General features: G+C 70.2%; 47 protein-coding genes and 1 riboswitch (1 of these 48 running past the window's edge). Of the genes, 18 read left to right on the top strand and 29 right to left on the bottom strand.

Annotated elements, in window-relative coordinates; translation table 11 throughout:
• The 12 genes from E6A26_RS16015 to E6A26_RS15960 all read right to left on the bottom strand — a co-directional run.
• A protein-coding gene (locus tag E6A26_RS16015; protein ID WP_136612199.1) for an FAD-dependent oxidoreductase crosses the window boundary here: on the bottom strand, nt 1-1,074 show its 5' portion. 174 nt of this gene lie to the left of the window's left edge; the window shows 1,074 of its 1,248 coding nt (coding positions 1-1,074); its start codon is at nt 1,072-1,074; its stop codon lies off the left edge, out of view.
• An 11-nt stretch (nt 1,075-1,085) separates the two neighbouring features.
• The gene (locus E6A26_RS16010) at nt 1,086-2,294 is read right to left on the bottom strand and encodes a type III polyketide synthase (protein ID WP_136612198.1); all 1,209 of its coding nucleotides are present in this window, start codon (nt 2,292-2,294) and stop codon (nt 1,086-1,088) included.
• Between the two features lie 127 nt (nt 2,295-2,421).
• Nucleotides 2,422-3,516 carry an App1 family protein gene (locus E6A26_RS16005; RefSeq protein ID WP_136612197.1) on the bottom strand — a complete coding sequence of 365 codons (1,095 nt, stop codon included), beginning with the start codon at nt 3,514-3,516 and terminating at the stop codon, nt 2,422-2,424.
• 120 nt (nt 3,517-3,636) lie between these two features.
• Entirely contained in the window at nt 3,637-5,004 is a 1,368-nt protein-coding gene (locus E6A26_RS16000; RefSeq protein WP_136612196.1) for an ATP-binding protein, read from the bottom strand.
• 106 nt (nt 5,005-5,110) lie between these two features.
• Complete coding sequence (locus tag E6A26_RS15995) at nt 5,111-6,319, bottom strand: multidrug effflux MFS transporter (protein ID WP_136612195.1); 1,209 nt, start codon at nt 6,317-6,319, stop codon at nt 5,111-5,113.
• A 28-nt stretch (nt 6,320-6,347) separates the two neighbouring features.
• The gene (locus E6A26_RS15990; RefSeq protein ID WP_136612194.1) at nt 6,348-7,205 is read right to left on the bottom strand and encodes an SGNH/GDSL hydrolase family protein; all 858 of its coding nucleotides are present in this window, start codon (nt 7,203-7,205) and stop codon (nt 6,348-6,350) included.
• Between the two features lie 317 nt (nt 7,206-7,522).
• On the bottom strand, nt 7,523-8,950 hold the full coding sequence (locus E6A26_RS15985; RefSeq protein ID WP_136612193.1) for an LCP family protein: 1,428 nt from the start codon (nt 8,948-8,950) through the stop codon (nt 7,523-7,525).
• 64 nt (nt 8,951-9,014) lie between these two features.
• Nucleotides 9,015-9,449, bottom strand: a complete 435-nt coding sequence (locus tag E6A26_RS15980; protein ID WP_136612192.1) for a hypothetical protein — start codon at nt 9,447-9,449, stop codon at nt 9,015-9,017.
• 63 nt (nt 9,450-9,512) lie between these two features.
• A riboswitch (M-box (ykoK) riboswitch) is annotated at nt 9,513-9,684 on the bottom strand.
• 79 nt (nt 9,685-9,763) lie between these two features.
• Nucleotides 9,764-13,231 (bottom strand): ATP-binding protein, encoded by a 3,468-nt coding sequence (locus E6A26_RS15975; protein WP_136612191.1) that lies wholly within the window; start codon nt 13,229-13,231, stop codon nt 9,764-9,766.
• Nucleotides 13,228-13,980: a DUF4194 domain-containing protein gene (locus E6A26_RS15970; RefSeq protein WP_136612190.1), complete on the bottom strand. Its 753-nt coding sequence runs from the start codon at nt 13,978-13,980 to the stop codon at nt 13,228-13,230. Before E6A26_RS15970 ends, E6A26_RS15975 begins: the two co-directional genes overlap by 4 nt.
• Nucleotides 13,977-15,464: a DUF3375 family protein gene (locus tag E6A26_RS15965; protein ID WP_136612213.1), complete on the bottom strand. Its 1,488-nt coding sequence runs from the start codon at nt 15,462-15,464 to the stop codon at nt 13,977-13,979. The genes E6A26_RS15970 and E6A26_RS15965 overlap by 4 nt, the downstream gene beginning before the upstream one ends.
• Nucleotides 15,465-15,703: 239 nt before the next feature.
• Nucleotides 15,704-16,627 (bottom strand): hypothetical protein, encoded by a 924-nt coding sequence (locus E6A26_RS15960; protein ID WP_136612189.1) that lies wholly within the window; start codon nt 16,625-16,627, stop codon nt 15,704-15,706.
• A 241-nt stretch (nt 16,628-16,868) separates the two neighbouring features.
• Here E6A26_RS15960 and E6A26_RS15955 point away from each other — a divergent pair, with 241 nt between their 5' ends.
• A complete protein-coding gene (locus E6A26_RS15955; protein WP_136612188.1) occupies nt 16,869-18,071 on the top strand; it encodes a toxic anion resistance protein in 1,203 nt (400 codons plus the stop codon).
• 167 nt (nt 18,072-18,238) lie between these two features.
• Here E6A26_RS15955 and E6A26_RS15950 read toward each other — a convergent pair whose 3' ends face one another.
• The 4 genes from E6A26_RS15950 to E6A26_RS15935 are packed head-to-tail and all read right to left on the bottom strand — an operon-like array spanning nt 18,239 to nt 21,988.
• Nucleotides 18,239-19,408 (bottom strand): hypothetical protein, encoded by a 1,170-nt coding sequence (locus E6A26_RS15950; RefSeq protein WP_136612187.1) that lies wholly within the window; start codon nt 19,406-19,408, stop codon nt 18,239-18,241.
• A gap of 37 nt (nt 19,409-19,445) precedes the next feature.
• A complete protein-coding gene (locus E6A26_RS15945; protein ID WP_211129192.1) occupies nt 19,446-20,921 on the bottom strand; it encodes an MFS transporter in 1,476 nt (491 codons plus the stop codon).
• Nucleotides 20,918-21,493: an isochorismatase family protein gene (locus E6A26_RS15940; protein WP_136612186.1), complete on the bottom strand. Its 576-nt coding sequence runs from the start codon at nt 21,491-21,493 to the stop codon at nt 20,918-20,920. The genes E6A26_RS15945 and E6A26_RS15940 overlap by 4 nt, the downstream gene beginning before the upstream one ends.
• Nucleotides 21,494-21,538: 45 nt before the next feature.
• Nucleotides 21,539-21,988: a MarR family winged helix-turn-helix transcriptional regulator gene (locus E6A26_RS15935; protein WP_136612185.1), complete on the bottom strand. Its 450-nt coding sequence runs from the start codon at nt 21,986-21,988 to the stop codon at nt 21,539-21,541.
• A gap of 100 nt (nt 21,989-22,088) precedes the next feature.
• Between E6A26_RS15935 and E6A26_RS15930 the strand changes: the two genes are divergently transcribed.
• The 3 genes from E6A26_RS15930 to E6A26_RS15920 are packed head-to-tail and all read left to right on the top strand — an operon-like array spanning nt 22,089 to nt 23,889.
• The gene (locus tag E6A26_RS15930; protein WP_136612184.1) at nt 22,089-22,712 is read left to right on the top strand and encodes a hypothetical protein; all 624 of its coding nucleotides are present in this window, start codon (nt 22,089-22,091) and stop codon (nt 22,710-22,712) included.
• Nucleotides 22,709-23,275: a TerD family protein gene (locus E6A26_RS15925; protein ID WP_136612183.1), complete on the top strand. Its 567-nt coding sequence runs from the start codon at nt 22,709-22,711 to the stop codon at nt 23,273-23,275. Before E6A26_RS15930 ends, E6A26_RS15925 begins: the two co-directional genes overlap by 4 nt.
• Nucleotides 23,275-23,889 carry a hypothetical protein gene (locus tag E6A26_RS15920; protein ID WP_136612182.1) on the top strand — a complete coding sequence of 205 codons (615 nt, stop codon included), beginning with the start codon at nt 23,275-23,277 and terminating at the stop codon, nt 23,887-23,889. The genes E6A26_RS15925 and E6A26_RS15920 overlap by 1 nt, the downstream gene beginning before the upstream one ends.
• Nucleotides 23,890-23,938: 49 nt before the next feature.
• On the opposite strand, the gene E6A26_RS15915 is transcribed toward E6A26_RS15920, so the two are convergent.
• On the bottom strand, nt 23,939-24,970 hold the full coding sequence (locus E6A26_RS15915; protein ID WP_234865579.1) for an LLM class flavin-dependent oxidoreductase: 1,032 nt from the start codon (nt 24,968-24,970) through the stop codon (nt 23,939-23,941).
• Between the two features lie 233 nt (nt 24,971-25,203).
• Between E6A26_RS15915 and E6A26_RS15910 the strand changes: the two genes are divergently transcribed.
• Nucleotides 25,204-25,686, top strand: a complete 483-nt coding sequence (locus E6A26_RS15910) for a hypothetical protein (protein ID WP_136612180.1) — start codon at nt 25,204-25,206, stop codon at nt 25,684-25,686.
• A 166-nt stretch (nt 25,687-25,852) separates the two neighbouring features.
• Here the strand turns inward: E6A26_RS15910 and E6A26_RS15905 are convergent, their stop codons facing one another.
• The 4 genes from E6A26_RS15905 to E6A26_RS15885 all read right to left on the bottom strand — a co-directional run bounded on the left by E6A26_RS15905 (nt 25,853) and on the right by E6A26_RS15885 (nt 30,648).
• A complete protein-coding gene (locus E6A26_RS15905) occupies nt 25,853-27,520 on the bottom strand; it encodes a ParA family protein (protein WP_168928765.1) in 1,668 nt (555 codons plus the stop codon).
• A 256-nt stretch (nt 27,521-27,776) separates the two neighbouring features.
• Nucleotides 27,777-28,694: a hypothetical protein gene (locus tag E6A26_RS15895; RefSeq protein ID WP_136612178.1), complete on the bottom strand. Its 918-nt coding sequence runs from the start codon at nt 28,692-28,694 to the stop codon at nt 27,777-27,779.
• 50 nt (nt 28,695-28,744) lie between these two features.
• Nucleotides 28,745-29,248: a DUF456 domain-containing protein gene (locus E6A26_RS15890; protein WP_136612177.1), complete on the bottom strand. Its 504-nt coding sequence runs from the start codon at nt 29,246-29,248 to the stop codon at nt 28,745-28,747.
• Between the two features lie 257 nt (nt 29,249-29,505).
• Entirely contained in the window at nt 29,506-30,648 is a 1,143-nt protein-coding gene (locus E6A26_RS15885; RefSeq protein WP_234865585.1) for an NAD(P)-dependent malic enzyme, read from the bottom strand.
• Nucleotides 30,649-31,135: 487 nt separating this feature from the next.
• Here E6A26_RS15885 and E6A26_RS15880 point away from each other — a divergent pair, with 487 nt between their 5' ends.
• Complete coding sequence (locus E6A26_RS15880; RefSeq protein ID WP_136612176.1) at nt 31,136-31,555, top strand: YciI family protein; 420 nt, start codon at nt 31,136-31,138, stop codon at nt 31,553-31,555.
• Nucleotides 31,556-31,722: 167 nt separating this feature from the next.
• A complete protein-coding gene (locus E6A26_RS15875) occupies nt 31,723-32,976 on the top strand; it encodes an RNA polymerase sigma factor (RefSeq protein WP_234865582.1) in 1,254 nt (417 codons plus the stop codon).
• Nucleotides 32,977-33,114: 138 nt separating this feature from the next.
• On the opposite strand, the gene E6A26_RS15870 is transcribed toward E6A26_RS15875, so the two are convergent.
• The 3 genes from E6A26_RS15870 to E6A26_RS15860 form a co-directional block, all read right to left on the bottom strand.
• On the bottom strand, nt 33,115-33,726 hold the full coding sequence (locus tag E6A26_RS15870) for a TetR/AcrR family transcriptional regulator (RefSeq protein WP_136612175.1): 612 nt from the start codon (nt 33,724-33,726) through the stop codon (nt 33,115-33,117).
• A 234-nt stretch (nt 33,727-33,960) separates the two neighbouring features.
• Entirely contained in the window at nt 33,961-35,241 is a 1,281-nt protein-coding gene (locus E6A26_RS15865) for an MFS transporter (protein ID WP_136612174.1), read from the bottom strand.
• Nucleotides 35,242-35,402: 161 nt separating this feature from the next.
• On the bottom strand, nt 35,403-37,394 hold the full coding sequence (locus E6A26_RS15860) for a transketolase (protein WP_136612173.1): 1,992 nt from the start codon (nt 37,392-37,394) through the stop codon (nt 35,403-35,405).
• Between the two features lie 214 nt (nt 37,395-37,608).
• Here E6A26_RS15860 and E6A26_RS15855 point away from each other — a divergent pair, with 214 nt between their 5' ends.
• The 3 genes from E6A26_RS15855 to E6A26_RS15845 all read left to right on the top strand — a co-directional run bounded on the left by E6A26_RS15855 (nt 37,609) and on the right by E6A26_RS15845 (nt 42,571).
• Nucleotides 37,609-38,280, top strand: coding sequence for a GntR family transcriptional regulator (locus tag E6A26_RS15855; RefSeq protein ID WP_136612172.1), 672 nt, complete (start codon nt 37,609-37,611; stop codon nt 38,278-38,280).
• A 140-nt stretch (nt 38,281-38,420) separates the two neighbouring features.
• Complete coding sequence (locus E6A26_RS15850; RefSeq protein WP_234865575.1) at nt 38,421-39,971, top strand: NCS1 family nucleobase:cation symporter-1; 1,551 nt, start codon at nt 38,421-38,423, stop codon at nt 39,969-39,971.
• Between the two features lie 905 nt (nt 39,972-40,876).
• On the top strand, nt 40,877-42,571 hold the full coding sequence (locus E6A26_RS15845; protein WP_168928764.1) for an HNH endonuclease signature motif containing protein: 1,695 nt from the start codon (nt 40,877-40,879) through the stop codon (nt 42,569-42,571).
• 227 nt (nt 42,572-42,798) lie between these two features.
• Here E6A26_RS15845 and E6A26_RS15840 read toward each other — a convergent pair whose 3' ends face one another.
• From E6A26_RS15840 to E6A26_RS18015, 3 genes are all read right to left on the bottom strand, one after another.
• Nucleotides 42,799-44,055, bottom strand: coding sequence for an MFS transporter (locus tag E6A26_RS15840; RefSeq protein WP_168928763.1), 1,257 nt, complete (start codon nt 44,053-44,055; stop codon nt 42,799-42,801).
• The gene (locus tag E6A26_RS15835; RefSeq protein WP_136612169.1) at nt 44,052-44,609 is read right to left on the bottom strand and encodes an ArsR/SmtB family transcription factor; all 558 of its coding nucleotides are present in this window, start codon (nt 44,607-44,609) and stop codon (nt 44,052-44,054) included. Before E6A26_RS15835 ends, E6A26_RS15840 begins: the two co-directional genes overlap by 4 nt.
• A 102-nt stretch (nt 44,610-44,711) precedes the next feature.
• Nucleotides 44,712-45,758 (bottom strand): SMP-30/gluconolactonase/LRE family protein, encoded by a 1,047-nt coding sequence (locus E6A26_RS18015; protein ID WP_136612168.1) that lies wholly within the window; start codon nt 45,756-45,758, stop codon nt 44,712-44,714.
• 137 nt (nt 45,759-45,895) lie between these two features.
• Between E6A26_RS18015 and E6A26_RS15825 the strand changes: the two genes are divergently transcribed.
• Entirely contained in the window at nt 45,896-46,384 is a 489-nt protein-coding gene (locus E6A26_RS15825; protein WP_136612167.1) for a hypothetical protein, read from the top strand.
• A 67-nt stretch (nt 46,385-46,451) separates the two neighbouring features.
• On the opposite strand, the gene E6A26_RS15820 is transcribed toward E6A26_RS15825, so the two are convergent.
• Nucleotides 46,452-47,357: a PaaX family transcriptional regulator gene (locus tag E6A26_RS15820; RefSeq protein ID WP_136612166.1), complete on the bottom strand. Its 906-nt coding sequence runs from the start codon at nt 47,355-47,357 to the stop codon at nt 46,452-46,454.
• Nucleotides 47,358-47,606: 249 nt separating this feature from the next.
• Here E6A26_RS15820 and E6A26_RS15815 point away from each other — a divergent pair, with 249 nt between their 5' ends.
• The 7 genes from E6A26_RS15815 to E6A26_RS15785 all read left to right on the top strand — a co-directional run bounded on the left by E6A26_RS15815 (nt 47,607) and on the right by E6A26_RS15785 (nt 56,977).
• A complete protein-coding gene (locus E6A26_RS15815) occupies nt 47,607-49,043 on the top strand; it encodes an MFS transporter (protein WP_136612165.1) in 1,437 nt (478 codons plus the stop codon).
• The gene (locus E6A26_RS15810) at nt 49,043-50,791 is read left to right on the top strand and encodes a CocE/NonD family hydrolase (RefSeq protein WP_136612164.1); all 1,749 of its coding nucleotides are present in this window, start codon (nt 49,043-49,045) and stop codon (nt 50,789-50,791) included. Before E6A26_RS15815 ends, E6A26_RS15810 begins: the two co-directional genes overlap by 1 nt.
• A 2-nt stretch (nt 50,792-50,793) precedes the next feature.
• On the top strand, nt 50,794-51,276 hold the full coding sequence (locus E6A26_RS15805) for a DUF3237 domain-containing protein (protein WP_136612163.1): 483 nt from the start codon (nt 50,794-50,796) through the stop codon (nt 51,274-51,276).
• A gap of 49 nt (nt 51,277-51,325) precedes the next feature.
• Nucleotides 51,326-51,757, top strand: a complete 432-nt coding sequence (locus E6A26_RS15800) for a VOC family protein (protein WP_136612162.1) — start codon at nt 51,326-51,328, stop codon at nt 51,755-51,757.
• A gap of 377 nt (nt 51,758-52,134) precedes the next feature.
• Nucleotides 52,135-53,601, top strand: coding sequence for a sugar porter family MFS transporter (locus tag E6A26_RS15795; protein WP_136612161.1), 1,467 nt, complete (start codon nt 52,135-52,137; stop codon nt 53,599-53,601).
• 396 nt (nt 53,602-53,997) lie between these two features.
• A complete protein-coding gene (locus tag E6A26_RS15790; protein ID WP_211129194.1) occupies nt 53,998-55,590 on the top strand; it encodes an MDR family MFS transporter in 1,593 nt (530 codons plus the stop codon).
• A gap of 334 nt (nt 55,591-55,924) precedes the next feature.
• Entirely contained in the window at nt 55,925-56,977 is a 1,053-nt protein-coding gene (locus tag E6A26_RS15785) for a hypothetical protein (RefSeq protein WP_136612160.1), read from the top strand.
• Nucleotides 56,978-57,172: 195 nt separating this feature from the next.
• On the opposite strand, the gene E6A26_RS15780 is transcribed toward E6A26_RS15785, so the two are convergent.
• Nucleotides 57,173-57,391: a hypothetical protein gene (locus E6A26_RS15780; RefSeq protein ID WP_136612159.1), complete on the bottom strand. Its 219-nt coding sequence runs from the start codon at nt 57,389-57,391 to the stop codon at nt 57,173-57,175.
• Nucleotides 57,392-57,671: the final 280 nt, after the last annotated feature.

The following is a 57,671-nucleotide window of genomic DNA, read 5'->3' as shown; positions in this document are numbered from 1 at the left end:
GACGGCCGCCCACAGCTCGGGCCACGCCTCCGACGCACGGCCGCCCCGCGCTCCACCCGCGCCGCGCGCCGCGGAAGCGAGCAGAGGCGCGAACGCCTCCGCGTCGAGCCAGCCGAGCGTCATGCCCTGGCCGCCGATCGGACTCACTTCGTGCGCAGCGTCGCCGAGGAGCACGGTCCGCCCACGGACCGCCGTGGCGGCGAGCCGCTCGGTCACCGTGAACGCGCTCAGCATCGAATTCGTCGAGGGGTCCACCTCGGCACCCGTGCGCTCCGCGACGAGCCGCGCGAGTCCCTCCGGACTCGGAGCCGCAACGAGCTCGTCAGTGTGCACGACCCAGCGCCGGACCCCGCCCGGCAGCGGGAACGACTCGACGATCCCGCCCGGCTCGAGATACAGCACCGCAGTCGAACGGTCGCCGGTCGCGTCGGCGAAGTCGCCCATGACGTAGGCGTCCGGGTAGGCCCGCTCGTGCGCCGCGATGCCGAGCGCGGTCCGCACGGGCGAGCGGGCGCCGTCGGCCGCGGCAACCCAGGCACCCGAGAACGCGAGCTCGCCGCCCGCCGCATCGAGCGCACGGACGACGGCGGCGCCCTCCCCAGGCGCGGCGCCCTCGCCAGGCGCGGCGCTCTCCCCAGGCGCGGCGCCCTCATCGTGTCCGGCCTGGGGGCGGCCAGTCCGGACAACTCCCGTCGCCCGCACGCCGCGCCGCAACGCGCCGGGCGCGAGCTCCGCGAGTCGCGCCTCGAGGGCCTCCTCGGTGCGCCATTGGGGGACGGCGAGGACCGGCGGGTCGAACACGAGGCGGGCCACGTCGCGGCCGCGGGAGCGGGCGATCCCGCGGGTCACGGCCACTCCGTCCGCCCACAATTCGTTCGCGACCCCGGCCGCGGCGAGCACGCGCAGGCCGGGCGGATGGATGCCGATCGCGCGCGAGTGCGCCGTGCGCTCGGTGCGGGCCTCGAGGACCACGACGTCGACTCCGCGCTGCGCGAGCAGGACCCCGAGGCAGAGGCCCACTGGCCCGCCGCCGACGATGACGACGCCGTGCGGCTCAGGCCGGCTGGCTCCCACGGGCCCCCGCTTCAGGGGCGGACGCGTGTCAGGAGGGCCGTCTCGACGGTGAGGCCCGGCCCGAACGCCATGGCGCAGACTCGCTCGGAACCCGGGCGCGCGCCGTCGTCTGTTCCCGCCGCGCTCTCGCTCGCCCCGCGGCCCTCATTCACGGCCTCTGGTCCCGGCGCATCCGCCCAGGGCAGGCCGAGGATGTACTCGAAGACGAACATGATCGTGGCGCTGCTCATGTTGCCGAACTCCCGCAGCGTCTCGCGCGCGGGAACCGCCTGGTCCTCGCTGAGGCCGAGCCGCGCGACCACCTTGTCCACGATGCTGCGGCCGCCGGGGTGGATGGCCCAGTGCTCGATCTCGGCGTGCGGCCTGCCCGCGAGCGCGGGCTCGCGCGCGAGGAGCGGCTCGAGCGCACCCGTGATGTGCTCGTCGATGATGTGGGGAACGTAGGAGCCGAGCACCATCTCGAAGCCGCGGTCGCCGATGTTCCACGCCATCGTCTCCTCACCGACGGGCGTGAGCGTGGTCTCGAACGCGTCGAGGCTCAGCGCCGGTCGGGTCAGGGGCATATCGCGGGCCGTGACGACCGCGGCCGCAGCGCCGTCCGCGAACAGCGAGGCGCCGAGGATGGTGTCCGGATCGTTCGAGCTGCGGACGTGCAGCGTGCACAGCTCGGCGATGGCCACGAGGACCACGGCGTTGGGGTCCGCCTCGCAGAACAGCTTGGCCGCACGAAGGGCCGGGAACGCCGCGTAGCAGCCCATGAACCCGAGGTGGAACCGCTGAACGGACGGGCGCAGGCCGAGCTCCCGAACGATCCGGTAGTCCGGGCCGGGATTGAAGAAGCCAGTGCAGGAGACCGTGATGACGTGGGTGACGTCCTCGGGGCCGAGTCCGTCCGCTTTGTCGAGGGCGCGGCGGGCCGTGTCGACGAAGAGCGGGGTGGCCTCTCGGACAAACAGGTCGTTGCGGGTCTTCGTGCTCGGGTTGAGGACCCTGCCCGTCGCAGCGTCGAAGAATTCGGGATCGTGAGTCGGTTTGTCCCACGAGAACTCGGCGATGGACGAATAGCGGGTGTCGATCGCGGCGGCGTCGAAGCAGGTGCGCACCAGGCGAGTGCCGAGTCGCGTGAGGCCCTCCTGCGCGGCGAAGACGTCGCGCGCCTCCGACTGCTTGAGCGCCGTGGCCGGCACCGCGGTTTCAAGGGACCTCATGAGGACCGTCATAGGCCCCATTCTCACTACGGAAAGGGTGCCCAAGGCAAGGGTTGGCCGCCACCAGTCGTGTCGGGCGCCGGGCCGGACCGGGCCGGCCGGGCCGAGGAGCATCGAACCAGCGCCTCGTCGAATTCCGCTACAGGACGCCGTAGGCCTCGAGCTGCTCGGCGAGGGTCGCGCCGTCGGGCGCCGAGGCCCACGGCACGCCGGGGACTGGCGTGGGCCGCCCATCGTGCTCGGTACCGCCGGAGAAGACCGCCTCGCTGCCTGACAGCTCTCGGATCGCGACGCCCGCGACGCTCTCGGGATGCCGCCTCGCGAACTCGGCATAGATCGACTCGTCATGCTGGCCGTTGTCGCCCACCAGGAGCCACTTGACCTCGGGGAACTCGGCCGCGAGCCGCGCGAGATTGCGCACCTTGTGCTCGCGGCCGCTGCGGAACCAGCTGTCCGCGGTCATGCCCCAGTCGGTGAGGAGGAGCGGGCCCGCCGGGTACAGGTTGCGGCCCAGGAAGCGGGACAGCGTGGGGGCCGCGTTCCACGGGCCCGTCGAGAGGTACATGACCGGTGCCTCGGGGTGCCGAGCCGCGAGCCGGTCGAGCAGCACGGACATGCCGGGAGTCGGCGTGCGGGCCCGCTCGCTCAGCACGAACGTGTTCCACAGCGCGAGGAACGGGCGCGGGAGCGCAGTGACCATGACCGTGTCGTCGATGTCGGACACGATGCCGAACGTGGCCGAGGGGTCCACCACGAGCACCTGGCCGACCGCGGGTTCCGCGCCTTCCGCGCTGAGCCGCACCGAGTGCCAGCCCGGGGTGAGCGAGACCGACACCATCACGTCCACGACCCCGCCGAAGTCGGCCCGCACGGTCTGCACCTGGTCGCCGATCTCGATCGTCACGGCCGAATATTCGATCGGGATGCTTGTGAACGCGCGCCAGCCGCGCACGTCCTCGGTGCCGGTCCAGCCGCGCGACGCGGGCGGGGCCTGCCAGCCGGCGCGGCAGTGGTCGCGGCCGCGCGCGGGCTCGCGCGTCGTGTTCGCACCGATGCGGTGGAGGCCCGGCGCCCCGTACAGGACCCGCGCGAGGATGCGCACGCGCGACGTCGTGCCGTACCCCCGGTACGCGACGACCTGAGGGATGAACCCGAACCTCCGGGCCCACACCGTCTGGGCGGCATGGACGCGGTCGCCAACGCGATGGGCGGCCTTGAGGAGCGTTCCAGTCATGCGGAACACTTTGCCACCTTTTGACTCAAGTCACAGAAAGGGCGGCCGCGCAAGCCGCCACGCGCCAAGTTCCCGCGCTGCGGTTCACGCGCGGGTTCACACTGCGGTTCACACGCGGGTTCACACGCGGGCGAGCTGCTCGATGTCCTCGAGGAACGCCGCGGCGACCTCCTCGCTCACGGTCGTCTTCGTCTCGGAGATCGCGTCGAGATAGTCCTCCGTGGACGGCCCGCGCCTCCCGCTCCCCCCTGCCCCGGCGACCCCGGCACCGGCGACCGGCGCGCCCGCCGGTGCGGACCCGCCGTCGTCCGTGGCCCGGCCTCCCACCGCGGTCGGCGCGTAGACCGCCTTCTCGAGCGCGCGCTGGGACGCGGACCGGGCGGCGAACTCGATGTCGGCCGGGGAGAACCCCTCGGTGCGCGCCACGAGCTGGTCCACGTCCACGCCCGCAACGACGGCCTCCGGGATGAAGCGCTGCCACATCGCGCGCCGGGCCTCGGCATCGGGCAGCCCGATCGGGATGACGTAGTCGAATCTCCCGTGTCGGAGAAAGGCAGAGTCGAGCGCGCGGATGAAGTTCGTGGCGCAGACCAGGAGCCGGCCCCGCTGCTCGCGGAACGCGGGGATGATCTTGAGCAGCTCGTTCGTGACACCCTGCGTGGGGCTCGGCGGGTCGCCCGCGCGGTGCGACGCGATCTCCTCGACCTCGTCGAGGAACACGACCGCGTGCTCGAGCTCGGCGATCTCCGTGAACGTCCGGCGCAGCGCGCCCGCGAGGCCCTCCGAGTCCGCGGCGAGCCGGGAAGGGGACACCTCGACGAATGGCCACTCGAGGCGGGACGCGATGGCCTTGGCGAACGTCGTCTTCCCGGTTCCGGGAGGGCCGAAGAGCACGACGGCGCGCGGCGGCACCACGCCGAACTCATCCGCGAGCTCCGCCTCGGCGAGCGGGAGCACGAGCCTGCGCTCGAGGAGCTGCTTCTCGCGCTGCATGCCCGCGACGTTCTCCCACAGGTCGCGCGGCAAGACCCGGCCGCCGAGCTGCGCGAGCGGACCGAGCTCGGCACGCTGCACCGGGATCTGCCGCTCGAAGAAGCGCAAGTTCTTGACGTCCTTGAAGCCACGGTTGAGGAACGCGTCGACGCGCGTCTCCGTGTCCGGCATGAGCGCCGAGAGCTTGGTGAGGCCGAGGGGGGCCATGCGGCGCTCAAGCGCTGCGAGGAGCGCCGTCCCGATGCCGCGGCTGCGCCACTCCGGGAGGGTCGCGAGGAACACGATCCAGCCCTGCTCGTGCGCGGCGCGCGCGACGGCGGCCCCGATCACCTCGTCCCCGTGGAGCGCGACCGCGGCGAAGTCCGCCTGGCAGCTCGCGAGGACTTCGGAGAGCGAATAGACGGGCTCGATCCCGGACGCCGTCATGGCGCCCCACAGCTGCAGGATGCCGTCAAGGTCCGAGGGGTGGAAGTCCCGGATCCGCCACGTGGTCATGGGTGCTCCTTCGCGCCGCGCCGTCCGGGCAGCCAGCCGCACGGCCGGGCGCCCTGTGAGGCGAGTGTATCGGGGGCCGGATAACGCGAGGGTTGCGTGACGGTGCCTACTGCGCTGACGCAGCCCGTCCACGCCGCGCCGCGACCACGAGCAGGAGCGCGGCGACCGCGGCCGCCACGGTCATGAGCACCGCCATGGGGACTGCCGTGTCCGCGCCGCCGATCCCCGAGAGCGGCGAGACGACCGCGCCGAACACGAACTGCGCGAATCCGAGTCCCGCCGAACCGCTGCCGGAGACGTGCCGCACGGCGTCGAGCGCGAGGGCCGACGAATTGCCCATGATGAACCCGACCGTGCTCACGGCGCACCAGATGGGCGCGGCAAGGAGCCAGCGCGGCACGGGCAGGAGCGCGACGACGAGCACGAGCACGCAGCACGCGAGCAGCACCGGGACGGCGGTCCGCACGGTCCGGAGCGACCCGACCGTCCGCGCGAGCCGCGACGAGATGTAGCCCGAGGAGATGAGCCCGGCCGCGTTCACTCCGAACGCGAGGCCATAGCCCACGGGACTGAATCCCATGACGTTCTGGTACACGAACGACGACGCCGAGATGTACGTCATCATGACGGCGAAGGTCGTCGCGAAGAGCGCGGCGAACAGCAGATACCTCGGGACGCGGACCACCTGCGCGAGGCCGCCGAGCACGCTCGCGCCGTCCCGCGAGGCAGCGGGACGGGTCTCGCGGAAGACGAGGGCGACGGCCGTCATCATGAGCGCGAAGAGCACCGCGAGCGTCCACATGGTCCCGCGCCAGCCGATGGGTCCCTGGAGAAACGCGCCGATGGACGGCGCGAGGATCGGGGCGATGCCGCCCACGGTCATCATGAGGCTCATGGTCCGCGCCGTCTCCGTGCCGCGCGTGAGGTCCACGATGATCGCGCGCGCAATCACGACGCCCGCCGCCCCGCCGAGGCCCTGGACGAGGCGCGCCGCGATGAGCACCTCGATCGAAGGGGCGACGGCGGCCATCATCGAGGAGCCGAGCGCGAGGACGTTCCCGCACAGCAGGGGGACGATGCGCCCGTGGCGGTCCGAGAGTGCCCCGAAGCCGAGCTGCCCGAACGCCATGCCGACGAGGAATCCCGTGAGCGTGAGCTGGACGCCGGACGCGCTCGCCGCGAAGTCCTGCTGCACGTGGGGGAAGCCCGGGAGGTAGAGGTCGGTGGAGAGCGGCGCCGTGGTCGCAAGAAACGCGAGCACGAGGAGCCACGCCGTGCTGAGTTTCCCGGAGCGGTTCAGGGCGGGCATTGGCATGGGAGTCCTTTCGAGGCCTTCCGCCAGCCTACTTTCCTGGGCGGGGGAAGGACGGTCCGTGACCCTCGAGGACCTCGGGATGCTCGAGCGCGTACCGCCGCAGGCCGCCCTTCTTGGGGACCTTGACCGGATACGGCCAGCGCGGCCCGAGCGAGTCCCCGAGCGTGACGCCCCGCAGCTTGCGGCCGATGAGCGGGACCACCCAGTCGTTCATCCACTGCCGCTGGGCGTTGACCCACTCGAGCGTGCTGCGCGGCGCGAGCGGCTCCCAGTCGATCTCCTTGAACGAGGTGGGGACGCCCAGGTGGGCCAGGACCTGCCGGGCCAAGAACTTGTGCCCCGCGGTGGACATGTGCAGCCGATCCGAATCCCACATGCGCTTGTCGTTGTATTCGTCGAAGCACCAGTAGTCCACGAGCACGGCACCGTGCTCGCGGGCGAGCTCCCGGACCCGCGCGTTGTACTGCCAGTTCCTGCGTCGCAGCGGCTCGAGAAGCGGATTGACCTTGATGTCGTAGCCCGTGAACAGCACGAGCGTGGCCTCAGTCTCCGCGAGACGGCCCACGAGCCCGGAGTACTCCTCGAGGAGCCGGTCCATGTCCGTGCCGACATCGAGGATGTCGTTGCCGCCGGCGTAGAGCGTCACGAGCGTCGGCTCGAGGGCGATCGCCGGTTCGAGCTGGTCGTCGATGATCTGCCGGAGCCGCTTCGACCGCACGGCGAGGTTGGCGTACTCCCAGCCCTTCTGGTTCTTGGCTAGCTTCTCGGCAACCCTGTCGGCCCAGCCTCTGACCCCGTTGGGCAGCCCCGGATGCGGGTCGCCCACGCCCTCGGTGAAGGAGTCCCCGAGGGCGACATACCGCCGTCGACCGCTGTCACCCACGATCGCACTCTAAGAAGCCCCGGCCACGCCGCGGCAACACTCCGGCGACGAGCAGGTAAACGCTTGCGGGGTCCCTGCCACTCCGTTGCGGGGTCCCTGCCACCCAGTTGCGGGGTCCCTGCCACCCAGTTGCGGGGTCCCTGGCACTCCGTTGCGGGGTCCCTGGCACCCAGTTGCGGGGTCCCTGGCAGGACCCAGACCCCACAACACGCCGGACGAGACCCCGCAACACGAGGGACGGGACCCCACAACACGAGGGACGGGACCCCACAACACGAAGGACGGGACCCCACAACACGAGGGGTGGGGGGCTGTGGGGGCTACTTGACGCAGGGAATCCCGCCGCCGAAGAGCGACGACGACCAGTCGCCGGCGTCGTACGAGCCGGTGCCTGAGGGCGAGGGCTGCGGCGCGGCCTGGCCCGAGCCGTTCGCCGGAGCCTGGCCCGAGCCGTTCGCCGGAGCCTGGCCCGAGCCCTTCGCGGGCGCGGTCTGCTTGGGCGCCTGCTGAGCCGGGGCCTGCTGTGCCGGTGCCTGCTGAGCTGGCGCCTGGCTCTGGGCAGGCGCGGGGGCCGCGCTCGTCGAGGGCTGCGGCGAGAAGAGCTCCGCGACCTGTGCCTGAATCGCGTTCTTGTCCACGATGTTGACCGACTCGCCGGTGTCAGACCAGCCGAAGTCCACGATCGGCAGCGTCACGAACTTCGTCTTGTTGTCCGTGAGCTGCTTGGCCTTGAGCCCGAAGTCGATGAGGTTGAGCGACTGGTCCACGGCCATCTTGTCCTTGAGCGCGCCGATGATGCCCTGCATCTTGCCCAGGTCCGTGAACGTGCCCTTCTGCTTGAGCTGCGTCGCGAGGGACGAAATGAACGCCTGCTGCCGCCGGGCTCGGTCGAGGTCGGTGAGCGAGACGCCCGTGCCGGAGGTATCGCGCCGCTGCCGCACGAACGCCACGGCCTGCTGCGCGTTGAGCTGCTGCTGCCCGGCCTTGAAGTCGGCCCCGGAGAACGAATCCTTCGTGGCCTCCTGGAGGCACACGGTGATCGGCGCGACGGCCTTCGCGACCGAGAGGAACGCGGCCATGGTGACCTCGACGAAGTGGTCCACCTTGACGTTGAGGAAGTTCTGGACGGTCTGGATCTCGGCCTTGCGGCCCGCGTCCCGCGCCTCCTGGTAGATGTCGGAGTCGCTCTTGCCCTGCGAATCGGCCTTGAGCTTCTTCATGGCCTCGTCCATGGCGTAGCCATAGGCCTGCTTGACCTTGCCCTGCTTCACGCCGTCCGGCGCGCCCGCGAGATCGACGTAGTCGTCACGCGGGATCGAGATGATCGTCGCGGTGCTGCCGTCCTTCGGGACGTGCAGGAGCATGAGCACGTTGCTGTTGTAGCCGCCGTCGTCCGAGCTGCCGGAGTGCAGCGCGTCGTAGTCCTCCTGGCTCAGGGCGTTGCCATTCTCGTCGAGGCGGCTGTCGAGACCCATGAGGAGGATGTTGACGTCCTGGTCGAGGCCCGCCCCGCCGTCGAGGGCCTGCGAGCGCTTGATGCCGTTCTCGATGCCCCAGTACGTGGTGAGGGCGAAGATCCCGCCGCCCAGCACGAGGGCGGCGACGAGCACGATCGAGATCGCGACAAACCGACGCCGGAGGAACTTCCGGCGGCGATCCCGGGCGATGAGCTGCCCGTACAAGTTGTGCCACGGCGTTGCGCCGGTGGTCTGGCTGCTGGCCTCACGGGCTTCGGGCGACGGCCGCATGCGGCTCCCTTGGGTCGGCGGTCAGGACGGCCGCGCGCCGCGCAATACAGCGCGCGGGGCTACGTTACCCGAGAAGTCTCCAATTTTGCTGGACACGCGCGGCGCGCGGGCGAAAATCGCGCCTACTTCGCAAGCGGACGAGGACGGCGACCGCCACCACCGCGACCCCCACCAGGGCGGTCGTGGCGAGCACGCCGGCCGCCGCACCCGGCGTCCCGAGGAGGACGGCGGCGCCCAGCCCCGCGACGAGCGCGGCGAGCGCGGTCTCCCCCGCGACGGCAGCGACCGCGCGCGCCACGAAGTCGGCGACGCGGCGAGCGTCGGCCCCGAACGTGGGGTGCGCGGCGCGAGCGTCGACGAGGTGGAGCGCCTGGAGGTCGCGCGCTAGGAGCGCGGCCACGGCGGCGACGACGGCGAGCAGCACCGCGGGCGCGGCGAGGACGACGGCGGGGCGGCGGCCCGCGGCGAGAGCGGAGACGACGGCGGTGATGAACAGCATGACGGAAACCTCGGGCGAAGATCTGGCTTCGGCGCGAGAAGCGGGACCCGGGCGGATCCACAGCGAACCTCTCCTCGTAAGACCTTCGGCACTTCGCGTCGTGACCCTGCCTGAGCAGGGAGCCAATCGGAACCGCCCCTTAATCCGGAGCGATCTGTCCTAACCCTTGGCGTCTCTCGACGTTCCGGGTCGCTGGCCTGTATCCGCGAAGGAGCCTCAGCTAACAAGCGGCGCCTTGCGCGTTAAACCATAGCCCAAGCCCTCCGAGGGCTCCAAGACCGGCTCCGTGTGAGCTTGCCTACAGCGCGATCTCACTACACCTGCGCGCGCAGCACGATGTCCACGGGATTCGCCTGCGAGACCGGTCCCCGGCCTCCAGCCCCCGCGACAGCCGCCTCGAGGAGGCCCGAGCGGTTGGTGCGCTTGTCCCGCAGGATCTCCGTGACGGAGCCGAGGTGCCGCGAGAGGTCGATGACGTTCTCGGGCGCCGCGAGCAGGAGCTGGAAGCCGAACTCGTGGAGCGCCGAGATGCCGGCGCCCGCGAACTCCTCGGACGCGAGCACGAACGCCTCGTCCATCATGACCGTCCCGTAGGTCGTGAAGCCCTGCTCGGCAATCCCGAGCTGGTAGCTGAGGGCGGCGGCCATGATGAAGGCCGTGAACCGTTGCCGCTCGCCGCCGGACATACTTCCGGTGTCAGAGTGGACGAACACCTCGTCGCGCGGCTCCCCGTTCGGGCCGTCCCCGGTGCCCGTTCCGATGCGGTGCTCCTTGCAGGAAATGAACACGTGGGTTCGGACGTCGAGCACGTCGGCACGCCAGCGCCGATCCTCCGGACTCGGCGAGCCGAGCCGCTTCACGAGGGTCTCGAGCGTCTTGTAGCGCGCGGCGAGGGGATCCTCGCCGGCCGCGGACCCGGAAGGCGCGGCGCCGCCGTCGTGCTTCTCCCCGCCCGCGTGCCGGGACTTGAGCGCCGAGACGATCGCGTCCTTGAACTGCCGGGCGGACGCCGGGACAGTCTGCTTGATGTCGAGCTCGAGATAGCTGCCCTCGTGGAAGCCGACCCCGCCCAGGATGCCGTTGAGTGGCAGGATCCGGGCCGAGATCGCGCGGCGCTCCTCGTCGAGGAGATGAAGGAGCGTGCTGAAGGATTCGTGCGTGCGCTGCTGGAAGAAGCGGCGGAACTCGGCCTCCTGCGCGGGCAGCCCCTCCGAGACGATCCCGTGGTACCGGGCCTCGAACGCCGGCGCGGCCGCGACGCTCGTGCCGTGGTCCGCGGAGACCCCGGGTCCCCATTCGCGCTCGAACGACTCGAAGAGCCGCGTGAGCCGTTCGGCGGCGACCTGGCCGCGGGCGTCGGCGGCGTGCAGCTCCTCGAGGAGGCGTGTGCGGGCGTCCGCCGCGAGGACGTCGAGTCCGTGCAGGTCGGCGAGCTCGGCGGCACCCTCGAAATAGGGCGCGAGGGCGGCGGCGTCGTCGTCCGACGGCGGGGCCCCCGCGAGCTGGGCCCGCGCACCCTCGAGGAGGCGCCCGGCGGCGTTCGCCGCGGCGTCGAGGTGTCGGTGCTCGCTCTGGAGGACGGCCGCGGCCTCGGTCGAGGCCTGGTGCTCGGCACGAGCGGCCTCGACCTTCGCCCGGAGCGGCTCGAGGTCGGCCTGCGCGGCGCGCGCGTCCCCGAGCCTCTGCTCGGCGCGGCGGAGCTCGTCCTCGGCGACCGCGGCCGAAACCTCCTCCCACGCGCGCGCGTCCGCCGCGACGCGGCGCAGCGCGTCGAGCCGGCGGGCCATGCCCTGATGCGAGTCCTCGCTCGCCTGGGCCGCGTCGGCCGCCCGGGCGAGGGTGCCCTCGAGCTCCGAGATGCGGGCGTTGAGGTCCTCGATCTTGGCCGCGTTGTCGAAGCCGAGCACCCAGTCCTGGCGGGACGCGAAGCGGTCGTCCTTCTCGACCGTGCCGCGGTGGCGCTTGACCACGCCGCCCAGGCTGAGCCCGCGATCCAGACCGGCGAGCTCGCCCGGGTCCTCGACGCACGGGTACGCGAAGTCCACGGCGATGCGCTCGCGGACGTACGTCCCGGCGTCGTGCCCTCCCGAGCCCTCCAAGATCTCGAGCTTCGTGAGGAGGTCGTCGCCGCGCACGTCGTCGAGGGCCGCGGCAGCGCCGGGCACGGGCACAGAAAGGTCGACGGCGCGCAGTGCACCGCGGATCGCGTGCTCGTCGAGATAGCGGGTCACGGCGGCAAAATGCTCGCCGGGCACGAGGAGCGTCGTCGCGAGCGAGCGGAGCGCGCGCTCCGCTGCGGGGCGCCAGCGCTCCTCGCCTTCCGCGAGGTCGATGAGCTCGCCGGCGAACGGCATGGCGTCCTCGGGGACGCCCGTCGCCGCGGCGATCGCGGTCCGGTTCTCGACGGCCGACGGCGGGAGAAGACTCTTGCGCGCGGCCATCGACTGGAGTTCTCCACGGGCTGCGGCGAGATCGCGCTTGGCCGCCGCGTGGGCGTCGAACGCCTCGAAGCGGGCCTCCCGGAGCGCGGCCGAATCGCCCTCGAGCGACTCCGTGGCGCGCGCCGCCTCCTCGTGGGCCGCCGCCCAGCCCTCCGCGGTCCACGGGAGCTGCAGGCCGGCGTCGTCCAGTCCCTGCCGCGCCGCCGCCTCGACTTCGCGCCGCAGCCGCAGGCCCACCCGGGCGTTCTCGGCGTGCTGCTCGAGGGCGCTGATCTGGTTGCCGCCCGCGTTGCTGTACGCGGCCTCGAGGGCGCGGAGCTGCTTCGCGAGCGCGTCGCGGGTCTTCCGCTCGGCCGCGAGCTCCGCGGCCTTGGACTGCGCCGCCTGGGCTGAGCGGGCCGCGACCCGCTCTTGGACGCCCACCGCGTGCTGCTGGCGGACACGTTCGAACGCCTCGCCGGAGAGATCCCGGAGGCGGTTCGCGTCGAGGAGGGCCTCGGCATACTGCTGGTTGAGCCCGGGCACGGGGGCGAGCTGGTCCCGCTGCCCGCGTACGTCCTCGAGCCGCTGCCGGATGGACATGAGGTTGCTGAACTCCTCGACCACCTGGTCCGCGGCGGCGAGCGTCTCCGGCGGGTCCAGGACCTGGTCGCGGAAGAAGCTGTTCACGCTCCCGCCCAGGCCCTTGCCCGCCTGGATGACGCGCAGGAGCGGGAGGGCCTGGTCCGAGGAGATGCCGAGGAGGCGGCGGAAGCGCTCGGCGAAGTTCTTGTGGACGTCGAAGACCTGCGCGCTCGGGAAGAGCGCCTCGAGCGCGCCCCTTGTGAAGCGGCGGTCCGCGAGGCGCTCGATCGCGTGCACGTCGAGAGGCGCCGCGTCGATGAGGTAGAAGCGGCCCAAGCTCGACTCCGTGCCGCCCTTCGGCAGGTCGAACAGGGCCGTGAGCGTGTGGCGCGTGCCTGCCGCGTTGTCGAACGTGAGGGCGATCGCGCTCCACGTCGCGCCGGGGCGCTGGAACGCGCTGGCCTGAGACTCGCCCACCGCGACGTCGCCGACCTTGCCGCGCATGTACGTGAAGGTCGTGCGGCGGTCCTCTGACTGGCCCGTGCGCGCGGCGGCGGCCTCGTTCGAGCGAGGGCGTGCATCGAAGACGCGGGCGATCGCGTCGAAGAGCGTCGACTTGCCCACGCCCGAGTTGCCGGTGAGGAGCGTGCCCGCCCGATCCACGTGCATCGTGTGGGCCCCGTGGAACGTGCCCCAGTTGACGATCTGGACCTGGCTGAGCCGGAACTGGCCCGGGTTGAGCTGGTCGTCGAGCGGGAGCATGGTCGCGATGCTCATTCGAGCCCCTCCTCGTCGGCTTGGTCGAGCGTGGGCTGCGCGCCGTCGTCGTCCGCGTCCTCAGGCGCGGCCCTCCCCGCGCCCGCGCCGGACTCCGCTACGGTCTCGAGGTGCCGCGCGACGTCTCCGATGTTCTCGAACGGCAATGCGAGCGGGAGCGCGTTGGAGATGAGGAAGACGTCGTCGAGCGCCGTGGGGAGGAGGAGCTTGCGGGCCTGCAGCTTCTGGACGGCACGGCCTACGGTGTCGGCGTCGCGCAGGGCGTCCTGCTGGTCGGCGGGCTGATAGTGGGCCACGACGTCGGAGAGCTCCTCGAGCGTGACAGTCGGCTCGGTCTGAGCGGTCGAGTGGCGGTCCAGCAGGAGCCGGAGGCGCAGGACCAGGATCGTTTCGACGCGGCTCAGGGAGCGCTGCTGGCGCAGGATCGTCGAGCGGGAGGCGGTGCCGAGGAGCTCGGGATCCACGGGCCGGACCACCGCGATCTTGCGTTCGTGGTCGATCTGCAGCGTCAGGAAGAGCTCCGAGAGCCGCGAGCGCAGCACGTTCTGGCTGTCGAGGAGCGTGGTCCACACGCGCTCGTCGCGACCGCCGTCGAGGTACGGGCCCTTGAGCAGGCGCACGAGGGCCTGGCGGACGCGCAGCGGGAGGACGCCGGTGTCGCCGTCGTACAGCGCAGCGGCGTTCGCGGGCTCGCGCGGACGATCGTCCGGTTCGGCCTCGCTGGCCGCCTCGATGTCGTGCTCGCTCATGCGTGTCCCCTCTGCTTTCCGGCCTCAATCCGCACCTCGACGGCCGGAACGTAAGCGCGCCGGCCCGAGCCATCCACCTGTTCGAAGTCGAGCGCCTCCCAGGCGTCGCGGCCCTGGCCGCCGCCGAACTCGGCGCCGCGCTGCAGAAGCTCGCCGAGCAGCGCCCGGATCGAGTTGATGTGCCGCTCCTCGGGCGGCAGCTCACGCCACACCGCGCCGGCGGTGACCTGACCGCCGCCGGCGGCAAGGGCGACGTCGAACGCTTGCCTCAGCGCCGCGGCGTCGGCCTTGCCGGTGCGCGCCGAGCGGACGCGATCCCCCTCGCCGAATGCGATGGGTTCGGCAAGTCGCGGGGGCGCAACGTACTCGTCCGGGTCGAACAGCTTGACCATCGCGAGCGAATCGAACTCGGCACCGAAGAGCTCCGGCGCTGACGCGAACGACGCCTGCTCCCGCTGGTACGGGAGCCGCCGGACCGCCTGCTCGGCGCGGCGAATGGCATCGCGCAGGCGCACGGACTGGCGGAAGTCGTCGCTCTGCACGTACGTGTTGAGGCTCTCCGACAGCTTGCCGTAGATGCCCTGGATTTCGGCGTGCTGGTCGCGCAGCTCGGCGACGAGGTGGCGGAGCGTCTGGCGCTCCTCCGCGTCGAGTCGGTCGGCGAACTCGCGCGACAGGACCTCAGCGATGGCCGAGCGGAAGCGAAGCTGTTGCTCGGGGTTCTCGAGAAACGCCGTGAAGGATCGAAACGTGCGGCCCTCGCTCGACTCGCGCAGCCGCCGGTCCGCCTCGAGGACCTGCGCCATCGTGGCGCCCTTGCTGAGCGACTCCTCGATGATCTGGTTGCGGAGCTGGCCCACCGACTCCTCGATGCGGTCGCGCATGCGCTTGAAGTCGGCTGGAAGGCCGGCCGCGAGGTCGAGGATGTTCTCGGCGGCCTCGACCGCGTTGTCGGCCTCGAGTGCCGCGCCGAGCTCGCCCGTCTCGAGGCCGCGGATCATTTCGCGCCGCTCGCCGATCTCCGCTTCGAGGGCCTCGACGCGCGCGCTCGCGTCCGGATTCGTCTCCTGGGCCAGCTTCTCGACGTCGGAGAGGAGCGTTCCGAGTCGCGATCCGGTCAGGGTCGAGCGCTCCGACGAGAGGGAGTCGAGGAACGCGAGGACGCGGGCCGCTGCCTCGGTGAGCTCGTAGGCGATCCGGCCTCCCTGCGCGCGCCGGGCCAAGAACCGGCGGCGCGTCCAGTCGTCTGCGACGAGCCTGCCGCTCAGGGCGCCCGCAGTCGGGGACGCGCCGATGGACTCGTCCCGGGCGCGAAGCTCGGCGAGGAACTGGTCGAGCTCGTCGTGGAACGTCTCGAGTTCGACGTGCGGGCGGTTGCGGGTGAACGCCGTCTGCAGCGCCGCGATGACCCACGGTGCCGAACGGGTGAGAGCCCAGGCCGGGCCCTTCGTGAGGACCTCGAGCTCGGCGAGGCGAGAGAGCATCGCCGACGTGCTGGGGGCTGCAGGGGCCGTTCGGCTGGTACCGGCCCTGGCTGTTCCGGCCGCGCCGGCCCGGCCGATCCCGACACCTGCGCGCACCACGGGAGGGTTCGGGCGAGGCGAAGCGGATTCTGGCACGGCAGTCCACTTTACCGGGGCGATTCGCCGAAACCGGAGTCAATCGCCGAGACCGCAGGTCACACCCTCCGGTCTCGTCCGTCGACTCCGGTTTCGGTGCAAGATCAAGCAGCGGCCGCGGCGAGGACCGACGCGATGCGTGCTCTCAATGCGACCTCGTCGAAGAGGTCCCTCCACTCGATCCGGAGCAGAACCCAACCGTCCTCGAGGAGCGCCCTTTCACGCTTGCGCTCGCGGACGAGCACCTCAGCCGTGGGGCCGTAGGCAAAGTACTTGACGTCGCCGTCGAACTCGAGCCCCACCTTCAACTTCACCCAGGCGAAATCGAGACGGTAGAGACCGCGTCGGGTCGAGACTTCAACCTGTTGCTCCGGCATCTCGAATGGCATGAGGCTCAAAAGGTAGCGGAGAAGACTCTCCCCTGGCGACTCACTCAACGCCGACGCGAGTGCCCAAGCCGCTCGAGCAGTCCGGATCCCGCGCTTGCCTTCGGCCTCGTCAAGGAGCGCATCGACCCGGCCGCGATCGATACCGAGCCGCAGGCCGTGGTCCATGACGATCTGCGCTTGACCACGCCGGAGCATCCGCGACGAGTCGACAACGGTTCGTTCCAAACTTGTGGAAGGAAGTCCGCGCACTACGCTGAGGTCTTCTTCGCCGAGCGCCGTCGAGTGCACCCGGACATCGACTGCGTGCGCGTTCCTCCTCGGGGCGCACGGCATGGTGAGGTGAATGAGCTCATCGACATTCCACAAATGGATCCCGTGCAAACGGGCCGCGCTGAGGTGGCTGTAGGCGAAGCCCGCCTCCCGGCGCAGCAGCGCAGCCTCATGATGCGCCATAAGGGCCCCGAGGTGGCGCTCTTCGCGCGAGAGTTCCGCCCACGCCTTCGCCCCGTAGTAGGCGCCGCGGCGGATCCTCACGAGAACGCCCTGCTGGGCGAGCCGATCGGCTGCCTTGGCGGAACCGAGCCGGTCGGCAAGGTCCCGGGCGAGCCACGGTCCGGGATGCGGCAGGGGGAGGTCCATAGCCCGAATGTCGCAGCCAGAGGTATCCCGCGGCCACCGCGCTCGGCGCTATGTGGATTACTCCAACCGTTCGCCTAGCGAATCCGGAGCAAAGCTCCCGAAACCTCAGGTAAAACCCTCCGGTCTCGTCCCTTTTGTCCGGTCTCGGCGATTCGCCGCCGGCCGGGAACCTCCACCTCCGTTCCCCCGTTGGGCGAGGTAGCCTGAGTCCGAGGCAGGGCACCGAAAAAGGAGACCCCAGATGAGCACCCCTCTGACCCCTCCAGACCCCACTGAAGAGGACCTCGTGCTGCAGGCCTCGGATGCTGCGCCGGTCGTCAAGGAAGAGGACGCGCCGGGCATGGTCCCCGTGGCCGCGGACCGGCAGGCGCAGATCGCGCAGCAGGCGAAGGCGTGGGTGTCCGAGGTCGCGGCGCTGGACTCGCGCAGCCCGGAGTTCGCGCGCAAGGTGGAAGGCCTCAACCGGGTGGGCGGCCGCGAGATCATCGCGTCGTCGGACGCGTCGGGCCGGCTCCTGGACCGCGCGTCGACGTCGATCCGCGGCGCCAAGAAGTCCGGCGACACCGCCCAGACCTACGTCGCCTCGACGCTCGGCGAGCTCCGCCAGACCGTGGAGAGCCTGACCCCGAACCGCGCCGACCTCGGAACAGGCCGCAAGATCCTCGGCTTCGTGCCGGGTGGCAACAAGGTCGCGAAGTACTTCCAGCGCTACGAATCGGCCCAGACGCAGCTCGACCGCATCATCAAGGCCCTCATGTCCGGCCAGGACGAGCTGCTCCGCGACAACGCGTCCCTCGCGCAGGAGAAGTCGAACCTGTGGGAGGTCATGCAGCAGCTCTCCGAGTACGCCGTGTTCGCCCAGGAGCTCGACGACGCCACGGTGCAGAAGATCGCCGAGGTCCGCGCGCAGGGCCAGACCGAGCACGCGCAGCAGCTCGAGGCCGACGTCCTTTTCCCCGTGCGCCAGCGCCGCCAGGACATCCTCACGCAGCTCGCGGTCTCAGTGCAGGGCTACCTCGCGATCGACGTCATCCGGAAGAACAACAACGAGCTCATCAAGGGCGTTGACCGCGCGCGGGCCACGACCGTCTCGGCCCTGCGCACGGCCGTCATCACGGCGCAGGCGCTGTCGAACCAGAAGCTCGTGCTCGACCAGATCGACGCCATCAACACCACGACCAACGCGATGATCCTCAAGACCTCGGAGATGCTCAAGGAGCAGACGGGCCGCATCCACCAGCAGGCCACGAGCTCGGGCGTGTCCGTCGAGACCCTCGAGCGGGCCTTCGCGAACCTGTACCAGACCATGGACGCGATCGACACCTTCCGCTCCCAGGCAGCCAAGAGCATGGAGAGCACGGTCCACGCCCTCGAGACGGGCCTTGAGAAGGCCCGACCGCACATCGAGCGCGTGCGCCGGCAAGAGGGCGGGAGCGCAGGCTAGCGGCACCCGGGCCTCGCCACCTCAGCGAACGACGGCGGGCGGCGCCACCTCAGCGAACGACCGCGGGCCCGGAACCTCAGCGAACGACGGCGGGCCTCGCCACCTCAGCGAACGACGGCGGGCCTCGCCACCGCCCGGCCCCCTGGCCCCCACGAGCCGCAGGGCCCTCAGTCCCAGTCGTCGCCTTCCTCGTCGCCGTCGGGCGCCTCGAACGCGTCGTAGACGGCATCGAGGGCGGCGGCGGGGACGTCAGCGAGCCCGCCACTCAGGTCGGCAAGACCGAGCGCGGCAAGCTCCCGCAGCTCGTCGAGCAGCCGGATCGAAACGGTCTGAAGGGCGCCGGGATCGGAATCCCCGGGGGCCTCGATCGCGAGGTCCTCGACGGCGGCGAGCGGCAGGGGGTCCTCGAGCACGGCGCGCTGCAGGATGGTCATGAGCCCTGCCCCCACCGACTCGCCCTGCGGACCAGCGCCCGCCTCGTTGCAAGTGACGATGACGAACTCGGTCGCGAGGAACTGCGCCTCGAGCCGGCCCAGGGCGTCGCCCGTGCCGAGCCGCGCGGCGTCCTCGCCGAGGCGGACGGTGCTCCCGCCGTCGTCGGCCGCGCGCCGCTCCTCGACCTCGACGAGCTCCGCGTTGCGCAGGCTCTCCCACAGCCGGCCGAGCCGCCGCGCGGGGTCGGCCGCGCCGCGGCCCACCAGCTCGGCGGCTTCAACCGCCTCGGCTGGCGTCAGCGCGCCGTCGGACGTTACCGGCCGGCCCTCGCCAACCCAGTCGAGGAGCGCCCGCGCGTGCTGCACGAGGGGCGCCGCCGTCGCGAACGCGAGCGCTTCCTCCTCGCTCGGCGCCCGCCGCGACGCGCCCGCGCCGGGACTCGCGTCGACGATCCCGCCCACGGACTCGGCCTCGGCGTCGAGCAGCTCGCTCACCTCTGCGAGGTCCTCGGCCGAGCCCTCCCACCGTCCGGTCTCCTCGAGGAAGCTGACCCAGTCGATCAGGGTGCCGATGAGGTAGCGGAGGTCGTCCATGTCGTCGGTGTCGAGGTAATCGTCAAGCGCGTCAGCCACGGACCGCGGGTCGATCCGGAGGCTCGCGGCGGGGCCGTCGCCCGCGCCGAGGAGGAACAGGAAGTACTTGACGCTGTCGAGCTGCCCGAGCGCGAAGGCCGTGAAGTCGGCCTGGGCAGCGGGGTCGGGCTCCTCCTCGGCGGCGGTACCGGCGGCCCAGACCGCGTAGTCGTCGGCGAGGCCGTCCACGAGGGTCCCGATGCGCCGGCGCTGCCGGTCCGCGGGGCTCGTGGACTTTCCCTTGGGCTTGCGGGTGCGGCTCTTCGGCATGCCAAGAGGTTACGCCACGCGCGGCTCTGAGGAGCCCTCAGGCCGCCACTCGCGGGATGCGACGGTCGGCGAGGGTCATGACGAGCACGGCGCCGCCGATCCCCGAGAGGACCCAGGCGAGCGAGTGGAATCCCGGGTCCGTCGCCCGGGCGCCGAACACGAGCCCGATGAGGCTCGACGAGAAGATCGCACCCATGTAGCTGAACGTGCGGTAGAGGCCCGCGGCCACGGCGATCCCGTCCGCGGGCGACTGCATATACAGCGCCGTCTGGTTCGCGAATCCCCCGAAGCCGTTCATGAGCCCGAGGAGGCTCGTCATGAGCACGAGCACGGCGATGGACGTCGAGCCGTTCGCTGAGACCATCATGACGGCCGTTGCGAGGAACGCGAGGCCCGCAAGGACCAGCGGCATGCGGACCCATCCGCGCAGCGAGACGAGCCGCGCCACGACGATGCTCACGAGCGAGAGCGGCACCATGACGATCCCGACCACCTCGGGCGTGAGCCCTCGGCCCTGCTCCATCCACTGGCTCATCCCGTACATGCACGCATACATGCCGAGGCCCACGAGGAGCTGCCGCGTGTAGGTCCGCTGGAGCGGGCCGTTGCTCGCGAGCGCACGGACGTCGATGAGCGGGCTCGAGGCGTGCCGCTCGCGCCACACGAACACCCCTCCGACCACGACCGCGCACGCGCCGAGCCACCAGGCGGGGTCGCCGAGCCCCGAGAGGAAGACGAGGAGCGCGGCGACGGCACCCCCGAACAGCGCGACGCCGGGCAGGTCGAGCAAGCGCACGAGCTCGCGCCACGGCCCCGAGGGGCGCGGCGCATCGCGTTCGACGCCGACGAGGGTCGCCGCGAGCGTCACAAGCGCGAGCGGGATGTTGACGCTGAACAGCGCGCGCCACCCGAGCGTGCCCACGAGGATCCCGCCGAGCGGAAGTCCGACGACGACCGTCACCTGTGCGGCGATCGAAAACGCCCCAAGCACGCGGCTGGGGACGCCGACGCTCAGGCGATCGGCCCGGGCGCGGACCATGGCCATGGCGGTCGGATAGGCGGCCGACGTGCCGATCCCGATGAGCGCGCGCGAGGCGAGCAGGAACCCGAACGACGGCGCGAGCGCACCGACGATTCCCGCCGCGAGCAGGATGAGGATCCCCGCGATGAACACGCGCCGCGGGCCGAACAGCGAGGCGAGCTTGCCCATGGTCGGCTGCATGACCGAGCTGAACAGGTACAGGACCGAGATGAGCGAGGCCGTCTGGCCCGGCCCGAGATGGAACTCGGTTCCGATGCCCACGAGCCCGGTCGCGATCATCGAGCTGTTGATCGGGTTGAGCGTCGAGCCGAGGAGGAGCGGCCCGAGGTACCGGAAGCCGAAGGGGCGGTCGGCCCGAGTTCCGCCTTGCTGATGAGCTACTCCCGGCTGAGGCTCGCCCTGCTGAGTTCCGCCCGGCTGAGCTCCTCCCTGCCGAGCCCCTCCCGGCGTCGCGCGTTGCGCCCCGCTCACGCCCGCTCGGAGAGTGCCGCGAGCACGTCCTCCGTCGAGGCGACCTCGCCGAGGCGGGGGAAGATCGTCGTCGTCGTGTGGACGTGCGAGGCCGGGGTGAGGTCGGACATCGCGTCGATCGCGAACGTCACGTTGTAGCCGAGATCGTAGGCGTAGCGGGCCGTCGACTCGACGCCGATGCTGGTCGCGATCCCGGTGAACACGATCTGGCTCACGCCGCGGTCGCGGAGGATCGCGTCGAGGTCAGTTGTGGCGAACGCGCCAATGCTGCGCTTCGTGACGACCACGTCGTCCGGGGAGGTGTTGAGGCCGTCGGCGATCGCGAAGAAGTCGGCAGGGACGTCGCCCGGGACGCGGCGCGGGGCGTCGGTGCGGCCCGCGGGCGCGCCCGCGACGTTGACGAGGACCACGGGGAGGCCGTGCGCCCGGAACGCGCCGGCGAGCGCCTTCGAGCGCTCGACGACGTCGGCGAACCGTGGCAGGTCCGAAGGCTCCTGCGGCCTGTTCACGATCCCGTTCTGGAGGTCGATCACGACGAGGGCGGTCTGGGGGTCGATCGCGGAGAGAGGCATGAGGCTCCTTGGTTCGGCGGTGGGTGATGAAGGGCTAGGGCGGCGTCAGTCCGCCTCGGCGACCCGGGCGAGCAGGGCGATCGCCTCGCGCACCCGATCGAGCTCGGCTGGCGCCAGTTCGCGCTCGAGCACGCGCTGGAGCCAGTCCTGGCGGAGGCTTCGGTTCGTCGCGACGGCCTCGCGCGCCGCCGCGGTCAGCGAGATCACGGTCTTGCGGCCGTCGGCGGGGTCTGGGTCGCGACGCACGAGCCCGGTCTCCTCGAGCGACGCGACGGTGGCCCCCATCGATTGGGGGCGCACCCCCTCCGCGCGGGCCAGGTCGCTCACGGTGCCCGGGCCCTCGCGATCGAGGCGCGAGAGCACGTTGAGCTGCGAGCGCGTCAGGTCGCCGAAGTCGGCCTGCTGGCGGAGGCGGCGGTTGAGCCGCCCGAGGACGCCGCGGAGCTCAGCCGCGACCGTTGCCGCCTGCGAGCCGAGCTCCTGCCTTGTGGTCATGCCCCCATCAGAACACATATGAAGGTATCTGTACAGTTTCCTTCATAGTTTTGGATCCCGCGGCCAGCGCCGTCCCAGCCTCAGCCGCTATGGTGAGTCCATGGTGTCGAAGTTCTTCGGCTCGCTCTTCGGCAGCGGGCGGGAACCCGAGCGGATCGTCGACGACGAGCTCCCCCGCACCCAGGCCGAGGAGCTCGAGGAGACGCGCGCCGCTTTGGCCGAATTGCGCAGCTCTATACGGCGCGCGGGCGCCCTCCTCCCGACGCTCGCGTCCTCCCACATGCGCCAGATCGACGACGTGCTGCGGCTGCTGATCGACTACATCGCCGAGCATGGCGCGTCGACGGAGCAGCGAGTGCTCCTCCACGCCATCACGACCGACTACCTCCCCACCTCGCTCCGCGTGTACCGCGCCCTCCCGCCAGAGACGCAGGGCGACGGAACGCCGGAGACCGAGAAGCTCCTCGAACAGCTCGACATCCTTCACGCGACGGCCCGGGACCTCGACCACCAGGTGCGCACGGGCGCGATCGCCGAGCTGAGCGCACACGGGCGCTTCCTCCGCGACAAGTTCGACGTGGACGGCGTCCGCATCCCGGCCGAGCCCGAAAGGACAGGGCCCGACGAACAGGGGCCCGAAAGGACAGAGCCCCACACGCCAGAGCCCGGCGGACCGGGACTCCCAGAGCCGGACGCGCGGCAGCAGAGGAGCGATCGCTCATGAGCGCCTTCCCCGAGGGAGGAACGGTCGCGCTCACGGCGGGCGATCCCGGGCTCGCGGGCGTCATGGTCGGCCTGGGCTGGACCGTCGAGCCGGGCGTCGGCCCGCTGGCCGAACCGGTTGCCCTCGCGATCGTGTGCGGGGACGACGGCCGCGCGCTCACGCCGGAGCACCTCGTGTTCTTCAACCAGCTGACGACGGCGTCCCCCGGCATCGCCTTCTCCCCCACCGAGGGCGCGCAGCGCCAGGACGCGGAGCAGATCGACGTCGACTTCGCCTCGGTCCCTTCCGACGTCATGCGCATCGCGTTCGTGACGTACGTCGACCCCGAGGTCCGCGGGCCGGGCACGTTCGCGGCGGTCCGCGACGCGTACATCCGCGTGGCGCGCCCCGACGGCACGGAGCTCGTGCGCTTCGACGCGCCGCCGGCCCAGCCCGAGACGGCGAAGGCCGTCCTGTTCGGCGAGCTGTTCCGCGATGCGGACGGCTGGGCGTTCCGCGCTCTGGGCCGGGGGTACGAGAACGGGCTCGCTGGCGTCGGCGCTGAATTCGGGCTGGACGTGTGATGCCGGAACAGCACCCTCTCGACGTCCCCTACCTCACGCGACGGATCAGGCCGGACGACGGCCTGACCCTGGCCCGCCCGGCAGGCGCGCCCCCGCCCGACGTTCCTCCCGAGTCGCGCCTCTACCCGGCCCCCGCTTTCGGGACCCGCGGGCTTTCGCCGCGCGACGCCGTCGTCCGCCTCAACGCGCGGCAGTCGGCGATCGGCTCGCTCTTCGTGACGGGCGCGCGCGGCACGGCGTGGGAGGACAGCGCCCATGTGACGGGTGCGCAGAGCGTGCACCGCGAGCAGATCGGCACGGTGGTGCCGACGTCGGGCGGGCGGCCGCTTGTGGGCTACGTGAATCGGGACGTCGTCGTGGCGCTGCGGCACGTGCGGCAGCTGAGGCGCGCGCTATTCATCGCGGGCGAGGGGCCGCTCACGGTGCAGACGTTCGACGGCGCCGCTGCCGCCGTCCCGGGTTCGCTGGGCGAGGGGAGGCGCACGGTCCTCACGCTCACGCGGATCGGCTCGTCGCTCGAGCTCCGGGCGGAGTCGGTCCCGGACAGCTGGGACGACGGCCAGATCTGGCGCGAGTTCGGCTTCTCGATGACGATCGGCCTGGGCCGCCGCTGAGGGCGGTCGCCAGCCGACCCGCGGCGATTCTGGCCCGCCGCTGGCCCCGTCAGGCCGTGAGTTGCCGCGCGATGCCCCATTCCTCCGCGAGCAGCCTGAAGCTGCGCTCGCGCAGGGCGGGGTCGTGGGCGTAGCCGGTGAGGATGACCTCGTCCACCCCATAGGAGGCCGCGAACGTCCGGAGGAACTCGGCCGCCTCGGACGGCGTGCCGACGGCGGAGACGCGCAGGGCGGACGTGGCCATCTGCTCCTCGTGCGGGGCCCAGTCCAGCTCGCGAACCGGTGGGAGGATCGGTCCGCGCTGGCCGCGGCGGATCGCAAGGAACATCTGCTGATGCGACGTGAAGAGGTGTTCGGCCTCTTCCCGCGTCGGGGCAACCATGAGGTTCGCACCGGCCATGACGTAGGGCTCGGCGATCTGGGCCGTGGGCGCGGACGGGTTGAACGCCTGCCGGTACGTCCAAATGGCCTCGCTCAGCTGGAACGGGGCGAAGTGGCTTGCCGCGGCGAACGGGAGGCCGAGGTGCCCGGCGATGGCTGCCCCCGCGGTCGAGCTCCCGAGGATCCAGAGCGGCACGTTCGTGCCGCGGGCCACGGCCGCGTGAACTCCGGCGGAAAGCTGGACCGACTCGGCGTCGTCCTCCTGCTCGCCGAAGTACCACGCCAGGAGGCGGATGCTGCGCGCGAACTGCTGCTCGTCGTCGTCCCTCGCCCCGCGGCGCAGGACCGCGGCCGTCCGGGGGTCGGTGCCCGGGGCCCGACCGAGGCCGAGATCGATGCGGGGCCCGTACAGGTTCGCGAGGGTTCCGAAAGCCTCGGCGACGGCGAGCGGCGAATGGTTGGGGAGCATGATCCCGCCGGAGCCGACGCGGAGCGTCGACGTGTTCGCCGCGGCATTCGCGATGAGGAGGGCCGTCGCGTTCGACGCGAGGGCTTCCGTGTTGTGGTGCTCGGCGTACCAGAGCCGCTCGAAGCCGGCCTCCTCGACAATCTGGGCCAGGCGCGTCGCGCTCGCGAGGGCGTCGGGGACGTCCGAGCCTTGGACGACGGGGACGAGGTCGAGAACGGAGAGCGCAGTCACAGGGGCGCCAACCTCAGGTGCCTCAGGCTTGTTCCCCGAGGGCTCAAATGTGGCGGGAGTCACAACTAAATATCGCGAGTTGTCACGTTCGGTAACGTCTCCATTGCTTTTCCACAACATCACCGTCACGTGGTTGAACTGGACCTCCGCGCGTGCGGAACAATAGGACATGTCCGGGTCAAATCGCCGAATCCGGACGTTTCGCTCAACAATCTCTGGGGATGGGAGATGGCGTGGACGACGGACTTCTCGTGACGAACCTCGTGTACATCGGCACGCTCGTGATCGGTGGCCTCCTGCTGCTGGTCGTCATTGCCTCGCTGGTGGGCACCATGCTCGTGGCAGGCGTCGCACAGCTCGTCGTCTCGGTCGCCAAACTCACCGTGAAGCTCGGGGCGAAGGTCTTCGTCTACCGGCCCGAGACGGCGGAGACGCAGAGCGGCGCGTCCGAGCACGTGCGCAACGCGGTGGTCGCCAAGGCAGACGCGCTTCTCGCAGCGGCACGAACCGGGGCCGCCGAGGCCGCGGCGTCGGCCAAGTCGGCGGAGGCCGCGTCCGCCGCCGCGAGGCGCCAGCGCGAGGCCACGAAGGCCGAGGCGGAGAAGGCTCCCGCCGCGCGCGCCAAGGCCACCACGGAGAAGGCCGCCCTCACGCTCGCCTACTCGGACCGCACCGGCCCGTTCACGGGCACTCAGCCGCTCGTCAAGGCAGGCTGACGGGCCCGCAGGCCAACGAAGCCAAGCAAGCCAGCCAAGCCAACCGACCCTCAGGCGACAACAGACGCCCACCAGATCGTGAAGCGCCCGGCCAGAAGGCCGGGCGCTTCACGTTTGCCTCGCCGTCTGCTCGCCGTCTGCTCGCCATCACGGGCAGCTCGGCGGCTCAGAGCCCGTCGACGATCGCGGCGGTCGCCTCGAGGTAGGCCTCCTGGGTGGCCTGGCTGAGGTTCTCGAAGATGATGTCCGCGCCGTCGTCGAGCGCCTCGTCGTACGGGGCGACGACGATCTTCCGCACGTAGTGGCCGAAGTGCGCGCGGATCCGCTCGAGCCGCTGCTCATTCGCCGCGACCCGCGCCTTCCTGTTCTTCGACGGGACGGCCGGCTGGGTCACGAGCAGGACGCCGCGGCTCAGCTTGTCCGCGAAGCCCATCTCGATGAGCGTGTCCACGGTCGCCGCGAGAGTCTTGGAGGAATCCTCCTTGTTCATCGAGACGAGGACGATCTCGTCCGCGATCTCCACCGCGGCCTGCCACGTCCCGGCGGTCGAGGCGTTGCCCGTGTCCACGAGCGCGAGGTGATAGAACTGCCGGAGCACCGTGTGGAGCTGGACGAATGCGCTCCCGTCGATGACCTCCTTGTCCCCCGCCTGGTTCTGGGACGCGAGCACGTGGAACTTGTTCTCGCCCTGGGCGCGGACGAAGTTGACGAGCTCGTGCGCGTTCGAGGGCGTCGCGAAGCGTTGGACGTTCGCGAGCAGGTCGATCGCCGTGTGGTCGTGGCTCGCGGGGAGTGCCCGGTCGCCGAGCGTGCCCTTGTTCTCGTTGTTGTCCCACGCGAGCACGTTCCCGCCGCGAACACGCCCGAGCGTCGCCGCAGTGAGGTAGCAGCTCGTCGTCTTCGACGCACCGCCCTTGAGGTTCACGAACACCACGCACTTGTGCCCGGCCAGACCCCGCTGGATGGACGAGCGCCACTCGCGCCGCTCCATCTCCTGCTCGCCCGGAGCGAGCCGCAGCGCGCCGCCGGTGAGCGCATTGAACGAGCCCTGCCAGCCCTCGCGGGCGGGGCTCTGCGGGACGGGTGGGCGGGACGCGGCGAAGTCGGCGGCGGTCGGGCGGCGGCGCCGCGTCGGGAGCGTCTCGTCCGCGGACGACGACGCCTCCTGCGCAGCCTGGGCCTGCGCAGCCTGAGGCTGCGGAACCTGGGTATAAGGAGCCTGAGCAGGCGAGGGCTGCGGAGGCCGCGGAGCCTGGGCCTGAGCCTCGGTCGCCTGAGCAGGGGCGATCTGGCCCTGGGGCGCCGCGTGCGCCGGCACCGGGGCCGAGGGCAGGGGCGCCGTGGGGTCTGCGTGGGCAGGCGCCGGAGCGGGCGACGGCGGGAGGCTCGGCGAATCCGTCGAACCCGTGACCCCGACCGAGCCCACAGGGCTCCCCGAACCCATGATGCCTGCCGAACCCACGACACCGGCCGAGCCCATAGAGCCCCCCGATCCCACGGCGCCGGCCGAACCGACGGCGCCAGCCGAGCCCACAGAGCCCCCGGGCCCCATCTCGGCGGCGGAGTCCACGGCGCCTCCGGGACCGGCCGAACCGAACGGGGCATCGACCACGGCATCGCCGTTCGCGTGGACGAGCACGCGCTGCTCGCCCGCCGGCTCCGAGATCACGAGGTGCACGGGTTCATCGATGGCGGCAGCCGTGGCGGCGGCCGTCTCGCGGACTGATTCCCGTGCAGCGTTCAGATCGGCGAAGGCAGTGGTCCACGTCCGGCCGTCAGATCCGGTGATCTGGGCCTCTCCCGTGGCGGTCAGCACTGCGTTGATCTGGGTCATCGGCTCTCTCTCCTTCACGCGCGGCGGAGGTCCCTCCCCGCTGCGTCCATACGGAACACGCCCACACGGAACAGTCGGATAGCCCACTCGCTGGAGCAACCTTACCGATGCCGGATTCTTGCAGATCCGAGACCCGTCCGCATGTCACAGCGCGGCTCCTCTGAATGAGACCGACCGAGCGGCCCCGAAAGTTACTCCGATCCATCCCCGGTCAAGCGGCCCGAGGGTTCGGAATCAGCCTTCCCGCACGCGTCGGCTACTCCGGCCGCTCCCCGGTGAGCCGCTCGAAGTCGCGCAGCCAAAGCTCGCGAACCTCCGCGTCCTTGGCGCGCTTGGCACCTGGGCGGGCGGCGCCGTCGTTCGTCTTGCCCAGCGATGGCCGGCGGCCGACGCCCAGCGCGAGGAGCGCCCGCTCCGTCATCGCGGCGCGCCTGAGCGCGAGAGACGTACGACGCCGCCGGGTCACCTCGCGGACCGAGGCGTAGGCGTCGCTGCGCCGGCCGAGCGTGCGGAGTGCGCGGGCGCGGAGGACCAGGAGCGCCGCCGCGAGGTCGTCGCGGTTGGTGAGGCCGTCGGTCCAGGACACGACGTCCACGGGCCGGCCGAGAATCTCGGCGAGCCGGCACGCCGCGAGCGAGGCGGGAAGCGACGGCGGGAGCGGCGCGAGCGCCGTGAGCGCGTCGCGCGGATGGCCGATCTCGCGCAGGCTGTGCGCGAGCGCCAGGCACACGGCCTCCTCGCTGAACAGCACTTCGACGCTGACGCCCTCGGACACCTCGACGCCCTGCCGCCACGCGCTCAGGTAGTCGGCGGCGAACTGCGCCGCGGCGAGCTCGTTCTGGCCGGCCAGCCCACGCTGGAGGAGTTCGGCGGCCTGAGAGTGCTGGTGCGCGCGGTACGCGATGAGACCAGCCATGACGTAACAGAGCCCAGACCAGCCTGGGTGACTGCGGGCCAACACCACGAGGCGCTCGGGCTCGCGGTCGCGGAACACGGCATCGTAGACGGAACGCTCGACCCTCGCCGGGAATCGGCGCAGGCGAGGCACGGCGGGCTCGCGTCCGAAGCGGCCGAACGGAGCGGGGACAGGCGAAGACACCCGCACGCCGCGGAACGGTGTGAGGTCTCGCGGGTCGTGGAACGTGCGCCCGCGCTCCATCTCGCCGGAAGCCATGGGCTCCATGCTAACGAAGCCCGACGACGGCGCAGGCGGCCGCTCGAGGCTCATCGATTCGCGAAATAGATCCATGCGCTGATGACCCAGACTGTCGCCGCGGCGGCGGCGAAACCGAATTCGACGAGGATGCCGAGCCCCGCGGCCCTGAGCACGCCGATCGAGGATGAGGTGGCTGCCTTGAAGTCCCGCGTCCGGACCCACTCGCTCGCGAGCAGGCCTACCGCGAACCCGACGAAGAGGCCCACGATCGGCACGACGAACATTCCGACGATCGCCACGATCACGGCGAACACCACCGAGCCGTTCGGGACCTTGCGCGCCGCGATCCCGCGGCCCGTGAGGATGTAGGCGAGCGCCATTCCCGCGGCAAACAGAACGCTCCCGATCGCGAACACGATCCAGCCGCCGGCGCCTGCGCCGCCGAACAGGGCCCATTCGAGCAGCGCGAGGATGCCGAGCACGCTGCCCGGGAGCACGGGCACGACCGTTCCGGCGACCGCCACGGCGAGCGCGATCCCGGTCAGCAGGGCGGCGAGGGCAGGTCCATCCACGGGAACCCAGCCTAGCGGGAGTGTCGGGCGGGCCGCGAAAGCGGACTCTTGTTCCGAGGGAGGACTCCGGTTGCGACGGCGCAGCGTTGGTTCGGCGGCGCAGCGTCGGTGCGAGGGCGCAGAGTCGGTTCGAGGGCGCAGAGTCGGTTCGAGGGCGCAGAGTTGATTCGGGGGCGGACGTTTCGCGGCGTGCAAACGTGCGCCCTCGCAATCGACCTGCGCCCTCGGCGCGAGAGCGGCCCGAAGGGGCTTCCCGGCTACTCCCCCGGGCGCACCGCCGACGCGACGGCCGCCGTCACGGCGGGTCCCACGCGCGGGTCGAGGGGGCTCGGGACGATGTAGTCCGCAGAGAGCTTGTCCTCGGCGAGCTCGGCGATCGCGGCCGCCGCTGCGAGCTTCATCGCGGGCGTGATCCGGCGCGCGCCGGCGTCGAGGGCCCCGCGGAAGATCCCGGGGAACGCGAGCACGTTGTTGATCTGGTTCGGGAAGTCGCTGCGTCCGGTGGCGACGACCGCCGCATGCCGCCGCGCGACGTCGGGCGCCACCTCGGGGTCCGGGTTGGACAGCGCGAAGACGATCGCACCGTCGGCCATGCGGGCGATGTCCTCCTCCGGCACGGTCGACGAGGAGACGCCGATGAACACGTCGGCCCCGGCGAGCGCCTCCGCGGTGCCGCCCGCGACGTTGCGCGGATTGGTGCGCTCGGCGAACTCGGCCTTCATGCCCGCAAGGTCCCCGCGACCCGCGTGGAGGGTGCCCTTCGAGTCGAGCAGCACGATGTCGGTCACGCCCGCCGTGAGCAGGATCTCGGCCACGGCGATGCCGGCCGCCCCCGCGCCAGCGATGACCACCCGGAGCCCCGCGAGTTCCTTGCCCACGACCTTCGCGGCGTTCGTGAGCGCGGCGAGGGCCACGACCGCGGTGCCGTGCTGGTCGTCGTGCATGACCGGCATGTCGAGCGCCTCGATGAGGCGCCGCTCAAGCTCGAAGCAGCGCGGCGCCGAGATGTCCTCGAGGTTCACGGCGCCGAAGCTAGGCGCGATCCGCACGAGCGTCTCGATGATCTGATCCACGTCGGTCGTGTTCAGGACGATCGGGATCGAGTCGAGCCCGCCGAACGTCTTGAACAGCGCGCTCTTGCCCTCCATGACGGGCAGCGACGCACTCGGGCCGATGTTCCCCAGGCCGAGCACCGCCGTGCCGTCCGAGACGACCGCAACGAGGCGCGAAGCCCATGTGTGCGTGCGGGCCAGGTCCGGTTCTGCGGCGATCGCGCGGCTCACCTGCGCCACGCCGGGCGTGTACGCGATCGAGAGATCGCGCTTGCTCGCGAGCGGGCGATCAACCCCGACGGAGAGCTTGCCGCCTTCGTGCGCGGCGAAGATCTCCTCGTCGGTGATGGGCTGGGCTTGGGTTGGCTGGGTTTGGGCTGGCTGGGACTGGGTGTGCGTGGAGGAATTCACGGCTGGGTCTCCTGGAACGGTCCGCCGGCGCCAACGGACGACGGCGGGCATCGGCGCACGCGGTTCGCTCACCCTGCGCTTCGTCGGGCAGGGAGGCGCTCCGTCGCGTCGGCGACAAGGGGTCCGGGGGTCCGCGCCGGATGCGGCGCTTCCGGGAGGCCGGCCTGCGCGAGGATGTCCGCACGGCTGTGGCCTCGGGGAATGAGGTATGGCCATCATAAGCGGACTAGACCGCGCTTCCGAAACGCGGAAGCGGATACCGAGGCTGGGCGACCTCGAGTCTGGGCGACCTCGAGTCTGGGCGACTTCGAGGACGGGCCGGTCGGGCCCGAGCAATTCTGCCCGTCCGTGTCGATCCGTTGCCGCCCCGTTCGACCTGAGATAGACAGGGTCGGGAAGCGGCCCTCGAACCAAGGAGAGCGACATGGCCAAGTACATGCTCATCATGCGAGCCACGGATGAATCCCTCGCGACCATGATGGCGACACCGTTCGACGAGATGCTCGAGACCGTGGGCCGGTTCAACGACGAGCTCATCAAGGCGGGCGTGCTCGTCGCGGCGGAGGGTCTCGACGATCCGTCTCAGGGAGTCGTCGTCGACTACAGCGGCGAGACTCCGGTGGTCACTGACGGTCCCTACGGCGAGACGAAGGAGCTGTTCGGCGGCTTCTACCTGCTCGACGTCGCGTCGAAGGACGAGGCCGTCGCGTGGGCCAAGCGCATGCCGTCCATGCCGGGCAGCAAGTGCGAGATCCGCCGCGTCCCGGGCATTGACGAGTTCCCGCAGGACAACGAGTGGATCGTCAAGGAGCGGGCGTGGCGCGAGCGGACCGGCCAGCTCTGACTGCGAACGGCCGGGGTCCCAACCCGGACTTCGCCGCCGGCCCGGGTCCCACCCCGGACTTCGCCGCCGGCCTCGGCGGCCCGCCCAGCACTGACAGCGTCGCTGACGCCGACACAGCGCGGCGGGCCGTCGAGGCCGCGCAGCGGGCCGTCGAGGCCGTCTGGCGGATCGAGTCGGCGCGGATCGTTGGCGCCCTGGCCCGCTACACGGGCGACTTCGCGCTCGCAGAGGACGTCTCGCAGGAGGCTCTCGCTGAGGCGCTCGTCGCGTGGGCGCGCGACGGCGAGCCCGCCAACCCGGTGGGATGGCTGCTCGCGACCGCCCGGCGCCGCGCCATCGACGCCTTCCGCCGCCGGTCAGCGCTCGACGCGCGGTACACCCTTCTCGCGGGACAGCTCGCCGAAGGTGAATCCAGCTCGGGCGCGCTCGGCGCGGGTGCCGGGACCGGGCGGGGCGGTGGCAGCGACGAACTGCCGTGGGACCCCGACCGGGTTGACGACGACGTGCTCGCGCTCATGTTCGTGGCGTGCCACCCGGTGCTCTCGCCCGAGGCGCGCGTGGCGCTCACGCTCCGGGTCGTCGGCGGCCTCTCGAGCGAGGAGATCGCCCGCGCGTTCCTCGTCCCGGTGCCGACCATCCAGGCCCGCATCACTCGCGCCAAGAAGACCATCGCCGCGGCCAGGGTCCCGTTCGAGCTGCCGCCGGCCGACGAGCGGCGGGACCGTCTCGGCGGAGTGCTGAGCGTGCTGTACGTGATCTTCAGCGAGGGCTCGACCGCCACGGCCGGCGAGAGCCTTCTGCGCCCCGACCTCGCGCACGAGGCACTGCGCCTCGCGCGCATGCTCGCCGCGATGCTGCCCGACGAGACCGAGGTCCACGGGCTCCTGGCCCTCTTCGAGCTCACGGCGGCCCGCTTCCCCGCCCGCACAGACCCCGACGGTGACCCGGTGCTCCTCGAGGACCAGGACCGCCGGCGATGGGATCGCTCGGCGATCCGCCGCGGTCTGGCCGCGATGGGCCGCGCCACGAGTGCTGGCCGCGGGCTGGGCCCGTACGGACTGCAGGCGGCGATCGCGGCCTGCCATGACTCGGCTCCGTCCGTCGCGGAGACCGACTGGGAGCGGATCGTGCTGCTCTACGAGGCGCTCGGGCGAGTGGCGCCGTCGCCCGTCGTCGACCTCAATCGCGCCGTGGCCATCGCGATGGCCGGTTCCCCCGAGAAGGCGCTCGCCGCCGTCGACGACCTCGTCGCCACCGCCCGCCTCTCTGGTTCGCACCTGCTCCCGAGCGTTCGCGGCGAGCTGCTCGTCCGGCTCGGGAGGATCACAGAGGCGAGGGCAGAACTCGAGCTCGCGGCGCGGCTGTGCCGGAATGAGCGGGAACGCAGGGTGCTCGAACGCAAGGCGTCGGCCCTCGCATGAAGAGTCCTGCGTGAGGGGTCCTGCGTGAGACGTCAGCAACGCAGGGTGCTCGAACGCAAGGCGTCGGCCCTCGCGTGAAGAGTCCTGCGTGAGGGGTCCTGCGTGAGGGGTCCTGCGTGAGACGTCAGCCTCGCGGCTTCACGCGAATCTCGACGCCCTCATCTCCGGCTCGAGGAGGGCGCACGCGTCCTTGAGCTGCTGCTCGGCCTCGTAGGGCAGCAGGCGCCCCGTGCGGATGGCCGAGACGAGCCCCGAGACCATGAGAACGATGCTCTTGCCGCGCGCGGCGCCACCCCCGAGGCGCCCGAGGACGGACCAGGAGAGCTCGTCGACCTCGCCGATGAGGCGCGCGAGCTCATGGTCGGCGGGGACGACGAGCTCGTCGAGGCAGCTGTTGACCGCAGGCTGCGAGAGCCGCATCTGGAGCAGCTCGATCGCTGCGCCGGCGAGTTCACGGGAGCGGAGCTCTGTGGTTCGGGCGTTCCGCGTGCGCTCGGTGAACCGTTCGCGCAGCTCGACGAGCTGCCGACGGTGCAGGGCGAGCAGGAGATGGGCCGCGGACGGAAAGTAACGGTAGGCGGTGCTGAGCGAGACCCCGGCGCGCCGCGCGACGGCGGCTACCTCGACCTCGGGGTACTCGAGCCGCGCGAAGTCCGCGGTGAAGTCGAGCATTCTGCGATAGCGCTCGGCCAAGCGAGGGGTCGTCGGAGGGGCCTCCATCGACACCAGGTCCTTGGGGAGTTGGAGCACGGCGCAGCAACCTCTTTCCGGCAGGGGTCCGGTAACGGTCTGAGCCCACGGCTGAGCCTTGGGATGGTGCCGTGGGTCTCCCCAACTATACAGCGCGGTCTCGACGCCTCCGTGTCCGTTCCCACCACGTAGGGTCCGCTCGGCGCGCGTCCTCAGCCTCCGGGCGCCTCTCTGGCGCGGCTCCCGCCGTCGTCTGTTCTGAGGGACTTTTCAGGCAATCAAGCTCTGGCAAACTCAGGCAACCGAGCGGATCCGGGTGACGAAGACGGCCCCCAGGAGGCCGATCACGGCCGCGGCGACGTAGAGCGAGATGTACCCGCCCCAGAACGCGACGAAGGGGAACGCGATGGTCGGTGCGATGACCTGCGGGAGCGAGTTCGCGATGTTGATGACGCCGAGGTCCTTGCCGCGATCGCGAGCCGTCGGGAGGACCTGGGTGTTGAGCGCCGTGTCCACCGCGAGGTAGGTGCCGAAGCCGATCCCCAGAATGCACGCGCCGATGATCGCGCCGGGCCAGACCGGGAAGAAGCCGATCGTGAGCGACGCGACCGCAATGATGACCGAGGAGCCGATCACGAGCGGCTTGCGCTTGCCCATGCGGTCCGAGAGCTTCCCGCCGACGACGCTCGTGATGATCACGAACACCGCGTAGAGCCCCGTGAGGATCAGGACGCCGGTCGCCGGGTCGATGCCCTGGGTCTCCTTGAGGTGCACGGCGTCCCCGAGAAAGAACAGCAGGTACAGCGTGACCATGTGGTTTCCCAGGTTCACGAGGAAGCGCGTGATCCACGCCCATGCGAAATCCGGGTAGCGGCGCGGATTCACCCAGAAGCCGGCCAGGAAGCGCCCCATCGAGAAGGGCTCGATGGCCGAGCGCGGGAGCGGATCGTCGGCCGCGCTCGTGACGTAGAGGACAACGCCCAAGATGAGCGCCGCGCCGCACACCACGTAGCCCAGAGCGAAGTTCCCGGAGACGACGGCGGCGATGACCGCTCCGAGCAGGACGCCGACCGTCTGGCCCATGGCGGCGAGACCGCCCACGCTCCCGCGCTGCTCGACGGGCGAACGGTCAGGGATTGCGGCCGTGATCGCGGCGTACGCGCCGTTGGCGCCGAGCTGCACGAAGCACCACAGCGCCGTCGCGGCGGCGACGTTGGGGGCGCCGGCGAGCGCGACCAGCGCCACCGTCGCGAGGAGCGCGCCGATGAGCACCCACGGGCGACGGCGGCCGAACCGGCTCCACGTGCGGTCCGAGAACGCGCCGAAGAGCGGATTGGCCACGAGGGCGACGGCGGCGCCGGCACCAGTGACGAGGGCGAGGATGCCCTCCTTGTTGTTCGCGTCGAACGCCTGGGCCTGCTGGCCGATGAGCACCTGGATCGGGCCGAAGAACGCCGCGTTGATCCCGACATTGACCAGGACGAGTCCTGTGATCCAGAGGCCTGTGACACGCCTGACTGGCTCGGCGAGCGCGGACTGGGGAACGTCCTCCTGATGCGAGGCCCACGCGGTCATTCACGGCTCCCGGCTCGAGGTAATCCCGGGGCGTGCCCGGGCATTGCTGTCGTGCTCACACTAGTCGGCTGGCGGACGCCGCGGGGCTCCGATCGCGTGCTCTGCGTGAGTGTGTCTCGCCGAAGCCGCCCGCGAACGATCCGTTGTGGCTTGAGGCCAGGTCACGCTCCGTCGACTAGGCGCCGCGCGGCCTCCGCGATCGCCGCGGCGTCGATCCCGGCCCAGGCCATGAGCTCCTCTCCCGTGCCCGAACCGGGCATGCCGCGGACTGCGAGATGCTCGAGCCGCAAGTCGGCGCGACCGCCCTCGAGGAGGCTCTCCGCCACGGCGGATCCGAGGCCGCCCTCGGGATGGTGGTCCTCGACGACGACGAAGCGGCCGCCGGTCGCGTCGGAGGCCGCGCGCAGGGCCGCGCCGTCGATCGGCTTGACCGAGTAGCAGTCGATGACGCGCGCGTGGACGCCGCCCTTCGCGAGCTCGTCCGCGGCCGCGAGGCACGCGTGGAGCGTGACGCCGGCCCCGACGAGCGTGACGTCGTTGCCGTCCCGCAGCGTCTTCGACCCGCCCACGGCGAAGTCCTCCCCGGCGCCGTACAGAACGGGGTACGCCCCGCGCGTCGTCCGGAGGTAGCTGATGCCGCTCGTCTCGGCCATGCGCTCGACGAGCGCCGCGGCGCTCGTCGCGTCGCTCGGGTACAGGACGGTGGAGCCGTGGACGGCACGCATCATCGCGAGGTCCTCGAGGGCCATCTGCGACGGACCGTCCGCCCCGATTTCGAGGCCCGCGTGCGAGCCGGAGAGCCGGAGGTTGGCCTGGGAGACCGCGCCCATGCGGATGAAGTCGTAGGCGCGGGTGAGGAACGCCGCGAACGTCGAGGCGAACGGGGTGTAGCCGCGCACGCTCAGGCCCGTCGCGGCGGCGATGAGCTGCTGCTCGGCGATGAACATCTCGAAGTAGCGGTCGGGGAACTCCTTGGCGAACTGGTTCGCGTACGTCGAGTTGCTCACCTCGGCGTCGAGGGCGACGACGGCGGGATTCGCCGCTCCCAGCGCGGCCAAGGCCTGGCCGTATGCCTTGCGCGTTGCGACCTTCTCGCCGACCTCGTAAGTGGGGAGCTCTGCCTTCCGGGGCTTGTCTGTGTTTCCAGCCGTCTTTCCTGCCGTCCCATCGCCCGGGGAGCTGACCGGCCCAGGTGAGCTGGCCGACTCAGGTGCGCTCCCGCCGTCGTCCGCTCGGTTCGCACGCTCGCCAGCGCTGTTGCCATCGTCATCGCCACCGCCATCGGGGAGCAGCCCCCGCACGCGCGCCTCGCGCGTTCCGCCGAGCTCCTTGATGGCCCGCTCGGCCATGTCCTCGGGGAACGGCTTGCCGTGCCAGTCGGGGCTGTCCTCGACCTCGCTGAAGCCCTTGCCCTTGACCGTCTTGGCGATGATCACGGTGGGGCGATCGTCCGTGGGGTCCTCGGCCTCGGTCAGAGCCTCGTCGATCGCCGTGAGGTTGTGGCCGTCTATCCGGATGACGCGGGCGCCGAACGCCTCCGCCCGCCGCGCGTACGCTGCGGTGTCCCAGCCGAGATCCGTCGCGCCGCGCTGGCCGAGGCGGTTGACGTCGAAGATCGCTACAAGGTTGGAGAGCCCGTAGTGCGAGGCCTTGTCGAGCGCCTCCCAGATCGATCCCTCCGCGAGCTCGCTGTCGCCGCACAGAACCCACACGCGGTACGGGAGCTTGTCGAGGTACTTTCCGGCGAGCGCGATGCCGACGCCGTCCGGGAGGCCCTGTCCGAGCGATCCCGTCGCGACGTCGACCCACGGGAGCACGGGCGTTGGGTGGCCTTGGAGCCGCTCGCCGAAGCGGCGGTAGCCGTTGAGCAGCTCCTCCTCAGAGACAACTCCGGCCGCGCGGAACACGGAGTAGACGAGCGGCGAAGCGTGGCCCTTGGAGAAGACGAGGTGGTCATTGCGCGGATTCTCGGGGTTGTCCCAGTCGTAGCGCAGGTGCCGGCCCATGAGCACGGCGAGCAGGTCTGCGGCGGACATGGAGGACGTCGGGTGGCCGGAGCCCGCGCTCGTGCTCGAACGGATGGAGTCCACCCGCAGCTGCGCGGCCAGTTCGGCGACGGTTTCGAGATCCGGAATCGTGAGTGTCGTAGCCATGATGCGACCTTCCGTTCGACGACGGTACCGGTATCTCCATTACCCGCCGCCCCCGAGCGGCAAGCAAGGTCTGGGCAAGAAAGGCTGGCCCCGGGCGAGAGCGGCTCTTTCCTCCGACAGCACACGTGCCCGCGCGGGGAAGCGTGCGCTCTCGCATGAGACCTGCGCCTTGCGCTTGTATACCAGCCCAGAGGCCGGACGGTATTCTCTCCCCATGGAATCCCCGTTCGAGCCTGCCCCCGACGAGGCCCTCGCGAGCCACGTGTACCAGCTCGTGCTCGAGGACATCGTGGCGGGACGCCTCGCGCCGGGCCAGCGGCTGCGCGAACGCGAGCTCTCCGAGAAGCACAGCGTCTCGCGCATCCCGGTCCGCGAGGCCCTGCACCGACTCGAGCAGGACGGCTTCATCGTCACGGCGCCGCGACGGGGTGCGGTGGTGCGCCGCCTGACGCTCACCGATGTCGAGGAGCTGTTCGACCTCCGTGTGCTGCTCGAGTCCTTCGCCGCGAAGCGGGCAGCCGAGCGGGTCGCAGCAGGGGCCGACGGCGGCCGACTCACCGAGTTGCTGCGCCTCGCCCAGAAGGCGACGGAGGAAGGCGACTTCGAGCGCGCATCCGACCTCAACACGGAGTTCCACGCCGAGATCGTCAACGTTTCCGGCCATCGACTGCTGGCCCGGTCGCTGCGGCCCCTCCAGGGAATGCTCCGCTGGATCTTCGGTCTCGGCGTGAGCCGTCCGATGGAGCTCAACGCGATCGAGCACGCCGAAATCCGCGAGGCGATCCTGGCCGGGCGGCCGCAGCTCGCCGAGTCGCTCGCGGCGGCGCACGTTGAACTCGGGCGGCAGCCAGTCATCGAGGGGCTCGCGGGGCATCTTCCCGAGTAGCTTTCGCCATAGCTGCCCGCGCGGCCGCGCGGCCAGGCGGGCGGGCGGACGTTTCCGGCGGTTCCACGGGAATGCCCGACCTCTTCCCACGTTTCTGCGGCGGCCCCAGAGGCGTCCGGACCGCACGTGACGCTCGCACCTTGACCGGCCGGCCGGCCGGTCCTACAAAAGTGGTGTATCGCCATCATCCATGGCTTGGGAAGAGGGTGCTGATCATGCCCCAGCCGATCCCAGCGGGCCCGAGCCCGCGTCTTCACAACGAAGACCTCGCCCCTGCAGAACATCGCCGATGGGGTTTCTATTCTCTGTTCGCGATGTGGATGTCTGACATCCACTCACTCGGCGGCTACACGTTTGCGGCCGGCCTCTTCGCGCTGGGGCTCGGCGCGTGGCAAGTGTTCCTTGCCCTGGTTCTCGGCATTTTCATCGTCTTCCTGCTCATGAACCTGTCCGGCTACGCGGGACAGAAATTGGGCGTTCCCTATCCGGTCCTGGCGCGGCTCTCATTCGGCGTATTCGGCGCGAATCTCCCAGCCCTTATTCGGGCTCTCGTCGCGATTGCGTGGTACGGCATTCAGACGTGGCTGGCGTCGCGTGCTGTGATCGTGATCGTGCTCCAGATCTGGCCCGATCTCAAAGGGCTGACCGGGAACAACTTCCTCGGCGAATCGACACTGGGCTGGCTGGCATTCCTCGTGGTGTGGGCGCTCCAGCTGCTCCTGCTCCGAAACGGCATGGACACGATCCGAAGGTTCCAGGATTGGGCGGGGCCGGCGGTGTGGGTCGTGATGGGCCTGCTCGTCGTCTACATCCTGATCAATGCGGGCTGGAACGTGTCGCTCGACCTTCCAGGTGGAACTGCCCAATGGGGCGTCATGCAGGCGTTCTTCGCGGCGGTCGCCCTCACGGTGACGTATTTCTCGACCCTGCTGCTCAACTTCTGTGACTTCTCCCGCTTTGCTCCATCCCGCAGGTCCGTGTGGACGGCGAATCTCTGGGGTCTTCCGGTGAATTTCATGGCGTTCTCAGTCGTCTCAGTCGTCGTGACCGCTGGGACGTTCAAGGTGTACGGGCAGCACATCTACGACCCCGTCGATATCGTGGGTCGAATCAACAGCATCTGGGCGCTGCTGCTGGGTGCCGTCACCTTCGCGGTCGCAACTCTCGGGATCAACGTGGTGGCCAACTTCGTCTCGCCTGCCTATGACCTTGCCAATGTGTGGCCTGCCAAGATCGACTTCCGACGGGGCGGTCTGATCGCCGCCGTGGTCGCTCTGGTGATTACTCCGTGGAATCTGTTCAACAGCCCGGTTGTTGTCAACCAATTCCTCGGCGGCCTCGGGGCCCTCTTGGGTCCTCTTTTCGGCATCATCATGATGGATTACTACGTGCTTCGGAGGCAGCATGTGGTCGTCGCCGACCTGTTCCGGGAACAGGGCTATTACACCTACGCTCGCGGGTGGAACCCGAAGGCGGTGCTCTCCTTCCTCGTCTCCGCGATCCCTGCGGTGATCCTGGCTTTGGTTCCCGTCTTCGGCGCGGTGTCGGCCTTCTCATGGTTCATCGGCGCGATCATTGCGGCCGCGGTTCACTTCCTGATCTCCCGCAATGACAGGAGCATCGCCGACTCGGTGACCGCCGCGATCGCCGAAGACGCCCGACCGACCGCCCCACAGGCCCGGACAGCGTAACGACCCGGGCCGGCAGACCACCGGCAACAGGACCACCGGCGACAGGCCGGGCGGCCTTAGCGACAGCCCTCGTCCCCGCCGCGAGGCGGGGTCCGAACCAACGACGACGCCGCATGCAGCCCCCACGACGCCCTCACCCCCACAGCGGGGCCGGCTTCGACCAACGACGACGACGCGCAGCCTCCTCCACGACACCCTCACCTTGAGCGTTTGGCCTGGTGAGGCCTGGGCCTCGGGGCCTCGCGCCCCTAGCCGTCCGAGAAACGTCCCTCGAGCGGGCGAGGGCTTATTTTGTCGGTGGCGCATGCGAGGGTGAATCCATGGGGGAAAGCATGGGGGAAGATCCCGTCAACGGCTCGGCTGAGGCGGGCGATCAAGCTGAGTTCTGCGATCCGTCGATGGCAGAAAGACCACTTGAGACCAACCAGACGGTAACTGTCGGCGACTCGATTGATTTCAATGAGCCGTCAGCGGGCCCCGATCTCGACGGCGCCAGCGGCGCGATAGAGCCCGAGAGTCCGGTCGAGAGCACAAACCCGATCGGGAGCACCAACCCGACGGAGGATGGTCACGGGCTTCCGACGGAGGATGGGCTGCCCCGGGTTCCGACACAGGATGGACAGCCCCGGCATCCAACGGAGGACGGACAGCCGCAGGTTCCGAGGCAGGACGGGCAGCCCCGGCTTCCGACGGAGGACGGGCAGCCGCAGGTTCCGACGCAGGACGAGCAACCCCAGCCTCAGACGGAGGACGGGCAGCCGCAGGTTCCGACGCAGAACGAGCAGCCCCAGCCTCCGAGGCAGGACGAGCAACCCCAGCCTCAGACTGAGTGTGCGCAGCCCCAGTTTCCGACGGCGCTGACGTTTGAGGCCGAGACCCTGTACGTCGACGGGCTGATCGAAACCGTGAAAGCACTTGAGGCGCACGAGGCGCGCATCCACGCACTTCGAGCCTTCGTGCTGTCCGAGCTGTGCGAGCACTTCCGGCAGAGTGCCCGGGACAGACTCGAGGCCGCCGAGGCCCCGACGCTGACCGCATCCGAGGTTGCCGCCGCGCTGAATGTCTCCCAGCGGACTGGTCGTGCCATGGTCGAGGAGGCGCGGGCATTGGCCGATCCCAGCCTGGCACCACTCATGGATGCCCTCCGGGAGGGGCAGTTGGACCGTCGGAGGGCCCGCGCCGTCATGGAGCATGCCGCTGTCCTCCCGCCCGGGAAGGGCACGGCCTTCGCGGCTGCCGCCGTCGAGCTCGGCTGCCCGCAGGGAGACCCCGCCCGGGCGCCGAGCCCCGGGGCCTTCGCCCGTCGCCTGCGCCGTCTGGCCGAGGATTTCCACCCCGAGCCGCTCGCGGCGCGGAAGGCTCACGCCACCGCGTTCCGTCGCGTCGACGTCGAACCGACGAAGGATGGGATGTGCTGGATCACCGCTCACCTGCCACTTGAGGCGGGCGCGGCGATCGACACACGGCTCGAGGCGGTCGCTCGCTCACTCCAAGCACCGGGCGAGATCCGCGGCATTGGCCAGCTGCGCGCCGACGTCTTCCGCGACCTGCTCCTGAATGGTGCGCTCCCGAGATGGGATGCAGGGGCGGACTCCCCCGACGGGGTCGCAGGTTCAAGCCGCGCCACGTCGCGTGCAGCGGAGCCTGGTGCAACGCGACCTGCCCCAGCCGGATCCACGAGTACGGGGATTGCCGGCGGCGTGCGCATGGAGGTCGTGGTGACGGTACCAGCCCGCACGCTGACCGGGGAGTCCGAAGCATCGGCGGAGATTCTCGGTTACGGCTCCTTGGATGCGCCCGCCGCACGAATCCTCGCCGCGGAGGCGGCGACCTGGACGACCATGTGGGTGCACCCGGGCACTGGGGTACCGCTCGGCGTTGGCCGCCGTCGCTACACGCCGCCTCTCGCCATCCGGCGCTTCCTAGGTGCTCGGGATCGCACGTGCCGCTTCCCGGGATGCGACAAGCCTGCGCAGTCGGGCGAGGTCGACCACACCGTTCCTTGGCAACACGGCGGGGCTACGGACACTGCCAATCTCGCTGTGCTGTGCCGCGAACATCACCGCCTCAAATCCCTCGGCCACTGGAAACTCAAACAGCTCGGCTCCGGTCCGTCGAAGGAGGAGATCGTCGATACCCCGGCGACTCACGAGAATGGGTGCGGCTCCGGCACCCCGGCGACTCACGGTACTCGGTGCGACTCCGGCACCCCGGCGACTCACGAGAATGGGTGCAGCCCCAGCAAGCCGGCGACTCACGAGAATGGGTGCAGCCCCAGCAAGCCGGCGACTCACGGGACTGGGTGCAGACCCGACGCCCCGGATGGCGGGGAGAGCTGCGAATGCGGCGGCTCCGGGTCGGAGATCTCGCGGCTTCCCTCCAACGAATCGGGAAGGCTGAGGCCAGGCGTCAACCCGCTGGCGACGGAGCCCGCGCCACCCAGCGCCGTCAACACGCGGTCGACGGAGCCCACGCCACCCAGCGCCGTCAACACCCTAACGACGCTGCCCACGCCGCCCGGCGGCATCCTCGAGTGGACGTCCCCTGCAGGCCGCAAATACGTCACCTATCCCGAAACAGACGCACCCCCGCCTTTCTGATGCGCCACCGGTTCCGCCAATTTCCGCGACCAGTCGACACGCGATGACTCGATAGGAGTAGCGCAGAACCGTCTGGCCTTTTCGTGGTGCCCTCGATGCCCTCCGCGATCGATGCCCACGAGGGTCAGGAGGCGGTGCGAGCGATCGCGAATTTGTGAGCGATCGAGACGCAGAAGCGCTCGGCTCAAGCGGCGGGTCCAGGATTCGCGTCGGCCGTTAGGGTCTCGTTAGTCGATCCGCTGCAGGTCCGAACGTGGGTTCTCCGTGCGGATCGGGAGTTGGCGGCTCGCTCGCAGCCACGGCTGCGCCCAAACCGTCCCGTTGGCGGCGGTGACGATGAGGCCCATGCCGAGGATCACGAGCCGCAGGTCGAAGGCTTCTCCCAGAGACCCCGCAACGATGGCCGCCAGCGGCATGGTTCCGAAGTTGACGAGCTGGGCACTCGTGCCCTGACGGCCCAGAAGATGCTCGGGAACGTAGTTCTGGATCCACGACCGGCGCATCACGTTGGACGCGGCTATTCCACCTGCTCCGAAGGCCACGCAGGCGGCGGCAGCCCATGCCATCAAGCCGGTCCCAGCAATGGCATAGAGCGGCATCGCGACAGCGCCGACGGTAAGCGCCAGTGCAGTGCCCCGAGCGTCTCCCCATCGGAGAGCAACGCTCGGCGCCGCGAGCGCCCCCGCGATCCCGCCGATGGACACCACGGCGAGGAACCCACCGACGGCGACGGGCTCCAGGCGCAGATCCCGAACCAGCCACAAGGTCAGCACCGTGGTTTGTCCGGTCAGCCCAAAGTTCGCGGCGGCACCCGTCAGAGTGAAGAACCTCAGATGGCGATCACCGAAGACCAAGGCCAGGCCTTCCCGAATGGCGCGTCCCAAAGGGAGTCGCGCCGTCTGCGCCTCAGGTGGCTTCGGTTTGATGGCCAGCAGACAGATCGTCGAGATCACCAGCCCGGCAACATTGGAGAAGAGCCCGAGAGCGGCTCCGAAAGCCTGGGCCAGAATTCCGCCCAGACCAGGCCCGGCGGTGTAGGCGGCTTGTTCGGTTCCGAACAGGAGGCTGTTGGCGCGCGGCCGGTCATCGACCTCGACGAGGGCGACAACGAGTTTCGAATACGCGGTCCGGAAGAAGACCGAAGCCACGCCGCCCGCGAACGCGACGGCCGCGATCTGCGCGAGCGCGAGCACTCCGAACGCAGCCGCGACCAAGATTGAGCCGTAGGCGATGATGCCCAAGAGATTGGCCATAATCATGACGATCCTCGGGGGGAGCGCGTCGACCCATGCCCCGGCCGGGAGCCCCACGATGAGCCACGGAAGCCAGACGGCTGCACTGATGATGCCCATCCAGGCGGGGTTCGCGTGCAGCGTCTCGATCGCGAGCAGCGGCAGGAGCACGCTCGCAGCGGCCGCGCCGGTCACGCTGATCGCTTCGCCGGCCCAGAACCGGACAAAGTACCGATTGCGGTAGATGCTCACGGCTGGCTCGGAAAGCCCTTGGCGAAGCAGAGGACCGGCGCACGGCCTTCGTGCTCGCGCCCAGCGAATCGGTCGAAAACCTCGAGAACCTCGCGCTGCAAGCTACTCAACTCGTCCGGGGTGAGCCACATCCACGCCTGGGTCGCGAAGGCGCTCGCCCTCCACTCCGGCTCTGCGTCGGGATCGTCGAGCCAACGAAGGGTGTGCTCGATCTGGCGCTGGAAAGCGAGGCGCGAAGCTGCGTCCGCAATGAGCTGTCCGCTGGGCTCGGTGAAGTCTTGGGAGCTCCACTGGACACCCCTGTTGGCCAGTCCCCACCATCGTTCGCGCCCGTCGCGCGCACGTTCTGGGACCTCGACGATCAGCCCCGCCTCCGCCAGCACCCGAAGGTGGTGGCTGGCACTCCCCACCGCTGTCTGCGTCAACTGAGCCAGGGTCGACGCCGTGGCGGGCCCATGGACCTTCAGGGAATCCAACAACCGCGTCCTGATCGGCGACGCAAGCGCCTTGAGGACTTCGGCATCCGTGATTGTTCGGATGTCATCGCTCGTCATGGCCCGATCCTAGGTCCACAAAATCTCTTGTACAAGAGATTTTGTGGATCTAGGATCTACCTCAAGAATCTTCCGGCCGCTGGGCCGCGCGCTGGGGCGGGCTCAGCCGCGCAACGCCGCGCTCGTTGCGTCGCGCGCCGCCGCGCGAATCCGGTAGAGGCTCGTCGTCGCGGTGATGTAGAGGTCCTGGCCGTCGGGGCCGCCAAAGCACAGGTTCGCGACCCGCTCCGGGAGCTCGACGCTCGCGAGGAGCCCCGCGTCGGGCGAAAACACCTGCACAGACGCGCCCGCGGACGTCCAGATGCGCCCCTCGGTGTCCACGCGGAAGCCGTCGGAGGGATGGTCGTCGTCGAACGCGACGAAGGTGCGCCCACCGCTGCACACGGGGGCCCGCGCGTCGTCTGCGGCGAGGCTGGCCCGCGCGTCGTCCGCGGCGATGTCTTCCGGCGCGTCGTCCGCGGCGATGTTGTCCCGCATGTCGTGCGCGGCGACATTGTCCCGCTCGCCGTGGGCAGCAACGTCGTACACAGCGATCCGGAACGGCACTCCGTGGGCCGACCCCGCGGTGTCGGCGACGTAGAGGAGCGACTCATCAGGCGAGAACGCGAGTCCGTTCGGGTGCACCATGTCCGTGATGACGGGCGTGAGCTCCGCAGTCGTGGGATCGAAGCGGAAAACGTAGCACCCCCCGTATTCCTGCTCGCCCTCGTGGCCCTCGACCGTCCCGGGCAGGATCCCATAGGGCGGGTCCGTGAACCAGATGGCACCGTCGCGGGCCACGACTACGTCGTTGGGCGAGTTGAGACGCCGCCCCTCGAACCGGTCGACCAGTCCCGTCACCACGCCGTCGTCGTCCCGCTCCACGCGGCGCAGGCCGTGGCTGCACTGCACCACACGGCCCTCGGCGTCGAGCGTCCGGCCGTTCGTGAATTCGACCCCGGTCGCGTACTCGCGGGCGCGGCCCGTCGCGGGGTCGAACTCGAGGATCCGGTCGTTCGGGATGTCGCTCCAGCGCACCGTCTGCGAGGACGGGACCCACACGGGCCCCTCCGCCCATACGCTTCCGGTGTGAAGGAGCTCGAGCGGACCGGCGAAGAGCTCGGACGAGAGCGGGCCAGAGGGAAGGGAATCTGGGTGACCTGTCGGCATGGCTTGATTCTGCCGCGCCATCCTAGACTGTCGAAAGGCTGGTCCAAGCTCTGGCGATCAGGCCCGAGAAGGCCCGAACAGGCCCGGCACGCCCGCTCCGACCCCGGGGCGATCCCCAGAGATCGCGAGGAGGACACGTGACCACAGAACCGGGTCGCCGCACGTGGCGCCCGACCTTCCCGGAGCGGCGAGCGCAGCGAGTGCGGCGCATCGAGTTCATCCTGTGCATCCTGCTCCTGATCCAATTCCTGCTCGGGATGACCGTCAATCTCTTCGTCAAGATCCCCGACAACCACCCCGGGGCGAATCCGCCCGAGTATTTCACCGGGGTTGTGCAAAGCGTGTCGTGGGCGACGGCGAGCGGCGGCCTGTGGCTCGCATCGCACGCTGGGATGGGGCTGCTTCTCGTGATCGTGGCGCTCGTCTCTGTCGTGCTGTCCTTGGGGAGCCGTAGCCGCGCCGCGCACTGGAGCTCGATCGTCGGCTTCATTGCGATCGTCGGCGCGGGCTTCAACGGGGGAAGCTTCCTCAACTACGCCGAAGACTTCAGCTCGATGATCATGGCCTCCCTGTGGGCAGTGGCGCTCGGCAGCTACCTCGTGGGCATCTACCGGATCGACAGGTAGCGCGGGGCCCCGGCCTTTGGCCTGTGAGCGGACCGCCCGGGCGCGGGAGCGCGCGAGCGGGACGGCCTCAAATGCTCAGAGGAACGACGACGCCGGCCCCCGCCTCCGGGGCGAGCTCACCGAGGACGGTGCGAACGTGGCGCTCGGCGAGCGCGGCCGTCCCCTCGAACACTGACACGAACGCGCGCCGCGCGCGCAGGAGCGGCCAGTCGTCCGGCAGCAGCTCGTACGGCATCCCGGGGTCGTCCCACGGGAAGGCACGCCACTCGTCGAGCACCTCGATGCGCGCGCGGAACCCCTCCTGCACGTCAACCTCCCCCGCGCGCAGCCGCTCGAGGCGAGCCTCGTTGGCGGCGGCGAACTCGGCGTACCGCTGGGGCGGCTCGGCCGTGTCGACGATCGCCGGGCGCCGGCCCTCGAACGCGTCGTCGTCGACGCGGAACGCCATGAAGTCGTCCACACCGTAACCCTCGGCGATCTCCTGCACCTGTTCCATGCGGTCGCGCGGTGAGAACCACAGCGCGCCGTACACGGGCGCGAACCCCAGCCACTTGAGCCGCGCCCGGAAGGCCTCGCGGATCTCGCGTTCCGTCTCTGGCACTGAAAAGGCGACGGCGGTCCACCGGCGGTCCCAGGGCACGCTCGGGTCGCCGAACTGGCCGACCTGGGCGGTGCCGACCACGAGGCGGGCGCGCGCCGCCGCGGTGAAGCGATAGCGCGAAGCCCGGCCCCCGCCGTCGTTCTCCAGGACGCCGCGCGCGGTGAGCCGACTCAGGGCGGTGGCCACGGCGGAACGGCTCAGCCCCACATCCTCGGCGAGCCGCACGATGACGCGCACCGGGAGCCAGAGGTCGGTGAACCGCCAGAATTCGCCGAGCATCGTCACGAGGAGATGCTGGCTCGTGCCCCCTCGCTGGGGCCTCGGAAAGTCGACGGCGGTCGCGCTGACCCGCCCTTCTCCGTCGTAGCGCACAGCCCCATCTTCGCAGTCGCGGAAGTTCTCTGCGATAAGAAACTTTGCATATTTATTGACGCTCGTCGGAATTAACGCAACTATAGAGGCATTGAGTGACGGAGCCCACACAGCTCACCCGCCCTTACCGCAGGCACCCGCCCTTACCGCGGGCACCTCGAGACAACGACGTCCCCCACCCACGGCGCACTCGTTCCCCCTCAGCACACCCCACTTCCGCTGCACACCCGCCACACCAGGAGATCCGCAATGACGGCTGGTCCCGCCACGAACAGCACAGACAGCGCCAACAGCACGAACAGCACGAACAGCACGAACAGCACAGACAGCACCAACAGCCTCAACGGCACAGCCCAAGCAGTCGCCGCCGCGCCCGGACAGCACGCCCGCAAGGCCGCGGCCGCAAGCTTCGTCGGCAGCACGCTCGAGTACTACGACTTCTTCATCTACGGGTCGGCCTCGGCCCTGATCTTCAACAAGATCTTCTTTCCTGGGATCGACCCGCTCCTCGGGCAGTTCCTCTCGATGGCGACGCTCGGCATCGGGTACGTGGTGCGACCGCTCGCCGCGGCATTCATCGGCCACTTCGGCGACAGGATCGGGCGCAAGCAGATGCTCGTGTTCACCCTCGTGTCGATGGGTCTCGCGACGTTCCTCATCGGCTGCCTGCCGCCCGCGTCGATGATCGGTGCCGCCGCGCCCGTAGCCCTCGTGCTGCTGCGGGTACTCCAGGGCATCTCCGCGGCCGGCGAGTCGGTCGGCGCCGTGACGCTCTCGCTCGAGCACGCCCCGGCCGGCCGGCGCGCGTTCTTCGCGAGCTGGGTCAACACGGGCGCCGCGGCCGGCATCATGCTCGCCTCGCTCGCGTTCCTCGTTGTCTCCTTCATGCCGCAGTCCGACCTCGTCGCGTGGGGCTGGCGCATCCCGTTCCTCGCGAGCTTCATCGTCGCTGCGGCCGGTTTCGTCATCCGCCGCCGCGTCCCCGAGGCCGAGCTCTTCGAGCAGGCCCGCGAGACCGGGGAGACACGCCTCGAACTCCCGCTCAAGGTCGTGCTCCGGGACTACTGGCCCACGATCATCAAGGTCGTCCTGTTCGGTGTGTGGGCCGTCGTCTCGACGATCGTCTCCGCCTTCAGCCTCTCGTACGCGACGAACGGCCATTTAGTCTCGAGCAGCATCATGCTCACCACCACAATCGTCACCGCGGGCCTCGCGCTCGTGGCCCAGCCACTGTTCGGCGCCCTCGCGGACCGGATCGGCCGGAAGCCCGTCTTCATCGCCGGCAACGTGATCTGCGCGGTCATGATCTTCGCCTACTTCTGGTCCATCTCCCAGAAGAACGTCCCGCTCGTCTTCGCGACCTCGATCATCGTCATGGTGATCGGCTACGGCATGGTCAACCCGCTCGGTCCGGCGATCGTCGCCGAGATGTTCCCGACCCGCATTCGCTACTCAGGCGCCGCCATCTCCTCCCAGCTCGGGCTCATCGTGACGGGCTTCGCGCCCACCATCGCCGCCGCCGTCGTCCGCCCCGGCCCCGACGGCTGGGTGCCGGTGGCCGTGTTCACTGCGGTGTGCTGCGGCCTCTCGGCCCTTGTCACCCTCATCTGGGTCCGCGAGACGTACAAGGTCGCGACCGACGACCTCGGCCTGAAGCCCGGTCTCGACACCAAGGCAGGACGCTGATGTACAACGTCCTCATCGAAAACGACGTCGAGACGCAGCTCAGCGACGGAACGATCCTGCGCTCGACCGTCTACAGGCCCTCGGCCGAGGGCGAACGCTTCCCAATCCTCATGACCCGCACGCCGTACGGGCGCGACCTCTCCGTCAACTCGGCCTACTTCAACCCGGCGACCGTGGCCGCCTCGGGCTTCGCCGTGATCCTCCAGGACGTGCGCGGCCGCTTCGGCTCGGACGGCGAGTTCAGCCCGAGCGAGTTCGAAGCGGACGACGGCGCCGAGGCCGTCGAGTGGGCAGCGAACCTCCCGTACTCGTCCGGCAAGGTGGGGATGTGGGGCCGTTCGTACTTCGGCGAAACCCAGTGGCGCGCCGCGCGCCGGCGCCCCCGCGGCCTCGCCGCCCTGGCCCCGGGCGTCTGTGCGGCCGGGAGCGCCGACAACGGAGCCCGGTTCCGGGGCGGCGCCTTCGAGCTCGGCTCGCGGCTGAGCTGGGGCCATGGCTCGATCTCGCTCGAGACCGTGCGCCGCGAGTTCGCCTCGGACCCCGAGCAGCTCGAGCGCGAGCTCGCGGCGTGGCGCGAGCTCGACGCCTCGTTCGCCGACGGCTCCGCCTACGGCACGCTTCCGCTCGCGGACCTCAAGGCGCGCGCGAGCACGTTCATGCAGTCGGTGATCATCCCCTCGACCGGCGAGGAGCCGGGAGGCGAGGTGTCCGAGGCGTGGAACTGGCCCGTCTCGGAGCCGGTCTCGCTGCCGACCCTGAACATCGGCGGGTGGTTCGACATCTTCCTTCCGAACACGCTCGGCCACTACCGCCTCCAGCTCGAGGCTTCGCGCACGGATCCGTCGGTCCCGAGCCCACGGCTTATCCTCGGGCCGTGGAGCCACACCAACTACACGGGGGTTTTCCCGGGCGCCGCGTTCCCGGGCGGGTCCACCGCCTCCGTCGGGCCGTACGGCGACCTCTCGTCGATCCACGCCGAGTGGTTCAGGCAGGTGCTCGACGGCGGGCGGGCACCGAGCGCGCCCGAGCTGCCCCCAGTCCTCGTGTACTTCATGGGCGAGAACCGCTGGCGGGCATTCGACGAGCTGCCCGCACCCGATGCGACGCTCGATCTTTTCCTGGGTCCGGATGGTTCCCTCTCGCGCGAGGTCGGAACCGACGGCGCGGTCGCCTACGACTACGACCCCCTCGATCCCGTCCGCTCGACCGGCGGGGCCACGATGCACCTCGGTGCCGACTTTGCGGGGCCGGCCGAGCAGTCGGCTGTCGAGCCACGCGACGACGTCCTCACGTTCACCACGGAGCCCCTCGCGGAGCCGCTCACCGTCTTCGGCGAGGTGACAGCTCACGTGTTCGCGTCGTCGTCGGCCATTGACACGGACTTCGTGGTGCGCCTGTGCCGGGTGACCCCGGACGGGCGCTCGATCGGGCTCACGGACGGAATCGTGCGCGCGTCGTGGCGCGACGCGTGCGCCGGGGACGGCGTGTTCCGCCCACCCGCCGCGCGCCGCCCGCTCACGCCCGGGGCCGTCGAGCAGTTCGACGTGAGCCTGTGGTCAACGGCGTGCACGTTCCAGCCCGGGGACCGGATCCGGATTCAGGTCACGTCGAGCTGCCATCCGCGGTGGGATCGCAATCTCAACACGGGCGGCCGCGCGCACGACTCCTCGGACGCGGTCATCGCGAGGCAGTCCGTCCAGTTCGGCCCAGCGAATCCGAGCCGCATCACGCTCGGAGTACTGTCCTAGCCATGGCCGCGAATCCGACCCAAGGCCCTGTGCCCCCGGCCCTCGACTACGTCGCGACGCTCTCGGTCCTCGTCGCCGAGCCGATCGACATCGGACCGACCCCTGAGGGGCACCGGCGGATCATCCCGATCACGGGCGGCTCCGTGGCCGGCCCGCGGCTCGCGGGGCGAGTCCTCGCGGGCGGGGCGGACTTCCAGACTCTCCACACGCCCGAGCTCACGGGACTCGACGCGCGCTACGCCGTCGAGACGGACGACGGCGCCATCATCTCCGTGGACAACGCCGCCCTCCGCGCGGGGAACCGCGCGGCGCTGGAGCGGCTTGCCCGCGGCGAAGCGGTGGATCCAGCCGAGGTCTACTTCCGCTGCGCGCCGCGGCTGCGGACCTCTTCGCCGGGCTGGGACTGGGTCAACCGGACCGTGTTCGTGGGGAGCGGCGAGCGTTACCCCGACCGGGTGGTAGTGCACGTGTTCGCGGTCGCGTAGCGGGCTCGGCCCATGGCGGATCTGGCCCGGCCCCGCTAGCGTGACCCCCATGGCCTCCTCGCCCTTGCCCTACGCCCTGTTTCCCGGTTCGGCCCGTGAGGCGCTCACGTTCTACCAGGACGTATTCGGCGGCGAACTCACCCTCCACACGCGCGCCGAATTCGGGCGGGCCGACGAGCCGCTCAGCGCGATCGCCCACGGGATGCTGAACGGTCTCGTGACCCTGTACGGCGCCGACCGGGACGGCGACGCTTCAGGCGAGCCGGGCGAGGCCGGCACAGCGCCCCAGCCCATCCGAACCGAGGGGCTCATGCTCACGCTGCTTGGGACGGCCGACCCGGACACGCTGCGCACGTGGTTCGCCCGGCTCTCCGAGGGCGGGCGCGTGGTGGACGAATTCCAGGAGCGACCGTGGGGCGCGTGGGACGGGCAGGTGGTCGACCGCTACGGCCTGCACTGGCTCATCGGCTTCGAACTCTAGGGCCCGGAGCGCGGCTGACGGGGGCTGCCCCCTGCGGGGACCGCGCGTCACTGCAGCGGTTCACCCCCATCGCGGCGCCGCGGATTGACTTGGGCTGCCCCCTCCGGGAACCGGCGTCACCCCAGCGGTTCACCCCCCATCGCGGCGCGGCTGCTTGACGGGGGCTCCCCCTCCGGGGACCGGGCGTCACTGCAGCGGTTCACCCCCATCGCGGCGCGGCCGCTACTGGTCACGGCTTGGTGACCTTTGTCGCACGGGCGTGTGAATTGGCTCCTTCGCGGGTAAATGGCAGACTGACACGGCGCCGCGGCGCACCGGCTGGTGGGCCCAGCGCGCAGACACCTGTCCGAACGAGTGATGCGAAAGCAGGGCCGCTGATGCCGGAATTCCATAACAAGGCCGCCGCCGATACGGCGACGGCCCAAGCACCCATCCATGGCAAGGTGATCGGCCTCGCCGTCGCCGGCGCGGTGGGCGGATTCCTCTTCGGCTTCGACTCTTCGGTGGTCAACGGCGCCGTCGACGCGATTCAGGGAGACTTCAATCTCTCGAAGGGCGTCACGGGCTTCGCCGTCGCCGTAGCGCTGCTCGGCTGCGCAGTGGGATCGTGGCTCGCCGGGGCCATCGGCGACCGCTTCGGCCGCATTCCGGCGATGAAGCTCGGAGCGCTCCTGTTCTTGGTGAGTGCGATCGGCACCGGATTCTCGTTCGGCCTGTGGGACCTCATTCTGTGGCGCCTCATCGGCGGTCTGGGCATCGGGCTCGCGTCCGTCATCGCACCGGCCTACATCTCAGAGATTTCGCCGCGGCACGTCCGCGGGCGGCTTGCGTCGCTCCAGCAGCTCGCCATCACCACGGGCATCTTCGCCGCGCTCCTGAGCGACGCTCTGCTCGCGAACGGCGCGGGCGGCGCGACCCACAGCCTGTGGGCCGGGCTCGAGGCGTGGCGCTGGATGTTCATCGCAGGCGCGGTGCCCGCCGTCGTCTACGGATGGATCGCGTTCGTCCTGCCCGAGTCCCCGCGCTTCCTCGTGCTGCGCGGCGATGAGAAGCGGGCGCGGGGCGTGTTCGAATCGATCGCCCCCGAGAGCGACATCGACCGCGAGATCCGCGACATCCGCCAGGCCATCGAGGAGGACCGTCGCGCCGACCGGCGCGGAGCACTGCGCGGGAGCGCCCTGGGCCTCAAGCCTGTGCTGTGGGTCGGTATCGCCCTCTCGGTGTTCCAGCAGTTCGTGGGGATCAACGTGATCTTCTACTACTCGACCACCCTCTGGAAGTCGGTCGGGTTCCGCGAGGAGGATTCGCTCACGATCTCCGTGGTCACGTCGATCACGAACATCCTCGTGACGCTCATCGCGATCGCCCTCGTGGACCGTGTGGGGCGCCGACCCATCCTGCTCGTGGGCTCGGTGGGCATGGCCGTCTCGCTCGGCGTCATGGCGCTCGCGTTCTCCACTGCGAAACTCGTCAACGGCGAGCCGAGCCTCTCCGGGGCATGGGGCCCGGTCGCGCTGGTCGCGGCCAACGTGTTCGTCGTCTGCTTCGGTGCTTCGTGGGGCCCGCTCGTGTGGGTGCTCCTCGGCGAGATCTTCCCGCCGTCCATCCGCGCCCGCGGACTCGGCATCGCCGCCGCGGCCCAGTGGATCGCGAACTTCCTCATCACGGTCTCGTTCCCGGCGCTGGCCGCGTGGTCGCTCACGCTCACGTACGGCATGTACGCGGCGTTCGCGGCGCTTTCGTTCGTGTTCGTGCTGATGAAGGTCCCCGAGACCAACGGCATGTCCCTCGAGCAGGCCGAGACGCTGTTCGTCCGCCCCAGCAAGGGCGCGGCGGCGGGGTAGGCCGGGCAGCCTCGAGGCGCTCAGGCAACCAGGGAGTCCGGGCCAGGGAGTCCGGGCCAGGGAGTCCGGGCCAGGGAGTCCGAGCCAGGGAGTCCGAGCCAGGGAGTCCGAGCCAGGGAGTCCGGGCCAGGGAGTCCGGGCCAGGGAGTCCGGGCCGGCCATCCCGGGCCAGGTAGTCCGGGCCGCACGCGGGCACGCGCCCTGCACCCTCGCTAGCCGCGAGAGGCCCGAAGAAAGGGCGGGGACGGGGAATGGATCGCGCCGTAAGATAGTTACGGTAAGCAACGATCCACTTTCTCCGTCCCCGCCCTTTTCTCTTGGGAGCTCCCCGTGTCTCACATCACACCGTCCGCAGCACCGCCGGGCGCCTTGAGCCGGCGCCAGATCACCGGCGTCATGACGGGCCTCATGCTGGGCATGTTCCTCGCATCGCTGGACCAGACCATCGTCTCGACGGCGATCTACACGGTCGCCAACGACCTCGACGGCCTGAGCCTCCAGGCCTGGGCTACGACCGCCTACCTCATCACCTCGACGGTCAGCACGCCGCTCTACGGCAAGCTCTCCGACATCTTCGGCCGTCGCCCCCTATACATCGCGGCCATCGTGATCTTCCTCGCCGGATCGATCTACTCAGGCTCCGTGCACTCGATGACGGAGCTCGCCGTCGCCCGAGGCATCCAAGGCCTAGGCGCGGGCGGTCTCATGGCTCTGGCCCTCGCGATCATCGGCGACATCGTCCCGCTCTCCCAGCGCGCTAAGTACCAGGGCTACTTCATGTCCGTGTTCGGCGTCTCCTCGGTGCTCGGCCCGGTGGTGGGCGGCGCATTCGCCGGCGCGAACCAGATTCTGTGGATCACCGGCTGGCGCTGGGTCTTCTACGTCAACGTCCCCGTGGGCATCGCGGCCCTCGTCACAGTCTTCCTGTTCCTGCATCTGCCCGCGCATCACGAGCGCCAGAAGATCGACTATCTCGGCGCCGGCGCGATCACCTCGGGGCTCGTGCCGCTGCTCCTCGTCGCGGAACAGGGTCGCGGATGGGGCTGGGGCTCAGTCCCCTCGGTCGCGTGCTACGTGATCGGCGCCGTGGGCATCGCGCTCTTCATCCTGCTGGAGAAGCGCGCCGGAGACTACGCCCTCATCCCGCTCCGGCTCTTCAGGAGCCCCCAGTTCAGCCTTTCGGCGGTGCTGAACTTCATCATCGGCATCGGCATGTTCGGCGCGATTGCGATGCTTCCCATGTACCTGCAGCTCGTCAAGGGGCTCACCCCGACCGAGGCCGGCCTGCTCATGATCACGTTCACGGTCGGCATCATGACGGCCTCGATCATCGCGGGGCGGATCATCTCCGCAACCGGCACCTTCAAGATCTTCCCCATGATCGGAACCCTCCTGCTCACGGGCGCCTCCGTGACCATGGGCTTCGTGCTCAACGTCGACTCGCCGCTGTGGGTCCCCGGGGTCGTCGCGGTCTTCTTCGGCATGGGGCTTGGCTGCTGCATGCAGCCGCTCGTGCTCGCCATGCAGACGTCGGTCCCGCCGAAGGACATGGGCGTGGGAACCTCGACTGCCGCGTTCTTCCGCTCGATGGGCGGTGCGGTCGGCACGGCCGTGTTCATCTCGATGCTGTTCAGCCTTGCGGCAGACAAGATCACGTCGACCATGAAGGACGCCGTGAGCCAGCCCGACTTCATCAAGGCCCTCCACGATCCGGCCGTTGCTGCCGACCCGGCGAACAAGCCCCTCTTCGACCTGTTCAAGGGCGCATCCGGCGGCCTCGGCTCGGACAACCTGAACGATACGAGCTGGCTGCGCAACGCCAACGCCGGGCTCACACACCCCATCAAGGACGGCTTCGCCCAGGCCGTGGACGGCGTCATGCTGACCGCGGGGGTGCTCGTCTTCGTGGCGTTCCTCATCACGCTCGCACTCCCGAACGCCAAGCTCCGCGATCCCAAGGCGGCGCTCAAGGAGCCTGCTGCGGCGTAGCAGAAACACTCGCCGCAGCACCCTCGGCACCCACAGCGCGCGACCTCTGACGGCGCGCGGCGCCAAGGACGACGGCGGCACCAAGGACGACGGCGCGCGGCGACTTCCCAGCGGAGGTCGCCGCGCGCCGTCGGCCGTTTTGGGGAGGATTTTCTGGGGACGCTCCTTTAGGGGAAGACCATCTGGGACGATGCCCGTCCGAGCGGGCCTTCAGGGTTTTCCCACGCCCCGGCAACTCGACATTCACCTGACGTCCATGCCACCGCCCTCCGGCGGGCGCACGGTGTCCTGCGGGTGGGGGACGCACCGGCACACCCGAAAAAGAGGACCCGCCATGAATATCAAGTCTTCCCGCCGCCGCGCGCTCGCGCTCGGCGCAGCCCTTTCTGCTGCCGTCCTGACGAGCGCCGCGATGCCCGCGATGGCCGCAGCAACGACCCCGACCGGCACTGCCGAGTCCTACAGCGTCAAGACCTTCGCGGCCGTGGGCGGCGAGACCAAGCCCGATGACATCGTCCGCCTTGGTGACAGCATCTACGTCGCGTTCCAGAACGGGGTCGGCTCGATGGGCGAGCCCGCCGCGAACGGGAACACCGCGAGCACCGTCCAGCAGTACTCCCTCGACGGCAAGCCTGGTGCCTCGTGGAACATCACGGGCAAGATCGACGGCCTCGGGTCCGACGCTGCCAACGGGCGGCTGTTCGTCACGACCAACGAGGACGGCAACTCGTCGTTCCACACCCTGACCCCGGCCGCGGGCGCGCAGGCCGTGAAGGACTACTCCTACACCGGGCTCACGCACGGCGGCGGAACCGACGCGATCTCCGTCTACCAGGGCAAGATCCTGGTCAGCGGCTCCAACCCGGCCTCGACCTCAGGGCCGGCCGTGTACCAGGTGACCCTCTCGGGCTCCACCGCCGCGCTCACCCCGGTGTTCAAGGACGACTCGTCGGCGCAGCTCGCCGACGGCGCCCAGGCGAAGTCCACGACCCTCGCACTCACGGACCCCGATTCCAACATCGTGGTGCCGTCCTCGAGCCCTCGCTTCGCGAACGACTTCATGCTCGACTCGCAGGCCGACCAGCAGCTCATCTTCGCCGACAGCGCCGCGTCCCCGCAGCTGCAGGTGCTCAACCTGAACAAGCAGGTCGACGACACCGTCTTCGCCTCCGGCGCGAACCAGACCCTCTGGCTCACGGACCCGGACCACAACTCGGTTGACGCCGTGACCGGCAACTTCGCGAGCGGCTCGGCGGTTTCGACCGTGACACCGAAGGCGGGCGCGAACTACCTCGCGTCGCTCAACCTCGACAACGGCACGCTCACGCCGATCTCGGGTCTCGCGGCGATCCACCCGAAGGGCCTGCTCTTCACGAACGCGGGCTAGGCACCGACCCGGGATTCCGGGTACGGGCCCCAAGCTCAAACAGACGACGGCGCGCGGTGCCTTCCTTCGCGGAAGGCGCCGCGCGCCGGGGCTCTAGCCGGGGATCTCAAGGATGGGGCCTCACGGGCTTGCCCTAAGCGTCCGCTGGGGGGGTGGGCCGCTTGGGGTGTCACACCGTGCTGCTGCAGCCCGCTGTTAGACCGCGCGCTGGTGGGTGAGGCCGAAAGGGACGCTCGGGTCGTGCGCGACCGTGTACTTGCCCGCGGCCTCGCGGGTCACGAGGATCCCGCAGCACGGGTTCGCGGCGGCGGACTGCTGCAGCGACTCGATCGCCGAGCCAAGCATGTGGTCAAGTTCGTGGGCGTGGTCGACGACGACGCTCAGAGTGTGGTGGTGGTGCACATCGGGGGTCATGCGCACGCTCCTTTCAGGACTCAAGTCAAGTCAAGTTTCAAAGCATTTAGTTTAGGCTACAACGTCCCATGGTTGGCAACTGCTCATCTCCGGCCGCGGGACCCTCACCAGTTTTGACGACCCGACGACGGCGTGTCACCCGAATGCGCCGGCCCCAACCTCAAACGGTCAATGCAATTCGATCGTGAGGGTGGGTCCGATGGCTTCGGGAGTTGGGCAGGGGCGACGCTGGCGTGGAATGACCTTCGCCGAGCGGTGCGCCTCTGAGCATGAAGTGTGG

The sequence above is a fragment of the Sinomonas albida genome, assembly GCF_004919045.1.
Classification (GTDB): Bacteria; Actinomycetota; Actinomycetes; order Actinomycetales; family Micrococcaceae; genus Sinomonas; species Sinomonas albida.
The sequence above is the reverse complement of the archived record's forward strand: the minus strand, read 5'-3'. Positions and strand labels throughout refer to the sequence as shown.

Excerpts from the sequence above, each read along its gene's own strand:
- E6A26_RS16010 (WP_136612198.1), bottom strand. The coding sequence starts at position 2,294 with ATGACGGTCCTCATGAGGTCCCTTGAAACCGCGGTGCCGGCCACGGCG.
- E6A26_RS16005 (WP_136612197.1), bottom strand. The coding sequence starts at position 3,516 with ATGACTGGAACGCTCCTCAAGGCCGCCCATCGCGTTGGCGACCGCGTC.
- E6A26_RS16000 (WP_136612196.1), bottom strand. The coding sequence starts at position 5,004 with ATGACCACGTGGCGGATCCGGGACTTCCACCCCTCGGACCTTGACGGC.
- E6A26_RS15995 (WP_136612195.1), bottom strand. The coding sequence starts at position 6,319 with ATGCCAATGCCCGCCCTGAACCGCTCCGGGAAACTCAGCACGGCGTGG.
- E6A26_RS15985 (WP_136612193.1), bottom strand. The coding sequence starts at position 8,950 with ATGCGGCCGTCGCCCGAAGCCCGTGAGGCCAGCAGCCAGACCACCGGC.
- E6A26_RS15980 (WP_136612192.1), bottom strand. The coding sequence starts at position 9,449 with ATGCTGTTCATCACCGCCGTCGTCTCCGCTCTCGCCGCGGGCCGCCGC.
- E6A26_RS15975 (WP_136612191.1), bottom strand. The coding sequence starts at position 13,231 with ATGAGCATCGCGACCATGCTCCCGCTCGACGACCAGCTCAACCCGGGC.
- E6A26_RS15970 (WP_136612190.1), bottom strand. The coding sequence starts at position 13,980 with ATGAGCGAGCACGACATCGAGGCGGCCAGCGAGGCCGAACCGGACGAT.
- E6A26_RS15965 (WP_136612213.1), bottom strand. The coding sequence starts at position 15,464 with ATGCTCTCTCGCCTCGCCGAGCTCGAGGTCCTCACGAAGGGCCCGGCC.
- E6A26_RS15960 (WP_136612189.1), bottom strand. The coding sequence starts at position 16,627 with ATGGACCTCCCCCTGCCGCATCCCGGACCGTGGCTCGCCCGGGACCTT.
- E6A26_RS15955 (WP_136612188.1), top strand. The coding sequence starts at position 16,869 with ATGAGCACCCCTCTGACCCCTCCAGACCCCACTGAAGAGGACCTCGTG.
- E6A26_RS15950 (WP_136612187.1), bottom strand. The coding sequence starts at position 19,408 with ATGCCGAAGAGCCGCACCCGCAAGCCCAAGGGAAAGTCCACGAGCCCC.
- E6A26_RS15940 (WP_136612186.1), bottom strand. The coding sequence starts at position 21,493 with ATGCCTCTCTCCGCGATCGACCCCCAGACCGCCCTCGTCGTGATCGAC.
- E6A26_RS15935 (WP_136612185.1), bottom strand. The coding sequence starts at position 21,988 with ATGACCACAAGGCAGGAGCTCGGCTCGCAGGCGGCAACGGTCGCGGCT.
- E6A26_RS15930 (WP_136612184.1), top strand. The coding sequence starts at position 22,089 with ATGGTGTCGAAGTTCTTCGGCTCGCTCTTCGGCAGCGGGCGGGAACCC.
- E6A26_RS15925 (WP_136612183.1), top strand. The coding sequence starts at position 22,709 with ATGAGCGCCTTCCCCGAGGGAGGAACGGTCGCGCTCACGGCGGGCGAT.
- E6A26_RS15920 (WP_136612182.1), top strand. The coding sequence starts at position 23,275 with ATGCCGGAACAGCACCCTCTCGACGTCCCCTACCTCACGCGACGGATC.
- E6A26_RS15905 (WP_168928765.1), bottom strand. The coding sequence starts at position 27,520 with ATGACCCAGATCAACGCAGTGCTGACCGCCACGGGAGAGGCCCAGATC.
- E6A26_RS15895 (WP_136612178.1), bottom strand. The coding sequence starts at position 28,694 with ATGGCTTCCGGCGAGATGGAGCGCGGGCGCACGTTCCACGACCCGCGA.
- E6A26_RS15880 (WP_136612176.1), top strand. The coding sequence starts at position 31,136 with ATGGCCAAGTACATGCTCATCATGCGAGCCACGGATGAATCCCTCGCG.
- E6A26_RS15865 (WP_136612174.1), bottom strand. The coding sequence starts at position 35,241 with ATGACCGCGTGGGCCTCGCATCAGGAGGACGTTCCCCAGTCCGCGCTC.
- E6A26_RS15860 (WP_136612173.1), bottom strand. The coding sequence starts at position 37,394 with ATGGCTACGACACTCACGATTCCGGATCTCGAAACCGTCGCCGAACTG.
- E6A26_RS15855 (WP_136612172.1), top strand. The coding sequence starts at position 37,609 with ATGGAATCCCCGTTCGAGCCTGCCCCCGACGAGGCCCTCGCGAGCCAC.
- E6A26_RS15835 (WP_136612169.1), bottom strand. The coding sequence starts at position 44,609 with ATGACGAGCGATGACATCCGAACAATCACGGATGCCGAAGTCCTCAAG.
- E6A26_RS18015 (WP_136612168.1), bottom strand. The coding sequence starts at position 45,758 with ATGCCGACAGGTCACCCAGATTCCCTTCCCTCTGGCCCGCTCTCGTCC.
- E6A26_RS15815 (WP_136612165.1), top strand. The coding sequence starts at position 47,607 with ATGACGGCTGGTCCCGCCACGAACAGCACAGACAGCGCCAACAGCACG.
- E6A26_RS15810 (WP_136612164.1), top strand. The coding sequence starts at position 49,043 with ATGTACAACGTCCTCATCGAAAACGACGTCGAGACGCAGCTCAGCGAC.
- E6A26_RS15805 (WP_136612163.1), top strand. The coding sequence starts at position 50,794 with ATGGCCGCGAATCCGACCCAAGGCCCTGTGCCCCCGGCCCTCGACTAC.
- E6A26_RS15800 (WP_136612162.1), top strand. The coding sequence starts at position 51,326 with ATGGCCTCCTCGCCCTTGCCCTACGCCCTGTTTCCCGGTTCGGCCCGT.
- E6A26_RS15795 (WP_136612161.1), top strand. The coding sequence starts at position 52,135 with ATGCCGGAATTCCATAACAAGGCCGCCGCCGATACGGCGACGGCCCAA.
- E6A26_RS15790 (WP_211129194.1), top strand. The coding sequence starts at position 53,998 with ATGACGGGCCTCATGCTGGGCATGTTCCTCGCATCGCTGGACCAGACC.
- E6A26_RS15785 (WP_136612160.1), top strand. The coding sequence starts at position 55,925 with ATGAATATCAAGTCTTCCCGCCGCCGCGCGCTCGCGCTCGGCGCAGCC.
- E6A26_RS15780 (WP_136612159.1), bottom strand. The coding sequence starts at position 57,391 with ATGACCCCCGATGTGCACCACCACCACACTCTGAGCGTCGTCGTCGAC.